This is a genomic window from Aquimarina sp. MAR_2010_214 (assembly GCF_002846555.1).
In the GTDB taxonomy this organism is placed as follows: domain Bacteria; phylum Bacteroidota; class Bacteroidia; order Flavobacteriales; family Flavobacteriaceae; genus Aquimarina.
Map to the genome: position 1 here is coordinate 2,306,859 of NZ_PJMS01000001.1, position 57,671 is coordinate 2,364,529.

At 31.9% G+C, this 57,671-nt stretch carries 55 protein-coding genes (2 of these 55 cut by a window edge); 29 read left to right on the forward strand and 26 right to left on the reverse strand.

What is annotated here, in order from left to right; genetic code table 11:
* From ATE84_RS09755 to ATE84_RS09770, 4 genes are all read left to right on the forward strand, one after another.
* Window positions 1–879 carry the end of a tetratricopeptide repeat protein gene (locus ATE84_RS09755; RefSeq protein WP_101447776.1) on the forward strand. 1,002 nt of this gene lie to the left of the window's left edge, so the window shows 879 of its 1,881 coding nt (coding positions 1,003–1,881); its start codon lies off the left edge, out of view; the stop codon is at window positions 877–879.
* Complete coding sequence (locus ATE84_RS09760; protein ID WP_101447777.1) at window positions 876–1,505, forward strand: response regulator transcription factor; 630 nt, start codon at window positions 876–878, stop codon at window positions 1,503–1,505. The genes ATE84_RS09755 and ATE84_RS09760 overlap by 4 nt, the downstream gene beginning before the upstream one ends.
* 58 nt (window positions 1,506–1,563) lie before the next feature.
* Window positions 1,564–2,313, forward strand: a complete 750-nt coding sequence (locus tag ATE84_RS09765; protein ID WP_101447778.1) for a hypothetical protein — start codon at window positions 1,564–1,566, stop codon at window positions 2,311–2,313.
* A gap of 244 nt (window positions 2,314–2,557) precedes the next feature.
* Window positions 2,558–3,565 carry a 3-oxoacyl-ACP synthase III family protein gene (locus ATE84_RS09770; RefSeq protein WP_101447779.1) on the forward strand — a complete coding sequence of 336 codons (1,008 nt, stop codon included), beginning with the start codon at window positions 2,558–2,560 and terminating at the stop codon, window positions 3,563–3,565.
* 271 nt (window positions 3,566–3,836) lie between these two features.
* Here ATE84_RS09770 and ATE84_RS09775 read toward each other — a convergent pair whose 3' ends face one another.
* Entirely contained in the window at window positions 3,837–6,206 is a 2,370-nt protein-coding gene (locus ATE84_RS09775) for a TonB-dependent receptor domain-containing protein (RefSeq protein ID WP_101447780.1), read from the reverse strand.
* A gap of 438 nt (window positions 6,207–6,644) precedes the next feature.
* On the opposite strand from ATE84_RS09775, the gene ATE84_RS09780 reads away from it, so the two are divergent.
* Window positions 6,645–7,007, forward strand: a complete 363-nt coding sequence (locus ATE84_RS09780) for a CoA-binding protein (RefSeq protein WP_101447781.1) — start codon at window positions 6,645–6,647, stop codon at window positions 7,005–7,007.
* Here ATE84_RS09780 and ATE84_RS09785 read toward each other — a convergent pair.
* Window positions 6,984–8,441, reverse strand: coding sequence for a sodium:solute symporter (locus ATE84_RS09785; protein WP_101447782.1), 1,458 nt, complete (start codon window positions 8,439–8,441; stop codon window positions 6,984–6,986). The genes ATE84_RS09780 and ATE84_RS09785 overlap by 24 nt on opposite strands.
* Window positions 8,442–8,755: 314 nt before the next feature.
* Here ATE84_RS09785 and ATE84_RS09790 point away from each other — a divergent pair, with 314 nt between their 5' ends.
* Both ATE84_RS09790 and ATE84_RS09795 read left to right on the forward strand, forming a co-directional pair.
* On the forward strand, window positions 8,756–9,445 hold the full coding sequence (locus ATE84_RS09790) for a hypothetical protein (protein ID WP_101447783.1): 690 nt from the start codon (window positions 8,756–8,758) through the stop codon (window positions 9,443–9,445).
* Window positions 9,446–9,572: 127 nt separating this feature from the next.
* Window positions 9,573–10,379: a ThiF family adenylyltransferase gene (locus ATE84_RS09795; protein WP_101447784.1), complete on the forward strand. Its 807-nt coding sequence runs from the start codon at window positions 9,573–9,575 to the stop codon at window positions 10,377–10,379.
* Window positions 10,380–10,407: 28 nt separating this feature from the next.
* On the opposite strand, the gene ATE84_RS09800 is transcribed toward ATE84_RS09795, so the two are convergent.
* The gene (locus tag ATE84_RS09800; RefSeq protein ID WP_101447785.1) at window positions 10,408–11,094 is read right to left on the reverse strand and encodes an ABC transporter ATP-binding protein; all 687 of its coding nucleotides are present in this window, start codon (window positions 11,092–11,094) and stop codon (window positions 10,408–10,410) included.
* Window positions 11,095–11,343: 249 nt separating this feature from the next.
* Here ATE84_RS09800 and ATE84_RS09805 point away from each other — a divergent pair, with 249 nt between their 5' ends.
* Window positions 11,344–11,940 carry a PAS domain-containing protein gene (locus ATE84_RS09805; protein WP_101447786.1) on the forward strand — a complete coding sequence of 199 codons (597 nt, stop codon included), beginning with the start codon at window positions 11,344–11,346 and terminating at the stop codon, window positions 11,938–11,940.
* 133 nt (window positions 11,941–12,073) lie between these two features.
* Here ATE84_RS09805 and ATE84_RS26460 read toward each other — a convergent pair whose 3' ends face one another.
* The 3 genes from ATE84_RS26460 to lnt all read right to left on the reverse strand — a co-directional run bounded on the left by ATE84_RS26460 (window position 12,074) and on the right by lnt (window position 16,241).
* On the reverse strand, window positions 12,074–12,649 hold the full coding sequence (locus tag ATE84_RS26460; RefSeq protein ID WP_199176869.1) for a hypothetical protein: 576 nt from the start codon (window positions 12,647–12,649) through the stop codon (window positions 12,074–12,076).
* 44 nt (window positions 12,650–12,693) lie between these two features.
* The gene (locus ATE84_RS09815) at window positions 12,694–14,565 is read right to left on the reverse strand and encodes an ABC-F family ATP-binding cassette domain-containing protein (RefSeq protein WP_101447787.1); all 1,872 of its coding nucleotides are present in this window, start codon (window positions 14,563–14,565) and stop codon (window positions 12,694–12,696) included.
* Between the two features lie 95 nt (window positions 14,566–14,660).
* Window positions 14,661–16,241, reverse strand: coding sequence for an apolipoprotein N-acyltransferase (gene lnt / locus ATE84_RS09820; RefSeq protein ID WP_101447788.1), 1,581 nt, complete (start codon window positions 16,239–16,241; stop codon window positions 14,661–14,663).
* Window positions 16,242–16,962: 721 nt separating this feature from the next.
* Here lnt and ATE84_RS26100 point away from each other — a divergent pair.
* From ATE84_RS26100 to ATE84_RS09835, 5 genes are all read left to right on the forward strand, one after another.
* Complete coding sequence (locus ATE84_RS26100; protein ID WP_158237216.1) at window positions 16,963–17,127, forward strand: hypothetical protein; 165 nt, start codon at window positions 16,963–16,965, stop codon at window positions 17,125–17,127.
* A gap of 18 nt (window positions 17,128–17,145) precedes the next feature.
* Window positions 17,146–17,310 carry a hypothetical protein gene (locus ATE84_RS26105; protein ID WP_158237217.1) on the forward strand — a complete coding sequence of 55 codons (165 nt, stop codon included), beginning with the start codon at window positions 17,146–17,148 and terminating at the stop codon, window positions 17,308–17,310.
* Between the two features lie 487 nt (window positions 17,311–17,797).
* Window positions 17,798–18,013, forward strand: a complete 216-nt coding sequence (locus ATE84_RS09825) for a hypothetical protein (RefSeq protein WP_024768832.1) — start codon at window positions 17,798–17,800, stop codon at window positions 18,011–18,013.
* 81 nt (window positions 18,014–18,094) lie between these two features.
* Window positions 18,095–18,271: a hypothetical protein gene (locus tag ATE84_RS26110; RefSeq protein ID WP_158237218.1), complete on the forward strand. Its 177-nt coding sequence runs from the start codon at window positions 18,095–18,097 to the stop codon at window positions 18,269–18,271.
* A gap of 546 nt (window positions 18,272–18,817) precedes the next feature.
* A complete protein-coding gene (locus ATE84_RS09835; RefSeq protein ID WP_101447790.1) occupies window positions 18,818–19,573 on the forward strand; it encodes a phosphatidylcholine/phosphatidylserine synthase in 756 nt (251 codons plus the stop codon).
* Here the strand turns inward: ATE84_RS09835 and lptB are convergent.
* From lptB to ATE84_RS09855, 4 genes are all read right to left on the reverse strand, one after another.
* Entirely contained in the window at window positions 19,570–20,313 is a 744-nt protein-coding gene (lptB, locus tag ATE84_RS09840; RefSeq protein WP_101447791.1) for an LPS export ABC transporter ATP-binding protein, read from the reverse strand. The two genes, ATE84_RS09835 and lptB, sit on opposite strands and share 4 nt — an antisense overlap.
* 80 nt (window positions 20,314–20,393) lie before the next feature.
* Window positions 20,394–20,744: a carboxymuconolactone decarboxylase family protein gene (locus ATE84_RS09845; RefSeq protein ID WP_101447792.1), complete on the reverse strand. Its 351-nt coding sequence runs from the start codon at window positions 20,742–20,744 to the stop codon at window positions 20,394–20,396.
* Window positions 20,741–21,544 carry a twin-arginine translocase subunit TatC gene (gene tatC / locus ATE84_RS09850; protein ID WP_101450956.1) on the reverse strand — a complete coding sequence of 268 codons (804 nt, stop codon included), beginning with the start codon at window positions 21,542–21,544 and terminating at the stop codon, window positions 20,741–20,743. Before tatC ends, ATE84_RS09845 begins: the two co-directional genes overlap by 4 nt.
* Before the next feature lie 35 nt (window positions 21,545–21,579).
* Window positions 21,580–22,548 (reverse strand): SIS domain-containing protein, encoded by a 969-nt coding sequence (locus ATE84_RS09855; RefSeq protein WP_101447793.1) that lies wholly within the window; start codon window positions 22,546–22,548, stop codon window positions 21,580–21,582.
* A gap of 233 nt (window positions 22,549–22,781) precedes the next feature.
* Here ATE84_RS09855 and ATE84_RS09860 point away from each other — a divergent pair, with 233 nt between their 5' ends.
* Window positions 22,782–24,986 carry an ATP-dependent DNA helicase RecQ gene (locus tag ATE84_RS09860; protein WP_101447794.1) on the forward strand — a complete coding sequence of 735 codons (2,205 nt, stop codon included), beginning with the start codon at window positions 22,782–22,784 and terminating at the stop codon, window positions 24,984–24,986.
* Between the two features lie 73 nt (window positions 24,987–25,059).
* Here the strand turns inward: ATE84_RS09860 and ATE84_RS26115 are convergent, their stop codons facing one another.
* A complete protein-coding gene (locus ATE84_RS26115) occupies window positions 25,060–25,236 on the reverse strand; it encodes a hypothetical protein (protein WP_158237219.1) in 177 nt (58 codons plus the stop codon).
* A gap of 190 nt (window positions 25,237–25,426) precedes the next feature.
* On the reverse strand, window positions 25,427–26,167 hold the full coding sequence (locus tag ATE84_RS09865) for a LytTR family DNA-binding domain-containing protein (protein WP_101447795.1): 741 nt from the start codon (window positions 26,165–26,167) through the stop codon (window positions 25,427–25,429).
* Window positions 26,168–26,242: 75 nt separating this feature from the next.
* Between ATE84_RS09865 and ATE84_RS09870 the strand changes: the two genes are divergently transcribed.
* The 4 genes from ATE84_RS09870 to ATE84_RS09885 all read left to right on the forward strand — a co-directional run bounded on the left by ATE84_RS09870 (window position 26,243) and on the right by ATE84_RS09885 (window position 30,810).
* Window positions 26,243–28,132 carry a histidine kinase gene (locus ATE84_RS09870; protein WP_101447796.1) on the forward strand — a complete coding sequence of 630 codons (1,890 nt, stop codon included), beginning with the start codon at window positions 26,243–26,245 and terminating at the stop codon, window positions 28,130–28,132.
* Window positions 28,133–28,232: 100 nt separating this feature from the next.
* Window positions 28,233–29,165 (forward strand): peptidylprolyl isomerase, encoded by a 933-nt coding sequence (locus ATE84_RS09875; protein WP_101447797.1) that lies wholly within the window; start codon window positions 28,233–28,235, stop codon window positions 29,163–29,165.
* Between the two features lie 321 nt (window positions 29,166–29,486).
* A complete protein-coding gene (locus ATE84_RS09880; RefSeq protein ID WP_101447798.1) occupies window positions 29,487–30,284 on the forward strand; it encodes a hypothetical protein in 798 nt (265 codons plus the stop codon).
* A 10-nt stretch (window positions 30,285–30,294) separates the two neighbouring features.
* Entirely contained in the window at window positions 30,295–30,810 is a 516-nt protein-coding gene (locus ATE84_RS09885; protein WP_101447799.1) for a YfiT family bacillithiol transferase, read from the forward strand.
* Between the two features lie 61 nt (window positions 30,811–30,871).
* Here the strand turns inward: ATE84_RS09885 and ATE84_RS09890 are convergent, their stop codons facing one another.
* The 4 genes from ATE84_RS09890 to ATE84_RS09905 all read right to left on the reverse strand — a co-directional run bounded on the left by ATE84_RS09890 (window position 30,872) and on the right by ATE84_RS09905 (window position 36,425).
* Window positions 30,872–31,429: a thioredoxin family protein gene (locus ATE84_RS09890; protein ID WP_101447800.1), complete on the reverse strand. Its 558-nt coding sequence runs from the start codon at window positions 31,427–31,429 to the stop codon at window positions 30,872–30,874.
* 161 nt (window positions 31,430–31,590) lie between these two features.
* A complete protein-coding gene (locus tag ATE84_RS09895; protein WP_101447801.1) occupies window positions 31,591–34,104 on the reverse strand; it encodes a M14 family zinc carboxypeptidase in 2,514 nt (837 codons plus the stop codon).
* Window positions 34,105–34,196: 92 nt separating this feature from the next.
* A complete protein-coding gene (locus ATE84_RS09900) occupies window positions 34,197–34,589 on the reverse strand; it encodes a PUR family DNA/RNA-binding protein (protein WP_101447802.1) in 393 nt (130 codons plus the stop codon).
* A gap of 78 nt (window positions 34,590–34,667) precedes the next feature.
* Window positions 34,668–36,425, reverse strand: a complete 1,758-nt coding sequence (locus ATE84_RS09905) for an ABC transporter ATP-binding protein (RefSeq protein WP_101447803.1) — start codon at window positions 36,423–36,425, stop codon at window positions 34,668–34,670.
* A 140-nt stretch (window positions 36,426–36,565) separates the two neighbouring features.
* Between ATE84_RS09905 and ATE84_RS09910 the strand changes: the two genes are divergently transcribed.
* The 4 genes from ATE84_RS09910 to yajC all read left to right on the forward strand — a co-directional run bounded on the left by ATE84_RS09910 (window position 36,566) and on the right by yajC (window position 39,701).
* Window positions 36,566–37,663 carry a Glu/Leu/Phe/Val dehydrogenase gene (locus ATE84_RS09910; RefSeq protein WP_101447804.1) on the forward strand — a complete coding sequence of 366 codons (1,098 nt, stop codon included), beginning with the start codon at window positions 36,566–36,568 and terminating at the stop codon, window positions 37,661–37,663.
* Window positions 37,664–37,964: 301 nt separating this feature from the next.
* Complete coding sequence (gene nusB, locus ATE84_RS09915) at window positions 37,965–38,876, forward strand: transcription antitermination factor NusB (RefSeq protein ID WP_101447805.1); 912 nt, start codon at window positions 37,965–37,967, stop codon at window positions 38,874–38,876.
* Between the two features lie 51 nt (window positions 38,877–38,927).
* Window positions 38,928–39,407, forward strand: coding sequence for a DUF1573 domain-containing protein (locus ATE84_RS09920; RefSeq protein WP_101447806.1), 480 nt, complete (start codon window positions 38,928–38,930; stop codon window positions 39,405–39,407).
* Window positions 39,408–39,410: 3 nt separating this feature from the next.
* Complete coding sequence (yajC, locus tag ATE84_RS09925) at window positions 39,411–39,701, forward strand: preprotein translocase subunit YajC (protein ID WP_024768811.1); 291 nt, start codon at window positions 39,411–39,413, stop codon at window positions 39,699–39,701.
* A gap of 104 nt (window positions 39,702–39,805) precedes the next feature.
* On the opposite strand, the gene pepT is transcribed toward yajC, so the two are convergent.
* Window positions 39,806–41,041, reverse strand: coding sequence for a peptidase T (gene pepT, locus ATE84_RS09930; protein WP_101447807.1), 1,236 nt, complete (start codon window positions 41,039–41,041; stop codon window positions 39,806–39,808).
* A 92-nt stretch (window positions 41,042–41,133) separates the two neighbouring features.
* Between pepT and ATE84_RS09935 the strand changes: the two genes are divergently transcribed.
* Both ATE84_RS09935 and ATE84_RS09940 read left to right on the forward strand, forming a co-directional pair.
* A complete protein-coding gene (locus ATE84_RS09935; protein ID WP_101447808.1) occupies window positions 41,134–42,162 on the forward strand; it encodes a quinone-dependent dihydroorotate dehydrogenase in 1,029 nt (342 codons plus the stop codon).
* Between the two features lie 46 nt (window positions 42,163–42,208).
* Entirely contained in the window at window positions 42,209–42,826 is a 618-nt protein-coding gene (locus ATE84_RS09940; protein WP_101447809.1) for a LysE family translocator, read from the forward strand.
* 110 nt (window positions 42,827–42,936) lie between these two features.
* On the opposite strand, the gene ATE84_RS09945 is transcribed toward ATE84_RS09940, so the two are convergent.
* From ATE84_RS09945 to ATE84_RS09985, 9 genes are all read right to left on the reverse strand, one after another.
* Window positions 42,937–43,488 carry a collagen-like protein gene (locus tag ATE84_RS09945; protein WP_101447810.1) on the reverse strand — a complete coding sequence of 184 codons (552 nt, stop codon included), beginning with the start codon at window positions 43,486–43,488 and terminating at the stop codon, window positions 42,937–42,939.
* 23 nt (window positions 43,489–43,511) lie between these two features.
* Window positions 43,512–44,762 (reverse strand): kelch repeat-containing protein, encoded by a 1,251-nt coding sequence (locus ATE84_RS09950; RefSeq protein WP_101447811.1) that lies wholly within the window; start codon window positions 44,760–44,762, stop codon window positions 43,512–43,514.
* Window positions 44,763–45,040: 278 nt separating this feature from the next.
* Window positions 45,041–45,640, reverse strand: coding sequence for an autotransporter outer membrane beta-barrel domain-containing protein (locus ATE84_RS09955; protein WP_101447812.1), 600 nt, complete (start codon window positions 45,638–45,640; stop codon window positions 45,041–45,043).
* A 12-nt stretch (window positions 45,641–45,652) separates the two neighbouring features.
* On the reverse strand, window positions 45,653–46,339 hold the full coding sequence (locus ATE84_RS09960; protein WP_101447813.1) for a hypothetical protein: 687 nt from the start codon (window positions 46,337–46,339) through the stop codon (window positions 45,653–45,655).
* A 54-nt stretch (window positions 46,340–46,393) separates the two neighbouring features.
* Window positions 46,394–47,647, reverse strand: coding sequence for a hypothetical protein (locus tag ATE84_RS09965; RefSeq protein WP_101447814.1), 1,254 nt, complete (start codon window positions 47,645–47,647; stop codon window positions 46,394–46,396).
* 11 nt (window positions 47,648–47,658) lie between these two features.
* On the reverse strand, window positions 47,659–48,906 hold the full coding sequence (locus ATE84_RS09970; protein WP_101447815.1) for an OmpA family protein: 1,248 nt from the start codon (window positions 48,904–48,906) through the stop codon (window positions 47,659–47,661).
* 30 nt (window positions 48,907–48,936) lie between these two features.
* On the reverse strand, window positions 48,937–49,284 hold the full coding sequence (locus ATE84_RS09975; protein ID WP_101447816.1) for a hypothetical protein: 348 nt from the start codon (window positions 49,282–49,284) through the stop codon (window positions 48,937–48,939).
* A 76-nt stretch (window positions 49,285–49,360) separates the two neighbouring features.
* The gene (locus ATE84_RS09980) at window positions 49,361–50,383 is read right to left on the reverse strand and encodes a hypothetical protein (protein WP_101447817.1); all 1,023 of its coding nucleotides are present in this window, start codon (window positions 50,381–50,383) and stop codon (window positions 49,361–49,363) included.
* A gap of 475 nt (window positions 50,384–50,858) precedes the next feature.
* The gene (locus ATE84_RS09985; RefSeq protein ID WP_101447818.1) at window positions 50,859–53,666 is read right to left on the reverse strand and encodes an ATP-binding protein; all 2,808 of its coding nucleotides are present in this window, start codon (window positions 53,664–53,666) and stop codon (window positions 50,859–50,861) included.
* 242 nt (window positions 53,667–53,908) lie between these two features.
* Here ATE84_RS09985 and ATE84_RS09990 point away from each other — a divergent pair, with 242 nt between their 5' ends.
* From ATE84_RS09990 to ATE84_RS10010, 5 genes are all read left to right on the forward strand, one after another.
* Window positions 53,909–54,775, forward strand: coding sequence for a hydroxymethylglutaryl-CoA lyase (locus ATE84_RS09990; RefSeq protein WP_101447819.1), 867 nt, complete (start codon window positions 53,909–53,911; stop codon window positions 54,773–54,775).
* A gap of 157 nt (window positions 54,776–54,932) precedes the next feature.
* Window positions 54,933–56,111: a porin gene (locus ATE84_RS09995; protein WP_101447820.1), complete on the forward strand. Its 1,179-nt coding sequence runs from the start codon at window positions 54,933–54,935 to the stop codon at window positions 56,109–56,111.
* Window positions 56,112–56,235: 124 nt separating this feature from the next.
* A complete protein-coding gene (locus ATE84_RS10000) occupies window positions 56,236–56,772 on the forward strand; it encodes an FMN-binding protein (protein WP_101447821.1) in 537 nt (178 codons plus the stop codon).
* The gene (locus ATE84_RS10005; RefSeq protein WP_101447822.1) at window positions 56,772–57,260 is read left to right on the forward strand and encodes a hypothetical protein; all 489 of its coding nucleotides are present in this window, start codon (window positions 56,772–56,774) and stop codon (window positions 57,258–57,260) included. Before ATE84_RS10000 ends, ATE84_RS10005 begins: the two co-directional genes overlap by 1 nt.
* A 103-nt stretch (window positions 57,261–57,363) precedes the next feature.
* A protein-coding gene (locus ATE84_RS10010) for a PAS domain-containing protein (RefSeq protein WP_101447823.1) crosses the window boundary here: on the forward strand, window positions 57,364–57,671 show its 5' portion. The gene runs 205 nt beyond the window's last position; 308 of the gene's 513 nt are visible here — the first part of the coding sequence; the start codon lies at window positions 57,364–57,366; its stop codon lies beyond the right edge, outside the window.

The following is a 57,671-nucleotide window of genomic DNA, read 5'->3' on the forward strand; positions in this document are numbered from 1 at the left end:
ATAGAGATGTTGAAAAAGAGTATGGTGATACAGGATTCTATAAATTCTGAAAAGAAAACCAATAGACTAGCGGTGGCAGAGGTAAAGCTTAATGTTATAGAGAAGGAAGCTGCAATTGTGAAGCTCGAAAATGATCAACTTCTAGCAGAAAGATTACAAAACCGATTATTATTAGGACATATAGGTTTGGGGGCTACAGCCGGATTTATTGTGTTTAGAATTCGATTTATTTCTCTTATGCGAAAACGTAGGCATGCAGAAGAAAAGGAACAATTACAGCGTAGTTTTGCTCAAGATATTATTAGATCAATTGAGAATGAACGAAAACGAATTTCGAGGGAATTACATGATGGTATTGGTCAAAGCTTATTGTTAATCAAGAATAAAGTAAAGCTAGGTAGTACATCAAAAGACACGACTATTATTGATAATACTATCGAAGAAGTACGAGATATGTCTTTAGCTTTACATCCTTATCAATTTGAGCAATATGGATTAGTAACTTCACTTAGGAATTTGTTAGATGAGTTTCAAGAGAATTCAAAAACAGTATACATACATGATATTGATTCTGAAAGTTATGATATAGATTCCACAAAAGAAATTTTCATTTACCGTATGATCCAAGAGTCATTAAATAATGTTGAAAAACATGCACAAGCAGAAGTCTGTGCTTTACGTGTTACTGACAATACTCAGAATATACTTTTTCAGATAAAAGATAACGGAGTAGGGTTTGATTTAACTACAGGAAGCAGTAAACTAGAGAGCTTGGGGATGAAAACACTTAAAGAACGAGCAGCCCTAATACAAGCAAAATTAGTAATAGAGAGTATTGTAAATAAAGGTACTACAATTCAGATAATTATAGATAAATGATAAATCCTAAAATTTTCATAGCTGATGATCATCCATTAATGTTAGAAGGCAATAAAAGTTTCTTGATGAATAAGGGGTATACAGTGATTGGAACTGCACAGGACGGTAATAAAGCCTTTAACCAGATTATACAATTACAACCTGATATTGCCATACTTGATATGGACATGCCTGTTCTTACAGGTTTGGAGGTTGCAAAAGCAATTAAAACAAAGAAATTACCAGTAAAAACTATTATTCTCACACTTTTCAAAAAAGTAGAACTTATCAAAGAAGTAGGTAAAACGATTGATGGATATTTATTAAAAGAAGATGCTTTAGATGAGATTCTCAATTGCCTTGAGATAGTAATTAATGAAGGAACCTACACAAGTGAAAGATTACAAGATAGCATATTCTATTCTGACCTTCCTTCTTCAAAAATTCAATTTACTCCTACAGAAAAGAAAATACTTACGCTTATTTCTCGTAATCTAACTTCGGTACGAATAGCGGATCAATTATTTATTTCTTCTCGTACTGTAGAGAAACACCGAAGCAATATCATAAAAAAAATAGGACTGGATTCAAATCGTAATTCGTTGATTTTATGGCTGCAGCAGAATCCAGATATACTCGATACGTAAAACTACGTATTTATGTAGAAGTATAGGATTCATAGCTTTGTCACCAAAGTCTAGAGTTATGGTTGAACCTTTCGGTAATTTTATAAAACATTCGCTACCTGTGTCACATTGGGTATTGGGTTTTTATGAACTGCATTTGCAGCGTGATGATCAACCTATATTTTTTTTACCAAGCAGTTTTTCTTATGTTTTTGTAATTTATGGAGATACTATAGAAATAAATTGTAAAAAGAAAAACGAAATAGTAAAAGGTGTAGTCATAATACCTCTGAAAGATGACTTACTAAGTATTAAAAGTAAAGGGAAAACCAAATTACTAATCGCAAAATGTACTTCATTATCTTTCAGTAGCCTTGCTTCAAATCAAAATATAGATCTTAATGAAACTATATTTTTACCCTGTAATTTAGATTTGTCTTGGGATATTCTAGAGCCACAATATTATGTTAGAAAGTATTTGGAAGAATTATATTATGGCGAGCAAACCATACTAATAAGTCATGTATTACGATATATTAATGATAAAAAAGGTTTGGTTACTGTTGATGAAATCGTAAAAAGATATAGTTATTCTATTTATTTTTTAAAATTTCAATTTAAAAAATATTTAAAGACAACACCACAAGAATTCCTCAATAAAACTAAACTCTTTTACTGCGCTAATGAACTTATAAAAAGGCCTAATGACCATCTTATATTTAACCGATTTGGATATTCTGGATTTTTGGGCTTTAAACAAAACTTTATGAGTATGATTGGAGTAGAGTTTGAAAAAATATTGAATTGTAATATTATTGAATTGGATTAGTTAACCTACATAAAGTTGATGATTTCTTCTTTTGAACGTTATTCCTTTTAAGAAAGCTCAAGATGATTAGTTTACCACATTTTTAAACTCTTCACATAATAAAAAAAGAATAAAGATTTTTATTTTATTATGCACGCATATAATATGCTTGTTGTTTCTTTTATGAAGATACTAAGAATACATATATTGTCTTCAAGTTTTTAATTAAACAAAAAATAAAGAACAATACACAATAATTAGCTATATGTATACTTCAAAAATATCTGGATTGGGATATTATGTTCCTGAAAATGTGGTGACAAATGATGACCTTTCTAAAATAATGGATACCAATGATGAGTGGATTCAAGAACGAACGGGTATAAAACAAAGGCGTCATATCAAAAAAGGTGATGGTAACAGTACTTCTGTAATGGGAGTTAAAGCCGCAAAAATTGCTATAGAAAGAGCAGATATTTCTAAAGATGATATAGAACTAATAATTTTTGCTACACTTAGCCCTGATATGTATTTTCCAGGAGGAGGAGTAAGAGTTCAGGATATGATGGATATGAAAACTATTCCAGCATTAGATGTTCGTAATCAATGTAGTGGATTTGTATATGCAATATCTGTTGCAGATCAATTTATAAAAACCGGGATGTATAAGAATGTTTTGGTTATTGGTAGCGAAAACCATAGTGGAGGTTTGGATATGACTACTCGTGGAAGAGGAGTTTCCGTTATTTTTGGTGACGGAGCAGGAGCTGCAGTATTGACAAGAAGTGAAGAAGAAGGTAGAGGAATTTTATCTACCCACTTACATAGTGAAGGTGCACATGCAAAAGAATTATCTTTAGAAGGGCCCAGTACAGAACATTGGGTGCCTGAGATTATTACAGAAGACCCACAAGAGAATATTCCTTATTATCCGTATATGAATGGTCAATTTGTGTTCAAAAATGCAGTAGTACGTTTTTCTGAAGTAATTAATGAAGGATTACAGGCCAATAATTTATCAGCCGCAGATATTAATATGTTAATACCACATCAGGCAAACCTGAGAATTTCTCAATTCGTACAGCGACAATTTAAATTATCTGATGATCAAGTATACAATAATATTCAAAAATATGGTAATACTACAGCTGCATCTATTCCTATAGCATTAACAGAAGCTTGGGAGCAAGGTAAAATCAAAGAAGGAGATTTAGTAGTCTTAGCAGCTTTTGGAAGCGGATTTACCTGGGGTAGTGCCATTATTAGGTGGTAATCCAGTAAGTTAAAAAATGAAAAACGCGAAGCTTAATTGCTTCGCGTTTTTTTATCTAATAACTCGGTTACTAATTTTTTAAAGGCTAATTCAAATAAATCATAACCATGACTATACTATATAAAACGTTGTAAATTGTAAAGTGTTACAGAATTTCTCATTTTTTTGCAATTATTTAACTTTAATAAGATTTTTAAGAAAATGATATTTAATTTAACGGTTATATTAATTTTTGTTTATAGTATTAACGTTTTTTCGAAAAAAACCATAATTATAGTATTCCTCCGCCAGATTTTTCATTATTATCTCTTCGCTTTCTTGCAGCTTTCCTGTTTTTTCCACTTCCAAATCGATAAGATAGGCCTAGAAAAACAGTTTGCGTTTCTCCTTGAAACTCTCCGTTTTGTGGGTAAGGATTATTTGCAGAAAATCTGAAACGCCTTGTGTCAAAAATATCATTAAAGTTTATACTGAATGTACCTTTACCTTCTAAGAAATTATAACGAGCTCCTGTATTTACAAAATAAAATGGTTTGGTTTTAAATAATATACCTTCCTGTTCTCCTCTATAAAATCCAAATACCTGAAAAGTCAAGTTTTTTGTCGCTTTGAAACTATTATTAAGTCTAAAATTGTAAACTACAGCATCTACCTCTCTATTGATATTATTTACCACTCCTTTTTGCGTTTGAGAATACAGGTCAAAACTGGCATTGAAACTCCACCATTTTGTAGCTTTATAATTACTTGAGATCTCAACCCCGTAAGAAGAATTATTATCAAAATTTTCGAATGTTAATATTTGACCTTCTTCAACATCAGGATTTTCTACAAGAGCTTGACTTATTTCATCATTGATAATTCGGTAAAATACTCCTCCGGTTATCGATCCTTTTCCTAATTTTCGTGTGTAGTTAGCTTCCATAGAATTAGTAAACTGTGGATTCAACTCTGGATTTCCAATAGAAATTATTCTTGGCGTACTCCATTCACGTATAGGATTTACCTGATTTAACCCAGGTCGATCAATTCGTCGACTATAACTTAATTGATAACTGTTTTTCTCTCCTGGAGTATAATTGATAAAACCAGAAGGGTATACAGTAAAAATATCATCTTCAAATATTTTTTCCCCATCAAAAACAGCTTCAACTTCATAGTTTTCAAGACGTGCACCTAGCTGATATGACCATTTTTCAAAATTTTGACCATATGTAGCATAAAAAGAATGTATGTTTCGATCATAATTATATTTTGAACTTGAGAAAAGCGTAGAGCGATAATCATTGTCTGTTCTTCTTAAACGAGTTTCATATCCAAGTTCTAATTTGGTCTTTTCTGATAACGGATTTACATAATCTAGGTTTATTGTAGTGTTTTTTCGCTCATTATTAATAAGATCAATGTAATTTGTGAACGATCCATCTCCTCCTACAAAATTAAAGCGATCATCACTATCACTTTCAAAAGCATTATAGTCAATTTCTAATTCTATATTGTGCCCTTCTTTTTTGAAATCGTGTTTATAATCAAAGTTATATGTAGAACCTTGGTTATCACTATCGCTTAATAAACTTTGAGATAAGTCATTCTGATCATTATTCAAAAAAGTAATATCTGTGGACCCGTTTGTAAGCCCGTCAAACAAGTTTTGATTTGTATATATTGAGATGGTATTATGGTCATCAATAAAATAATCTAAGCCTATTTTGAATAGATGAGATTTGTTATTGTCTAAAAATTTGAAATCTGTTTGGTAATTTTGATCTTGTCTAAATACACCTCCTGCATTTTGTCGTTTGGTAATGTTGCTACCATAATTACCATAAAAGTTAACTTTTCCTGTTCTATAATTTAAGTCTATAGAACTGTTGAAACGTGCGTTTTTTTCAAAATTAAGTCCTAGATTAATATTACCATTAAAACCTATATTGCTATTCTTATGCAATACGATATTAATAATACCACTCATTCCTTCAGGATTATATTTGGCAGAAGGGTTAGTAATCAGTTCTATTTTCTTAATAGAAGTAGAAGGGATTTGTTTTAATAATTGTGTTGCATCAATATTGGTAGGCTTTCCGTCTATAAGGATACGTACATTTTGATTTCCACGTAGTGCAATATTACCATCCTGATCTACATTAACCGATGGGATATTATTCATGATTTCTGCAGCAGTACCACCAGTTGTCGTAAGATCTTTTCCTACATTTATAACTTTACGGTCAATTTTTTGTTCTATTGTGGTTCGTTCTGCTACTATAGTTACATCATCTAGAGATTCGGCTTCTTCTTCTAATAATATAGAGCCAACATTGATATCCTTATTTTTTCTAGAAATCTCAATAGGTTGAGAATACGTTTTATACCCTATAAATTGTATTTTTAGAGTATAGTTTCCTTTTGGAATATCAGAAATAAGGAAGTCTCCATCATCGGTACTAATACCTCCACTTATAATTTTGTCTACTCCATCATGAATTGCGACAGTAGCATAGGGTATGGGTTGCTGTAAGTTCTTGTCAATTACCTTTCCTTTAATAGTACCTACTACAGCTTTATTGCTTGGTTGTGCTGTTAGTAATAGGCACCAAAATGATAGAAAAAATAAAATACCTTTTTGATTGTTTGTTTTCATCTGAACGTTTATTTGATTGATAGTTGTTATGCATTGTACTTTGTATTACCTAATACAAGTACGTTGTTGTTTATAAATTGACACTATGATTAACAGTGTTATAAGTGTAAGACGATAGTAAAATCATTCTGTTACACCTTATTTTAATTTTAACAAAATATTAAATAATTAAAAACCGCCTCTAATATTAGAGGCGGTTTTCTATAATAACCAAATAGTAACACTAACCATCAACCATGAATAAAATTTGATTATTATAAAGTAACTAACTAACTAAATTTATGAAAATTCATATCCTTTATATGTAAGACGAAGTGCTTTGATTTGTGTTACATTCATCTTTTGTTTTTAACATTTTTCTGGTTATTTTTAACGTTTAAACCCTTGTTTGAGACTCTAATAAACCTATTTTTCTTATTTCAAATTTTAATAGTATTTATGACCAAAAAGACATTAGTTCTGGGAGCATCATTAAAGACAAATAGATATTCAAACATTGCTATTCATAAACTAGTGACTCATGGTCATGAGGTTGCTGCTGTTGGATTAAGAAAAGGAGAGGTAGCAGGAATAACAATTGAGACAGCTGTAAATGATGATGAAAATATAGATACGATCACTTTATACTTAAATCCTCTTAGGCAACAGCCTTATTATGATGCTATTATATACTTAAACCCCAGAAGAATAATTTTTAACCCAGGAACAGAAAATCCTGAGTTTTACCAAAAACTCATAGAGGCAAAAATAGAGGTCGAGGTTGCCTGTACGTTGGTATTACTTTCTACGAATCAGTATTAAAACAGAAGACAATAATAATCCTAAAAAAGTTAAAAATCCATTAAGAATTAAGATAAAGAAGCCAAATTTGAAACCAAACCATATATCACTATTTTCGCTAATGATATAAGATAAAACGGGAGATAAGATCGCTATAATTGGCACTAAACTATCTTTTATTTTTAGTTTGGTGAATAATCCAAATGCATATAACCCTAATAAGGGACCATATGTATATCCTGCAAAGACAAATAGCTTAGTAATTACACTTTCGTCCTTTATAATGTACTTAAAAGCAATAATAACCAATACCAGTATGAAAGAAAATAGAATATGAATTCTTTTTCTGATTTTAACCTGGTCTATCGGATTGTATTTCTTTTCAATATCGAGTATGTCTATACTAAATGATGTGGTTAATGAGGTCAATGCACTATCTGCACTACTATATGCTGCGGCGATAAGACCGAGGACAAAAAAGATAGCGATACCAAAACCTAACCCGCTTTGCGTAGCAATTACAGGAAAAAGTTGATCTTTATGAGCATCAATTCCATTTTGGGATGCATATTGAGTAAGTAATAATCCAAGGCCTAAAAATATGAAGTTTACAATAGTTAATACAATGGTAAACCAAAACATGTTTTTTTGAGCATCTTTTAAACTTCGGCAAGTGAGATTTTTTTGCATCATGTCCTGATCTAAACCTGTCATAACAATTGCAATAAATGCACCAGATAAAAATTGTTTCCAAAAATAATTGGCACTTTTAAAATCATCAAAAAAGAATATTCTCGAAAGATCACTTTCTAATACATAACCCAGTAAATTTGACCCTTGAATCCCTAAATCGTCAGATACATAATATATTGCTACACCAACAGCAATAAGCATGAATAATGTTTGCAAAGTATCAGTCCATACAATCGTTTTAATTCCAGATTTAAAGGTGTATAACCAGATTAATAATATAGTTATAATAACAGTAACCCAGAAAGGAACTCCTAAAGCATCAAAAAGAATAGATTGTAACACATTAGCAACCAAAAACAATCTAAAACTTGCTCCTACTACTCGTGATAGTAAGAAAAAAGAAGCTCCGGTTTTATACGAGTAATTACCAAAGCGTTCATCCAGATAAGTGTAAATTGAAGTTAGATTAAGTTTGTAATAGAGAGGAAGTAGTACTGTTCCAATAACAGTATATCCCAAAATATACCCTAATACCACCTGCATGTAACTAAATTGTGAGGCTTCAATCCATCCGGGGACAGAGATAAAAGTTACACCACTAAGTGATGCTCCAATCATCCCAAAGGCTACAATATACCACGGTGATTGCCTATTAGCTTTAAAAAAAGCGTCATTTCCTGAGTTTTTTCCTGTGAGATAAGAAATGAGAAGAAGAATCCCAAAATAAGCTGCAATAAGAAGCAGAATATGTAATGGTTGCATGAACTTTAGTTAAAAATGAATCCCCAAAATACAAATTTTAGTAGTAGTAATTTAGATAGAGTTAAGATTTAGTTTTTTCAACTCGAATTAAATTTTTACCACGCATCTGTAAAACCAAATTATTATTATTATTATTAATTGATGCTATTGTTAAAATTTTATTTAAACAGTCTTAACGCTTAACTGTTTTTTACTTATATATTTAGATAGGACAGATGTTGCAAAAACAGTCACAAATATAAAACAACAGATTTTAAGACATAAAAAAGGAATACTTTTATTGAAAATTCTGATTCTTTAATAAACCTACTTTTATGACATCTTGTAATCCACCCGAAAAAGACCTTTTAATTAAAACATATGGAACTATAAGTTTATATCAGATTGGAAAATCGAATCTTTCTGAATTTTCTGAGTTTGTTTTTAAGATGTATTCGCATCATTATTTGAAAAAACACCAGTGGTTACCAGATACTCAGGAATTAGAGTATATGAAACATAGTGATATTAATCAATTTGAGGATTCTGTATATTTTGGGTTTAGAAACTCAAAACAAGAACTTCTAGGAACTATAAAAGCAACTAAAAGAACCAATGATATTGTTTTTCCTATAGAAAATGAATTTAATATTAGCATTGAACAGATAATAGAAAAAGAAAATTTAGAAGTAAATAAAATATGGCACTTAGGGCGTTTAGCGATAGATTCTAATGTATTACGGTCACAGAATTTATCTCTTACTTCTAGGCAAATGTTACGTGTTTTACTAATTCATTCGCTAGGGATTATTAGTTATAACCCTAATAGTTTGATGATTGCAGAATCTGATGTTTTGATTTATCAAATATTTCGAGATTTAGGTATTGAGATGCAAATTGTGGGAGAACTCAGAGATTGTTTAGGTAGCCCAACGTACCCTGTTATTTTAACATCAGAAAATATAGAAAAATGGTTGGAGGAAAATTTTTTGGAAAAAGAAGAGCAGCAAAAAATTTTAATATAAGACTAACTCTTATATGAAGTTAGAGGATAACCACATCTTTTATTTTTTTTAAAAGAATTAGGAGTGTAAGTGATAATATACAAGAATTAAAAAGAGAAATAATTTTAAGACTATAATAAAAATATCTATGGAAGGAAATTCAATTTTGGATAATAGAAAAAAAACAATCTCAGAAATGCATCATAATGAGCGATATTATAAAAATGCATTGTACGTAACTCCAGAACAGCAAGACAAGATTAAGAATGTGAAAATAGTTTTTGGAGGTGTCGGTTTGGGTAGTGTGTTGGCAGAAGCAGCATTAAGATTGGGTTTTGAAAATTTTGTATTTATAGATGGGGATACGGTAGAATTATCTAACTTAAACCGGCAAAATTACCAAGAAGAAGATATTACTAAATCCAAGGTAGAATCGATTACCAAAAGACTTTTATCGATTAATCCAAATGCAAAAATAGAATACCATCATCTTTTTTTGGATCCAGATAATATCACAGATTATATTGATGGTTGTGATATTGCTATTAATGCTATTGATTTTGATGTAGAAGATACTCCATTTGTTTTTGACGAAAAATGTAAAGAAAAAGGGATTCCTGTAATTCACCCCTTAAACTTTGGATGGGCAGGCGCTGCTTATGTTGTAACTCCAGATAGTGAGCAAATATATGATGTTGCTCGTAACAAGAAATGTTTTGAATTGGTTTTGATAAAGAATATGCTAGAATATTTTAAATATCGAGCAGAGATGAACTTAACATGGTTTTACGAATTTTATGAATCCTATAAAGAGAATTCGGCTAAAATCACACCACCGCAATTGGTAGTTGGATCCTCTTTGGCAGCGGCATTAGTAACTAATATATTATTTAGTCTGGTTAACGGTTTAGAAGTAAAAACTTTTCCTGAGCCTTATTTTTTGTCCACCAGATAACTAAAATAAGTGTTTTAGGAATTTGAAATTATTTGTTTCTTACATCACTTTCGATCATCCCGTCACGAAGACGGATAACACGATGTGCATGTGCTGCTACTTCTTCTTCATGAGTTACAAGAATAACAGTATTTCCGGCAGCATGAATTTCATCAAAAAGCTGCATGATTTCTAATGAAGTTTTAGAATCCAGATTTCCGGTTGGTTCATCGGCCAATATTATCGAAGGTTTATTTACTAAGGCGCGACCAACAGCTACACGTTGTCGCTGACCTCCTGAGAGTTGATTGGGTTTGTGATCCATTCGATCAGATAAACCAACGTCTGTAAGTACTTCTGACGCTCTAATAATTCTATCTTTTTTAGACGCACCTGCATAAACCATAGGTAATGCAACGTTATCTAATGCTGTAGTTCTGGGTAATAAATTAAAAGTCTGAAATACAAAACCAATTTCGCGATTTCGTATGTCGGCTAATTCATTATCGGTCATTTTACTAACATCATTTCCGTTTAGGTTGTAAGTTCCACCAGTTGGTGTGTCAAGGCATCCTAGAAGATTCATTAGAGTTGATTTTCCAGAACCAGAAGGTCCCATTATTGCCAAATATTCTCCACGAGTAATATCAAGATCAATACCCTTAAGCACATAGACAGTTTCCTGGCCTAATTGAAAATTTCTAATAATTCCTCTAATCTCTATAACATTTCCCATATAGTAATCTTTATAGATTGTTAAGATACAATTTTAGACTATATGACGCAGTCGGTAAAAAGATGTTACACTCTAATTGTAAAATGTTCTTTTTTATGTTTTTTGTATTGGAAATCAAGAGGTAAATGGTTAAAAGTTAGTTAAAAAATAGAAATCTCAAGTCTGATTAATAATACTATGATTTTTGTCATTTTTTGCACTTCATGTTACAGTTAATTTTACTCCGGAATTTAACTAATAATAGCAAATATGAAAGCACTAAAACGCCCCGATCCCATTGATGTAGAGATTGTCTTAGATCCTAAAGAAACCATTATGAGCAAGACTGATCCTAAAGGGATAATAGAATATGCGAATGATTATTTTATGGAAGTTTGCGGATATGAAGAGCAAGAGTTAATTGGTCAACCTCATAACGTGATTCGTCACCCCGATATGCCAAAAGTTGTTTTTAAGTGGTTGTGGGAACACTTGCTGGCAAAGAAAAATATACATGCTTTGGTTAAGAACCTAGCAAAAGACGGAAGGTATTATTGGGTAATTACAGATTTTGATGTAAAACTTGATGATGATGGACAGATCACTTCTTTTTTTGCACGAAGAAAGGCTCCGCCTAGAGAAGCAATTGAAAAAATAGATAAACTTTATAAAAAATTACTAGCAATCGAACAGACTAGTGGTGTTGAAACAACAGAAAAATACCTTGTTGGATTTTTGGAAGAAAAAGGAATGACTTATCATGAATTTATTGAGGAAGTTTGCTCGACTGAAGAGGCAAAACCTTATGATCCAAAAGACTTGCAGTATCATAAAAGAAGAACGGTATTTTCAAGAATGTTTAGATAATATTTGGTGATAATTATATGGTAGAATAATTACTTTGTTAAGAATTTTATATGAGTTGTAAAACTTGTGTGATTTAGTTCGTGTTTAAATGTAAAAACCTGAAGATTTGATTGATATAGTCTTTGGGTTTTTTTTATGCTCTAATGGTGAAATGTTCTTTAGCCTGTTCATTTCTAACAAATACAAAACCCAGATAAAAAGTATTAATAGTTACTGTTACTTCTGTGAGTTCTTTTATCGTTTTCCATAAAATGGTATTGGCTTCAGATTCATATATAGAATTGAGTATAATAACACTATCATTATGAGTCTTGGATAGCAATAATTCAATATTTGAATGATATTGTAATTGATTCAAGTCAAGGTAAATCATATCATAACTATTCTTAGATTGTATATTATAATCAATCAAAACCAAATTCTCTATTGAAATGATTTCTGATAGAACACATGATAAATCTTCTAAAACTAGTGCGGTTTTAATATCGAAATAGGGGAGTATACGATTTAGAAGTTTAGCAGTGTGAAATCTAACACTAGGTTTTTTATCTGACTTTTTATACACTGATTTTATAGACTTATATGCCTTTCGTTTTTCTGTATTATAAAAACATTTAGTGACTAAATTATATACAAAGGGTGAATGCACACCATGTTGATTGGTAGATTTGGAAAGAAACCTGAGGTATGCTTTTATGTTGAAGCGCATTTTTTTAGTCTAAATCAAAAAACCAACACTATTTATTTACTATGTTATTCTTCCATTTTTTCAGAAAGTTCAAACCATCGCATTTCATTTTCCTCTATTTCCTGAATGATTTTTTGGAGTTTTTGGGACTCAGTATTTATTTTTTCTTCGTCTAAGTTACCTTCTGCAAAAAGGGTTTCGATTTCTTTCTTTTGCAGCTCTAATTTTTTAAGCTCTCGTTCAATTTTACTGAATTCTTTTTGCTCATTATAAGAAAGAGCAGCTTTATTGTCCTTCTTCCAGGTGCTTTTGACTTTTGCCTCTGTAGTAGTATCAGATGTTTTTACTTCGACTTCTTTACTATCTTCATAAATACGATAGTCTGTATAATTACCCGGGAAATCCTGAATAACGCCATTGCCTCTAAAGACGAATAAATGGTCTACGATCTTATCCATAAAATAACGATCATGGGATACAACAATCAAACATCCTGGGAAATCTAATAAGAAATTTTCGAGTACATTAAGTGTTACAATATCTAAATCATTGGTAGGTTCATCAAGAATTAAAAAATTAGGGTTTTGAATTAAGACGGTACATAGATATAAACGTTTACGCTCACCTCCACTTAATTTTTCTACAAAGTCATATTGTTTTTTGCGGTCAAACAAAAAACGTTCGAGCAGTTGTTGTGCAGAAATTTGTCGTCCTTTTTTTAAAGGAATGTAATCTCCAAATTCTCGAATTACATCGATAACTTTTTGCCCTTCTTTGATCGTTATACCGCTTTGTGTATAATATCCAAATTTTATAGTGTCGCCAATCACAATCTTTCCATGGTCAGGAGTTATTGAGCCTGTAATCATGTTTAAAAAAGTAGATTTACCTGTTCCATTTTTACCGATAATACCAATACGTTCTCCTTTTTTGAAAACATATTCGAATTGGTCTAATAAAACAAGTTCGTCAAAACGTTTAGAAATTTTATGAAGCTCGAGAATCTTACTTCCCATACGTTCCATATTAATCTCAAGTTGAACTTCATGATCATGGCGGCGTTTATGAGCACGTTCTTTGATTTCATAGAAATCATCAATTCTAGATTTAGATTTAGTAGTACGCGCCTTTGGTTGACGACGCATCCAATCTAATTCTTTTTTGTAAAGCTGTTTGGCTTTATCTGTTGTAATCTGGTCATTTACAACTCTAGCTTCTTTATTTGCCAGATAATAAGCATAGTTACCTTTGTAACTATAGAGTTGGCCATTTTCTAATTCTATAATCTCATTACATACATTTTCTAGAAAATAACGATCGTGAGTTACCATAAATAGAGTAAAATTCTCTTTGGCAAAATATTCTTCTAACCATTCTATCATTTCTAAATCCAGATGGTTGGTAGGTTCATCAAGATATAATAGATTGGGTTTGCTTAATAATATATTTGCCAGAGCTAATCGTTTCTTTTGTCCACCAGATAATTCACTTACCTTTTTGCTCAGGTCGTCTAGCTTAAGTTTAAAAAGTATTTGTTTATACTGTGTTTCAAAATCCCAGGCATTAATAGCATCCATCTTTTCAAATGCTAGTTGATAGCTTTCTGCATCATCAGGGTTTAGTAAAGCTTTTTCATAATCATTGATAACCTGAAGGATGTCATTGTCTGATGCAAAAATGGTTTGCTCAATGGTAAGGGTAGGATCCAGATTGGGTTCCTGAGGCAAAAAAGCTACTTTTAGATTTTTGCGGTATACAACTTGTCCTTCATCTGGTTCTTCATCACCGGCAATAATATCAAGGAGAGAGGTTTTTCCAGTTCCATTTTTGGCAACAAAACCAATTTTCTGCCCTTCGTTGATTCCGAAAGAGATATTTTTAAAAAGGATACGTTCTCCAAATCCTTTAGCGATATTTTCTACTGATACGTAATTCACAATTTTTTATAAAGTTGCAAAGGTACAAAGATGCATACTAACATAGTTACAAAGTACAGAAGTATTATGTTAGATTTTAAGTATTGATTTTCAGGCTACATTTTTCTTTTCCGTCGAGTTACAGAAAAAAGAAATATAAAAATCGATAGAAATATAGAAACTCTGGCCAGATAATTTCCTGCTTTTACATAGAATGTGATCTTATCATTTGTAATAAGATTTCCTCTTAACGCTCCTTGTTTCTCATAATCTAATTTTGTTATGATGTCCCCTGTTTGATTAATAATTGCAGAAATACCGGTGTTTGCACTTCTAGCTATGCTTCTTCTGGTCTCTATAGCTCTTAGTTTGGCATAAGATAAGTGTTGTCTATGTCCTTGAGTATTACCCCACCAAGCATCGTTAGTGATAATCGCCAGAAAATTTGCTTTATTTCTAATATACCCTGTGGCAAATTCACCATATACGCTTTCATAACAGATTAGAACTCCTACTCCGATACTATCTTTAGAGAAGAATACTTCTCGATCTTCTTGAGTTGTTTTCTTGGCAACTGTACCGCCAAGATCAATCATAGTATCCCCCAAAAGGGGTTTTAAAACACTTTGGTATGGGAAATTTTCTACACCAACCACTAACTTGCTTTTGTGATATAATTCATCAGTTCCATCAGGGCGAACAAAAAACGCAGAATTATAGTCATCATAATAAATACCTTTTTTATAGGTATTTGTTTGTTTACGAATTTTACTAGGATCATTAAATACATCCATTAATGATATTCCCGCTAATACATTTGCATTAGGGTATTGATTGAGTATTCGCTGTGCAGTATTTTTAGCAATAGAACTAGAGAACTTAGTAAGTCTGTTATTATCTGCAAAGACAGTTTCTGGAGCAATAACAAAATTTGTTTTTGAAGTAGCAGCAGTATTGGTTAGCGAGTCTAATAATTTACCTATTCGGCTATCTGTAGTGTTATATTTTTCGGTGTATGGATTTATGTTTGGCTGTAGAATAACCACTTCAATATCATTACCTTCTTCTTTATAAGTTTTTAGAATAATAAATGATATTATAATAGGAATTAGAATTATTAATCCATTGCGAATTGCAGATCTGTATAGAATAGCTTTATCCTTGTGTTCTATATAAAGAAGTATGCTTTTAAAAACACTAATATTAATAATCCAAATCCAAAGTGTTCCGCCAAAAGTTCCTGTGTACTCATACCATTGTATCCAAGAAGTAAAACTGGCAAAACCATTACCTAGATTAAGCCAAGGCCATGAAAATTCCCATTGCAAATGCATGTACTCAAAAGACATCCAGAAGCAAATCAGAAATATGGTACTAATGGTAAATGTGGTTCTTTTGGCAACAATATGGTAGATCAAGAATACCAAAGTCATTACCAGGCTATTTACGATTTCTGCGAACCACATGCCAAATGGAGTAGAATTATATATCCACCAAGTGGTAATCATATTCCAGATGAAAAAAGTGAGAAAAGCAAGGCCAAAAACCTGGCTTTTACTGTATTTGTGTTTGCGAATGCTATATTCTGCAATCAAAAGAGGAATAAACCCAAAGAATAGAAATAAAGGAAAACCATAAGTCGGCCAGCTAATAGCAAGCAGGAGCCCCGAAATAATAGACAAAATGATGTTTCTCATAAAAAAAGCTTCCTTATCAGTAACGAAATTAAACTTATTTAGTTACAATTAATATAATTGAATGTTTCTTTTTTGTAACGTTTGGTAATGGATAACTTTTTAAGTATTCAAACTGGCAATTCGGTATAATTCCTCTCCATGCGATATTTATAAGTTCATTACTTAAAATTTGTATTTCATTTCAAGGGATATAGAGTTGTTTTTCTGATATCTTTTCCAGATTTTTTTATGTTTTGGTAGTTTGATATTTGTGAAAATTAATAGCGGTTAAAATTTATAAATTTATACCTCATTTTCAGGAATATAGAGCTGTTTTTCTTGTATCTCTACTAGCCTTTGTTCTATATTTGATTCCGTTGCTAATACTTTTTGTTTATACAATCGAGTGATTGTTAGGGAAAAGAAAAGTACACATTTCAATTAGAGAAGTAATATGTCTGGTGTGTAAAAAACACGATCAATTTTATCTTATAAATATTAGTAAATGGGCAATCATATCTAAAAAAGTATGACCTGCCAAATTTGATTTTCTTTATAGAAGATTTAGCAGATAAAGAGCATATCAACCAATGACTCCTAAAAAAGAAATGTAAGCAGTAGCGTAAACAAGCAAAGTTCTAAAATGGCTTTGAATATAAAAATATTCTCTCGCGAGGAATAGACACATATGGTGAGTGTCTTAAAATGTTCATCACAAATGTAAATATTGAATATTTAAATTATGAAAAAATCAATTTTAAATTTAGGAAAAGTTATAAATAAAGCTAAACAAAAAACTATTAATGGTGGACAAATGGAGGCCTCTTGTGAAGAATTAGGATGGAACGAATCAACTTGTGAACATGCAGCATGGAGTGCTGATGCTAATTATCACAAATGTTGTTAAATATAAAATCATTCTAAAATGAAAAAATCAATTTTAAATTTAGGAAAAGCTTTAAGTAAAGCAGAACAAAAATCAATTAATGGAGGTATTGCTTCATATTTATGTACACTTGGAGATCCATGTTATATTTTTATAGGACCAATATGTACAGATGTATGTATGCATGACCCTGGAGGGAGGTAGAATGTAAAATTAATTCTACAACTATATATGTTTAAAAGTAAACAATCATTGTTTTAAATTCATATTACTGTAGGTTATTGATAACTTGGCTGCAGTTGCTTTTTAGTAAAAAGCAACTCAGCTTTTTTTCAAGAACTTACTAAAGTTTTTTTAAATACATAATAAAAAATCAAAAGTGAATATAAATTACTGTTTTTCAATTAGATATGTTATATTCGTTGTGTTACCCTAACCCCTCAACTTAACTCATAATAAAAAAAGAATAAATCCATTATTAATAAAACTATATCAAAATGGATTTCAGCCTTTAGTTTATTCTGAGTTTGGAAGAAAACAACCCGTTATTACTACTTCATTCTATATATGAAAGTATAAAATACTTTTTATGGCTTTTGTATTATAGACAATATTCTTTTCGAAAAGCATAGACACAAGCGATGAGTGTCTTAAAATGGTTGTCGTAAAAATTAATCTTAAAACCTATATCATGAAAAATCACATTTTAAACTTGGGTAAAATTTTAACCAAAACTCAACAAAAACAAATTAACGGAGGCGATTTTAATCCTTGTCCTTGTAGCTCTGAATATGAATTATATTCTGACGGTTCATGTTCATATTCGGCAAGTGGGACATCTTGGGGGGCTCCTTTTCCAGGAGGTAGATGTCTGGGTACTTTACAAAACGATTTTTGTTGTGTTTAAGCAAATCATTTTCCTTTACTTATAGAAACCGATGAGTGTCTTAAAACGGTTGTCGCAAAAAATAATCTTAAAACCTATATCATGAAAAATCACATTTTAAACTTGGGTAAAATTTTAACCAAAACTCAACAAAAACAAATTAGTGGAGGTAGATGTCAAAATGCATTTCAATGTTGGGAGGCAGCAAATTTTTTTGGGCCAGAAGACGCATATGCGTGTATTAATGGAAATTGCGGACTTAATCCAGGTCCGCTTTAATTTCTGGGAGTGTGAAAAATCAATTTTAAACTTAAGAAAAGTTTAGATAAAGTGGAACAAAAAATAATTAATACTGAAAATCTTATATCTGGTGAATGCAATTTCCAAAAATAGAATAGCACAATTCTTATATGTAAAGTTCTATGCCAAAATAGGATATGCTTGATAATAGACACAGGCGATGAGTGTCTTAAAATGTTTGTCGTAAAAAATAATCTTAAAACTTATATTATGAAAAATTACATTTTCAACTTGGGTAAAATTTTAACCAAAACTCAGCAAAAACAAATTAATGGAGGAAGGCCAGTTAATTGTTACCATTATGCAATTTGTCCACCAATTAATGAACCAGATTCGTGTATAATTTATGGTAATGTATGTCATGTGCTATAGGTAGATGGTTCTAAGTGATAATTCCAAATTTTCAATTTACTATAGAATTCCCCGAAGCTCTGCTTCGGGGAATTACTCTTTAGGGCTAAAAAGCATATTTTTAAGTGTTCATTAGAGAAAATAGTTTACTATTTTTGCACAAAATCAGACTTCATGCTTATTAAAAGACAAATTCCAAACTTCATAACACTTCTTAATCTTTTTTGTGGATGCATCGCTGTTATTTTTGCTGTATTAGGGCAACTAGAGTTTACAGCATTATTTGTGATGTTAGGTATAGGATTTGACTTTTTCGATGGCTTTGCAGCTAGAATATTAAATGTTAAGAGTGAATTAGGTTTGCAACTTGATTCTTTGGCAGATATGGTTACCAGCGGTCTAGCTCCAGGTATTGTAATGTATCAATTGTTATCACAAGTATTTGGGAAACCATTTTATGTAGTTCCCGATTCATGGAATTCTGAACAGATTTTAGCAAGTTTTGATATGTCATATATGTCCCTGCTAGGTTTATTGATAACTTTGGCTTCTGCATATCGATTGGCTAAATTTAATATAGATACCCGCCAAACTACTTCATTTATTGGTTTACCAACACCGGCAAATACATTATTGATTATTAGTTTGCCATTAATACTTAAGTTTCAGCAAGAGCCTTGGATTTTAGAAATTGTCCTTAATAAATGGTTTTTGATTGGTTTAACTTTGCTAAGTTGTTATTTGCTCAATGCAGAAATTCCTCTATTTGCTTTAAAATTTAAGACCTGGGGATTTGCAGAAAATAAAGTTCGCTATATTTTTATAATACTTACCGTTATATTAATTGTACTCTTGAAATTTGTAGCAGTACCATGTGTGATACTACTTTATATTTTGATGTCGGTTTTTTTTAAGAATAAGTTAGTTTAATTGAAGTCCAACTTCTTTTTTCGAAGTTCAAAATTTTGTCCTAGATATACTTTACGTACCATTTCATCCTCGGCCAATTCTTCAGGAATACCTGCTTTTAGGATGCTTCCTTCAAACATTAAATAGGTTCTGTCTGTAATAGCAAGAGTTTCTTGTACATTATGATCTGTGATCAGAATCCCAATATTCTTATTTTTTAATTGAGCAACAATACGTTGTATATCTTCTACGGCTACCGGATCAACTCCTGCAAAAGGTTCATCCAAAAGAATAAAATTAGGATCTGTTGCTAATGCTCGTGCTATCTCTGTACGACGACGTTCACCACCACTTAATAAATCACCACGATTTTTACGAATATGCCCTAAACCAAATTCTTCGATAAGAGCCTCCATTTTATGCAATTGTTCCTTCTTAGAAAGTTTAGTAAGTTGAAGCACACTTAAGATATTATCTTCAATACTTAATTTTCTAAACACAGAAGCTTCCTGGGCCAAATAACCAATTCCATTTTGTGCACGTTTATACATTGGATATTTGGTGATATCGATATTGTCTAGTGTAATTTTTCCTCCGTTAGGTTTTACCAAGCCAACAATCATATAAAAAGAAGTTGTTTTACCAGCACCATTAGGCCCCAGGAGTCCAACAATTTCTCCTTGATTAACTTCAAGAGAAATTCCTTTTACTACTTTTCTACCTTTATATGATTTTACTAGGTTATCTGCTTTTAACTTCATATTAGAATGACTTCTTTATATAGTGGGTGTTGCTAAAATAAGGTCGTAAATTTACACTATTCTTTTTAACCACTATAAACTTATGAAGCTTTTGCTTCAAGTGCATCCCAAAACTCATAGGCACGACGTAAATGAGGAATAACAATAGTGCCTCCTACCAAAGTAGCAATACTAAGGGATTCAACTACTTCTTCTTTGGTTAACCCTTCTTTATGACAGGTTTCAAGATGGTAGCGTACACAGTCGTCACAGCGTAACACTAAAGAAGCCACTAGTCCTAATAATTCTTTGGTTTTTACATTTAGAGCACCTTCCATAAAGGCATTGGTATCCAAGTTAAAGATTCTCTTGATTATTTTATTATTATCCTCCAGAATACGAGAATTCATTTTCTCTCTGTAGCTGTTGAATTCGTCGATTATATCACTCATTTAGATTGTTTTTGTAATTTTTTCTTTTCTTTTTTTATAACAGTTTTAGATATAAAAATACTTACCTCATATAATATCAAAACCGGAATAGCAACAATAACCTGACTAGCAATATCAGGTGGTGTGATTATGGCAGATAATATTAATACAATTACCAAAGCAAATTTCCTGTATTTTTTTAAGAACTCTGGAGTAACTAATCCTACCTTGGTAAGGAAAAACATAATGACAGGGAGTTCGAATATTAATCCACAAGCAATTACTGAAGCTCTTACTAGTGCAATATAGCTGTCAATATCAAATTCGTTAAGAACCTCTTTACTCACTTGGTACCCTCCTAAGAAATTAATGGATAGTGGTGTGATCACATAGTATCCAAAAAGTACACCTAAGAAAAATAAACAGGAGCAGATAATGATAAATCCTTTAGAATTCTTTTTTTCTTTATCATATAGTGCCGGAGCAATGAATCTCCAGAACTCGTATAATACGTAAGGAAATGCTATGATAAAACCTGCTGTTATAGAGGTCCATATATGAACAGAAAATTGCCCTGCTACTTTTCTGCTCTGTACACTGAAAGGTAATTCTTTAAAGCATAAACTCTCATCTAAACCCAAAAGTTTAGACAAGTTACAGAGACCATTATAGGTAGGGAAATCTGGTTTTTTTGGACCAAAAATTATAACATCAAAGATAAATTCTTTTGATATAAAAGCTATGATTCCAGCAATGAGTACTGCAACAGTAGCTCTTATTAAATGCCAGCGTAATTCTTCTAGATGATCTAGAAAAGACATAGACTGGGGGTCTTTTTGGGTAGTGTTGTCAGTCATTATAAAATACCTTCTCTCATTAAATCATGAATATGTAAAAATCCTGCATATTTACCATCTTGTTCAGCTAATAATTGCGTTATCGAGTTTTCTTCTAACTTTTCGAGAGCGTCTACTGCCATGGCATCATTATCTATACGTTTGGGATTAGGAGACATAATATCTTTGGCAGTCAACCCTTCAAAAGAAGAGGTGTTTTTTGTTAGCATTCTACGCAAATCACCATCTGTTATAATGCCAAGAATGGTTCCGTTCTCTGTAACTGCTGTTGCTCCTAATCTTTTTTCTGTTATCTCAACAATCACATTATTTATATTAGAATCTGGAGATACCTCGGGTTTCTCATTTCGAGATGTAATATCGCTAACTCGAAGGTATAGTTTTTTTCCTAGTGCACCTCCCGGATGATATTTGGCAAAATCTCTGCTTGAAAACCCTTGTAAGTGTAATAAACAGACTGCCAGTGCGTCTCCTATAACAAGTTGTGCTGTCGTACTAGTGGTAGGAGCAAGATTGTTTGGACATGCTTCTTTTTCTACATAAGCATGCAGAACATAATCAGCTTCCTGACCTAAAAAAGATTCTTTATTAGCTGTAATGCCAATTAAAGGATTCTTGAAATTTTTGATTAAAGGCACCAAAACTTTTATTTCTGGTGTATTTCCACTCTTAGAAATACAAATAACAGTATCGTCTTCGAGAATATTTCCTAAATCACCATGAATAGCATCTGCAGCATGCATAAATACAGCAGGAGTACCTGTGGAGTTCATTGTAGCAACAATTTTGGTTGCAATAATAGCGCTTTTGCCTATGCCTGTTATGATAACTCTACCTTTTGAGTTATGTATCGTTTCTACTGCATCAGAAAATTCTTTGTCAATAAGTCCTTCCAAATGAGCAATAGCACGAGCTTCCTCGGCAACAGTTTTTTTGGCATATGAAATTATAGTGTCTTGGGTGTTCAAAATTTAAAAAATTTGCGTGTTATAAATAAAGATTTTATTATCTTTAATTTACGCAAAGGTATACAATACCTTATTAATTTTAAATAGTGATAAAAAAAAGCATATTAATTTATGCTTTGTTTATCTTTGGCTTGCTAAAATTAAAAACGAAACATCCACTAAATCTGTATTGGGGAGTAGATTTGGTGTTAGTGAATCTTTATTTAATTGGTATATAAAAGTTAAATGATTTAATGAGTTTGAATGAAAATGACTTGCAAAGTGCTTTAAAAAAACATTTTGGGTTTAGTCAATTTAGAGGACTACAGGAAAAGGTAATACAGAGTGTTTTAGAAAAAGAAAATACATTTGTAATAATGCCTACAGGCGGTGGTAAATCCCTATGTTATCAGCTGCCTGCTTTAATGTGTAAAGGAACTGCTATTGTGGTGTCACCCTTAATCGCTTTGATGAAAAATCAAGTGGATGCTATCCGAAGTATTTCATCAGTAGAGGGGATTGCCCATGTGCTTAATTCGTCTCTTAATAAATCCGAAGTAAAAAGGGTAAAAGAAGATATAATTAGCGGGATTACCAAGTTATTATATGTTGCTCCAGAGTCACTTACCAAAGAAGAGTATGTAGATTTTTTAAAATCTCAAGAGATTTCTTTTTTGGCAGTAGATGAGGCGCATTGTATTAGTGAATGGGGGCATGATTTTAGACCTGAATACAGAAATCTACGTAATATTATTAAAAGAATTGGAGAAGATATTCCTATTATAGGGCTCACCGCAACTGCAACTCCAAAAGTACAGGAAGATATTCTAAAAAATTTAGGAATGAGTGATGCTAAAACGTTTAAAGCATCATTTAATCGTCCTAATCTGTTTTATGAAATACGTCCGAAAACTAAAAATGTAGATGCAGATATTACTCGTTTTGTAAAACAAAATAGTGGTAAAAGTGGAATTATATATTGTCTTAGTAGGAAAAGAGTAGAAGAACTGGCACAAACATTAGAGGTTAATGGAGTAAAAGCCGTTCCTTATCATGCTGGATTAGATGCTAAGACCAGAGCCAAACATCAAGATATGTTTTTGATGGAAGATGTAGATGTAGTGGTTGCCACGATTGCTTTCGGAATGGGAATTGATAAACCAGATGTACGTTTTGTGATCCACCATGATATGCCCAAAAGTATAGAAAGTTATTACCAGGAAACAGGACGTGCCGGTCGAGATGGAGGAGAAGGGCATTGCCTGGCATATTATGCATATAAGGATATAGAAAAACTAGAAAAATTTATGAGTGGTAAACCTGTTGCCGAACAGGAGATAGGCCATGCTTTGTTACAAGAAATAGTAGCATTTGCAGAAACTTCGATATCCAGACGTAAATTTATATTACATTATTTTGGAGAGGAATTTGACGATGTAACAGGTGATGGTGCTGATATGGATGATAATGTGCGTAATCCAAAGAAAAAACATGAAGCAAAAGATGAAGTAAAGCTGCTACTTGAAGTTGTAAGTAAAACTGGTGAAATATATAAATCTAAAGATCTGGTTAATACTCTTATAGGTAAAAGTAATGCCTTGATCATTTCGCATAGAACACACCAACAAGATTTCTTTGGAAGTGGCAAAGCAAGAGATGATAAATATTGGATGGCTCTTGCGCGCCAGGTATTGGTACAAGGATATTTACGTAAAGATATCGAAACCTATGGAGTAATTAGGATTACTTCAGAAGGAAAGAATTTTATCGATAACCCGATAAGCTTTATGATGACCGAGGATCATATATATGATGAAACTAATGATGATTCGATAATAACTGCAGCAAAGTCTGGAGCTAAAGGAGGTAGTGATGATAAATTAGCTGGGATGCTAAGAAATTTAAGAAAAACAGTGTCCAAAAAACTTGGAGTCCCTCCTTTTGTAGTGTTTCAAGATCCTTCTATTGATGATATGGCTCTTAAATATCCTATTTCTATAGAAGAATTAGCAAATGTTCATGGAGTAGGAGAAGGAAAAGCCAAAAAATATGGAAAAGAGTTCGTAGCGCTCATTGCAAAGTATGTAGAAGAAAATGATATTATGCGTCCCGATGATTTTGTTGTAAAGAGTACTGGTGCGAATAGTGGCCTTAAATTATATATCATACAGAATGTAGATCGTAAATTACGATTGGATGATATTGCTGCTGCAAAAGGGATGGATATGACAGCTTTTATTAAAGAAATGGAAGCAATAGTATATAGTGGTACTAAGCTAAATATAACATATTGGGTAGATGAAATCTTAGACGAGGATCAACAAGAAGAAATTCATGAATATTTTATAGAAGCAGAGAATGATAAGATAGATGTAGCGATAGAAGAGTTTGACGGCGATTACGATGATGAAGAATTACGTCTATATCGCATTAAGTTTATTAGTGAAGTTGCGAATTAATTTTTAGAACTTTGATAATAGTAAAAAAGCTTTCCGAATCAGGAAAGCTTTTTGTTTTTTTAATAGCAAAATTTTAGTAACAATTGCAGATGGGACTTCCCGGATTGAGGCAACCACCAGTTTCTGGACATTGCGTAAAACAAATTTGGGCATCATAACATGATGCTAATCCCCAACCACCATTAATTGTTTGTTGTTGTTCACTATCCAATTTTTTTACATTGTCTAATTTTAAAATGTTTTTTAACATGGTTTTAGTTTTAAGAATTTGTGTTCTCTTGAATTATTTATAGACATTCAAGTTTTATGTCTGTATTTAATTTTATTTTCAATTTTGAAAAGAAAATTATTACCACATAAATATACTTTTAATACATAGATTTAGCTATAGTAAACTGATAAGTATATATGTGTAATTGATAAGCGTGTATCAAATGCATTTAAGAGAGGTAATTAATAATCTCTGATAGTTTTGATTTGTTTCTTATAGATACAATAACCTTTTCTTTGTTACTCAGAATAAGTGCTTGTTTTTTGTAGATAGAGCGGATGTGCTCAATATTAACCAAAGTTGATCTGTTGGCTCTAAAGAAACCTTTTTCGAGAAGTAAGTTCTCATAGTATTTTAAAGACTTGGATGCTAAATATGTAGATTTATCGGCCATTGTAAAATGACTGTAGTTTCCATCTGCTTCACTTTTAATAATATCGTTTATATTTATGGCAATATGTTCATTGCCTGTTTGAATTAACAATTTAGATTCAGTTAAAAATTCTTTTAGAAGGATGTATTTTTGTTTTGTGAACAGTCGTTTCTTTAAATGAATGTACCGTTTTATGATATTGATTAATTGTTTTACTTCAATGGGCTTTGTAAGAAAATTAAAAGCATAATATGCTATAGCTTTTTCAATATAATTACTATGAGCAGTTACAAAGATGACCTCAAAATCGTAATTATTTATAGCATCAAGAATCTGAAAAGCATTACCATCTGGCAATTCTATATCCATAAAAACTAATTCTGGATTAAGATTATTCAAGATATCGATTGCATTTTTAGCATTATTTGATGAACCTATGATGTTAATGTTGCAAAAATGTTTTTCGAGTGTAGCTTTTAGATAAGTAAAGGCTTCTTCTTCATCTTCTATGATAACAGCAGAAATTATTTGGTTCATTTAATTTGCATGAATATGACAAAACTAAATTAAGTAATTTTAGTGATATTGTTTTACCTGATTTAATTATTTAAAATGAATAGATTCATTGTATTATTAATATTTGTAATGCCAATTACACAATTAATTGGACAGAAAAAGATTTACACACAAAAAGAGGTGGATACCTTTCGTGTTTTTCCCACAAATAGGGGAAATATACAAACATATAAAAACATGTTGGAAACAGATGAAAACTTAATAGGTTGGACATATTACTATACAAAAATGAGTATGTTATATCTTCGCGAAAGTAAGTATGATTCTTGTCATTTTTATGCTAATAAAGCTATTGATTCATATAAATCGGCCAATATTAAAACAGATAAAGAAGAAGAAAGATTAATAACTGCATATTATAACGGGGGTAGGTCATTAAGAATATACTATCAGAACTACAACAAAGCTTTGGATTATTTAATGAACTCTTTAGAATTACTCGATAAATACCCGCTTTCTATAGATTATATTATCAGAGGATATATTTTAAAAGATATCGCTAGTAATCATTATGCAATGGGAGATGAGGCTCTTACGCTTAAATACCTGTTTGAGACTGAAAAAGATACAAATTACCTGAAAAACCCATTAAATTATGGGCCTTTATATAATACTATTGGGGAATTATATTTTTATAAAAAGAATATAGATTCTGCAACATATTTCTTTAAAAAAGCACTATTAGATACGATACCAAATAGCAAAGTTGCTGCTCATAATAATTTGGGAAAATTGTATAAGAATATAAACAAGTCAGATTCTGCATTATATCATTTTAATGGATCTAAAAAAATTACAAATGCACATAGTAATAGGATTGAAATTATTACTTATCTCCTTTCTTTAACCAATTATAATTATGTATTGATCAATGAAGGGAAATATGAAGAGAGTATATACAAGCTTGAAAACCTGATTGATAGCACAAATACTTTTAAGAAGATTGATAAGAGAGTTAAAAATCTTAAAACGACGACTTTCAACTATTTAATAGAGGCTTACCAAAAAAATAATGAACTCAACAAAGCTCTTGAAATAGCTAAGAAGAAAAATGCTTTTTTAGAAAAATACCATCAACAAGTATTAGATGAAAGATTAAGAGAGTTAAATGTTGTTTATGAGGTAAAAGAAAAGGATAAATCAATCCAAGAACTTGAAGAAACTAGAAAAGAACAATACACTATTATAAAACAAAGGAATCTTATCTTGTTGGTTTTAGGAGTGTTACTGCTCTCTGTGGTTGGAATTGGTTTTTTAATTTTCAGACAAAAAAAATTAAAGAATAAATATGAGACAGCAAATCTTAAGCAACGATTGTTGCGATTGCAACTCAATCCGCATTTTGTATTTAATGCCTTAAATACAGTGAGTAGTCTTGCTAGCAAAAATTCAAAAAATACAACATTGTATATAGCTAGATTAGGGAACTTAATACGTTTGGTTTTAAAAAATTCTAGAGAAGAGTTTGTTTCTTTGAAAGATGAGCTGCGATGTATTAAAGATTATCTTGAATTACAATCTAACTTTTCTCAAAAATTCACATATGATATGAATGTCGACTCTAAAGTTGATCAAGAAGAAATATATATCCCGCCTATGTTTATTCAGCCATTTATTGAAAATTCAATAGAACATGGATTAAAGGGAGTAGAAAATGGAAATATAAAAGTAAATGTAAGAATCAATAATAAAGATAAATTAATTGAGTGTGAGATCACTGATAACGGTATTGGTATTTCTAAAGTTTCCAAATTTGAGAATAATCAAGGAGGTGAAAATGAATCCTATTCTGGTGATATTTTAAAGGAACGATTACTGATTTATTCTAAGTCACTTAATAAAAAAGCTAAATATACTGTTAATGATACAGAAGATAAAAATGGGACCATAGTGAATATATTTTTACCATATATTTTTGAATCTTAAATATATATAATAAATGTTTTCTATTCTTATTTTTAAATTAAAACCAATAACAATTACTTATCTTTGCAACTTAAAATTAAAAAGCTAAAAACACGCTGTTATGCAAGAAGGATTATACGCAAAATTCAATACTTCAAAAGGAAGTATATTGGTAAATCTAGAATATAAAAAAACACCAGGAACTGTAGGTAATTTTGTTGGCCTTGCAGAAGGGACAATAGAAAATCAAGCTATTCCTCAAGGAAAGCCATATTATAATGGTTTAAAATTCCATAGAGTGATTGCAGATTTTATGATTCAGGGGGGAGATCCTCAGGGAACTGGAGCTGGTGGACCAGGGTATCAGTTTGATGATGAGATTCATTCAGATCTAAAACATGATGGTCCTGGAGTATTGTCTATGGCCAATGCTGGTCCGGGAACAAACGGAAGTCAGTTTTTTATTACTCATGTAGAAACATCTTGGTTGGATGGAAAACATACTGTTTTTGGTAAAGTCGTAGAAGGTCTAGAAGTTGTAAATACAATAGAACAAGGTGATGAAATTGAATCTGTAGAGATCCAGAGAGTAGGAGCAGAAGCTGAAGATTTTAATGCTGTTGAAACCTTTAGAAGTTTTAACGGAGCGAAAGCAGAAAGAGAAGCTGCAGCTAGAAAAAACGCAGAAGATCTATTAGAAGAACTGGCTGCTGGGTTTGAGAAAACCGATAGTGGTTTGAGGTATAAAATTATTCAAAATGGAGATGGAGTAAAGGCAGAAAAAGGAAAGACTGTTTCTGTACATTACAAAGGAAGTTTGACTGATGGCACAGTATTTGATTCTTCATATAAACGTAATCAGCCTATTGACTTTCCGTTAGGAATGGGGCAGGTAATTTCTGGATGGGATGAAGGAATTGCACTGTTACAAGTAGGAGATAAAGCAAGATTTGTAATTCCACCATACCTTGGTTATGGAGAACGAGGTGCTGGAGGAGTAATTCCACCTAATGCAACACTTATTTTTGATGTAGAGTTGGTAGAGGTGAAATAACTTAAGTAATTACATACAAAATTTTAAAAGTCCCTAAGAAAGGGACTTTTTTATTGCTTGTTTTTGTCTAGTATATAAAATAAACGCTCCATATTTATTATTTGATAATAATATGAGAATAGTGTAGGTGTAAATTATTATATCCTTAGTGGTATTTTGTATTAAAAGCTTTATTTTTAATGAATTGTATTTTTTTTAACATAGTTTTTTATTATTTTTAACGTTACGATTTTTTTAAAATCATTTTGTTAAAAATATATATTAGGAGGTTTAAATCCTCTTTTATTTATATTTTAACCCAAATTGCATACCCCCCTAGATATGAAACAAGGACTTATTACTTTTTTTATTTTGTGTAATATTTATATTGCTCTTGGTCAAGATAAGGCAGATATTCTGGTTAACATCAATGATCAATTAGAGATGATAGATGGTTACATAGAATTCGAAACTTTTTTCTTAGATCCAGAAGAGTTTCTGGATAAAATGGCTGATCATGGTGCAGAACTTAATGGATATTATGAGCATGAACGCCTCAAAAAGATTGTTAGAAAAGTTGGTACTAGAACAGCAGATGTTATAACTACATTTTACTTTTGGAACGATCAGCTTATCCATGTTAACTATAAACAACGGCCATATTTGGAAGGAAAAAACGAAAATGGCCAACGAATTCTAGATTATTCCAGTGCTTTTACCAAGTATGAGTCGAAGCATTATTTTAGGAATGATGAAGAATTAGAAAAAAAGCGAATTGGTCAACCTATGGATGACATGGAACCCGAAGAAGAGTTTATAAAATATGCTTATAAAATGAAAGCTTTATTGGATAATAAATTCTATAATAGAGATACATATGAAGCGCTGCAAGGAAAATGGCTTTTTATCCAGAATACAGATGATTATTTGATTTTTGAAGGAACAATACGATTTAATTTTTACAATGGGAAATTTGCAAATCGACTGAAAACCAGAATAGAAGATGGAAGCGTATTGGTTTGTTTTTTTCCTATGGATGATCGTATTTATAGATATAAAATCGATAACATAAACGAGAATATGCTTACATTAACAGATCTTTTTTCTAAAGAAGAGTTTGTTTATGCTAAAGTAGAATGATTTTTAAATTATGGATTTAAAGTATCCTATAGGGAAATTTGAATGTCCCCAAATTATAACTTCTGATCATATCGAAAGATGGATATCTGACATTGAAGAATTACCAGTAAAATTATCAAACCTGGTTTCGGCTTTTAGTGAAAAACAATTAGAAACACAATACCGTGTTGATGGTTGGACTGCAAGACAGGTAATACATCATATTCACGATAGTCATCATAATGGATATATTCGGTTTAAGTGGGCATTAACGGAAAATAGACCAACTATAAAAGCATATAATGAGCAACTATGGGCCGAATTATTTGATACTAAATCAGCCCCAATTTATTTATCTTTAGATCTGATAAAGGCTTTGCACGCAAAATGGGTGTATTTCTTAAAAGGTTTATCTGCTCATGATCTTGAAAAAGAGTTTATACATCCAGAAGGAGATATAGCAATTTCATTAGGTGAAGATATTGGTATCTATGCATGGCATGGTAATCATCATCTTGCACATTTACAAATTATTGCCCAACTTTAATTTAAAAGAGGGGATACCATTCTTTAAAATTTCGATATTGTGATGATTTTCTAGATTAGAGCTATTCTTTCCACTTTATATTACAACCAATACTTGGTTTTTGTTCTTCAGAAACTTTGGCATTACGAAGTACTGCATCAAGTGCTTGACGAAGATCACGACCATTTACAGGAATACCGTTTCCAGGTCGGGAATCATCAAGTTGCCCTCGATAAATGAGTTTTGATTCAGAATCAAACAGGTAAAAATCAGGAGTGCAGGCGGCATCATATACTTTGGCAATATCCTGAGTTTCATCAAATAAATACGGAAACGTATAATTATTTTTTTGAGCAGTTTTCCACATTTCTTTAGGAGCATCCTGAGGGTATTTTTCAATATCATTGCTGCTAATAGCTACAAAACCAAATCCCTGAGCACGATAGTCATTCGCAATACGAACTATTTCTTCGTTAACATGGATCACAAACGGGCAATGATTGCAGATAAACATAACCACGGTTCCTTTTTTACCTTTTACATTGTTTAGAGAGTATCTATTATTGGTGATAGCGTCTACAAGTGTAAAGTCGGGGGCAATAGTACCAAGCGGTAACATATTAGAAGGAGTACGAGCCATAATTTTCTGTTTTTTTGAAAGGTTCCAAATTACAATATTATACTATATAAGTCTACAAAAACAGGCCTTAGTTACAATAGGAATTCATAATTTGAAACACCTAACGCATATTTTGTTTTTTGTTTGCGAAAATTTAAGACTTTTAGTTGATTTGATGTTTTTTACATTTCATCACTAAAGAAAATAGCATTCATTAGTAATTTATTGGTTCCATACCAAAAAGCTCTAAAGTTGGTGTTGTCGGTAAACAGGATTATATTTCCTTTTCCGAAATCATTGTGTTTAAAAGGAACTGTACCAGATAGTGAATCCAAATTCTTTTTACTAATATATCCACTTAACAGTGGTTTTTTTGTATAACGAATTGGGTTATTGTAACTCTGCTTGTCTGGTTTGATAAATAATTTTGTATTTCTGAATAGTGCAATCTTATCGTTCTTATATCCAAAATTAATAGGATGAGAACGATCTATTTCTGCTTCAAAAATAGCTCCGCCAATTACTTGTGCGCCATTAAAATCTTGTTTTTGCTCAAAGGATATGTTTTTTGCATCATTTTTTGGAGTAGCAAATTCGATTTTCATGAATTCATTATTCTTAAAAAACTGGGCAGCATTTCTGTATCCAATTAGTGTTCCGCCATTGCGAACCCAAGTTTTTAACTTTTCGGCTTTTTCTTTATCAAAAGACTGTCTCCGGCTATTTGGTAATACAATATGTGTATATTTTGATAATGTAAGTCTATCAAAATTACCTGTTTCTAATTTTGTGATAGGAATATCATAACGTTGATCCATTAAATGCCAGATTTCTCCAGCATCATAAGGTGTGATTTCACCACCTGTAAACAAACCTATTCTTGGAAGTGCCAAAGTGCGAAATTGATTACTTCCAAGGTCAATTCCCTTGGTAAGACCTGTAGAAACACTAGTGATATCAATGTGATTCTCGGTAGCTATTTTTTGTAATAATTTATGTAGTTCTTCTTTATTTAATTTTTGATTTTGAACAGGAATTAAAATTGTACCATAGTCATAATCTTTGTTTTCTAGTGAAAAAGGTTTCATCCCAACTTTGGCTCGCAATCCATTAGCAAGAACTTGATATAAGGCTTTTGGAGTGTAATACTCATGCCATTGTATCAAGTATGCATAATTACTTTTGTTAACAGATTTGATCTTTCGATAAGTGAGGTCTGATATTTCACTACCTATATTAGAAATAGCTGCGTTTTCAGAATAGTCTAGATTAAAGGACAAAGGAAATGTCCATGCAGAAACATCATAAAAAAGGCTATCTTGAAATGTTGTTCTTTTTTCAAAAATAGCTTTTAATAATCTTTTTTGTCGCTGATTCTTAGGAACAATATAGCTATACTCTTTTTTGAAAAAGTTACCTTGAATGGTTACATCTTGTTTAAGTTCATATAATTTGACTTGATGTCTTTTAAGAATTTCGGCAAGATGGTAAGATGAAGCTGCATCTTTTTCGTTTCCAAAAACATAAGCATTTTTAGTTAATTCTTTTCTTGCGTTGTTGTAAAAACTTCGTTTATACTCTAATAATTCTTTACGCATAGATTTTGCAGCTTCTAATGTAGAAAGTGCTGCAGTAAATTGATTTCTTATTGTAAAAGGAAAAGTAAGGATTCCATTATCAGTTTCCTGGGCATGACCACGAGAACTACCTTGCTCAAATAAAATACCAATACTTCCATTAATGTCAGGGAAAGTAGACCCTTTACCATAATAAAAATCGTCAAAATTCTCTTCGGTATAATATAGCGAACCAATATTATCTAGCGCTTTTGCATGATAATTACCAATCTTTTTAGTGAGTTCTTGATTTAATTTTGGAGTTAAAGGGTGTGTTCGTGATTGAATTCCAGGCTGAAAAAAGAAAGTGCTATTAGACCCCATTTCATGATGATCTGTAAGAATATTTGGATACCACTTATGAAAAGTTTTGATACGAGCTCTGGATTCTGGTAATTGTACTGGTAACCAATCACGATTCATATCAAACCAATAATGATTTGTTCTACCTCCTGGCCATACTTCACTATATTCCCGATCTTGAGGATCTGTGCTAATATTTTTGCTTTTATTAGTATTAGCCCAATAAGCAAAACGTTGTAAACCGTCAGGATTAAGTGAAGGGTCTAATAAAATAACTACATTATCTAAAAGGTTGTCTATTTCTTGCCCTTGTGCAGCTGCAAGATAGTATGCTGCTACTAATGATGCATTGGCACCACTAGGCTCATTACCATGAATAGAAAATCCTTGATATACAATTGCTGGTAGATTTTCTGTATTTAGTACATCAGAACCATTTTGGGTAAGTTCTATGTGTTTTTTTTGTATTTCCTGAAGATTTTGGTGGTTTTTTTCTGAGGTTATTGTAAGTAATAGTATAGGGCGATCTTCAAAAGTTTTTCCTCTATTTTCAATTGTTATTCTTGATGATGCTTTGGCAAGGGCCTCCATGTAACTAACAAGCTTATCATGAGTTACATGCCATTTTCCTGGTACATAACCAAGTACACTTTGCGGAGTAGGAATCTCAGGGTTGTATGTAACATTTTTTGGAAGATAGTAAGCTAACGATAGATCATCTTGAGAGAAAGAGACAAAGTTCAATAATGCAAAAAAAACAGTAAAGATAGATTTCATACGTTTTATTTTTGATAGGTGAATATAAAAAAAACCGCTTCAGTGAATGAAACGGTTTACATAACTTTAACTTAAAGCCTTATAGTATTTCTCTAGATATCGTCAAAACTTACGTCTGTAAAGCTTTCTGTAGATGCAGTAACTTCTTCAGTAACGTTGTTTTCAACTCCATCTTTTTCATATGATTTCTGAAAATCTTTCTGGTGTCGTTCACTTATTACTTCTTCTCCTTTTTCATCGACAATGAAGTGAGTCATTTCATTTAAAATCTCTGAAAAACCAACAAAATCTTCTTTGTAAAGATAGATCTTATGTTTTTTATAGTGAAAAGATCCATCATCATTGGTGAACTTTTTACTTTCCGTTATTGTTAGATAATAATCTCCTGCTTTTGTAGCTCTTACGTCAAAGAAGTATGTTCTTCTTCCTGCTCGTAAAACTTTTGAGAAAATTTCTTCTTTATCCATCATTTCATTATCACTCATAATCCGTATTTATTAATTAATTAATATGTTATGATGGTTTCAAAAATCCAAAAAAAATGTTAACCTCACAAAAAAAACTCAAATTTCTTTTTCACTAAGTTGTTTTAAATAGAGATCCTTGTAATATCCTTCGGTGCTTATTAGTTGATTATGAGTACCTTGCTGGATTATTTCTCCATCTTCTAAGACGATAATTTTATTTGCATTTTTGGCGGTAGAAACCCTATGACTTACGATAAAAGTTGTCTTATTCTTAGAAATCTTATGAAGATTGTTAAGGATTTCTTCTTCTGTTTCTGTATCTACAGCAGATAAGCAATCATCAAAAAGGAGTACAGATGGGTTTTTAAGTATTGCTCTTGCAATAGAAACACGTTGTTTTTGACCTCCGGATAAAGTGATACCACGTTCTCCTAAAACCGTATCATACCCTTTGCTAAAGCCTATTATATTTTTATGAACTACTGCATTTTTAGCAGCTTCGTATACTTCATCATCAGTAGCTTTCTCATTACCAAATTTTATGTTGTTTTGTATGCTATCACTAAATAGAAATGCATCTTGTGGGACATAGCCAATACTCGCCCTTAAATCGGTTAAGTTGAGATTTTTTATTGGAACTCCATCTATTCGTATCTCACCCGATGAAACATCGTATAGTCTACCTATTAGATCCAGTATTGTTGATTTTCCAGCCCCTGTTTTTCCTATAATACCAATGGTTTCTCCGTTTTTGATTTCAAAACTTATGTTTTTTAAGGCAGTGATATTAGTATCATCATAGGTAAAAGAAACGTTATCAAAACTAATATTTCCTGTAATTGGTGTTTTTTGAGTTACTGTATTAGTGATTTCTGGTTCTTGACTAAGGAATTCGTTTATTCTTACTTGAGAAGCTTCTGCTTGCTGAACAATAGAGCTAACCCATCCAACTGTAGCTACTGGCCAGGTAAGCATATTGACAAAGATGATGAATTCTACAATAACACCCAGATCTTGTATGGTACCATCAATGAATTGCTTTCCACCAATATAAATAACTAAAATGTTACTAAAACCTATTAGTAAAACCATTAGAGGGAAAAATAGCGCCTGTACTTTGGCTAAGTCAAGATTCTTATCCTTGCTCTTATCCGATAATTTGGTGAAATTTTTCTGAGTGGGAGATTCCAAACCATATGCTTTAATTACAGAGATACCACTAAAAGATTCTTGAGTAAAAATGGTTAATTTAGATAAAAACTCTTGTACTACAGTGCTACGTTTGTGAATTGCAACACTCAATTTATAAATAGATACGGATAATATGGGTAAAGGAGTAACAGTATATAAAGTAAGTTCGGGAGCTATACTGATCATATATCCTATCACTACCACAAATAAGGTAATAGTGTTTACACTATACATGATTGCAGGACCAACATACATTCTAACCCTAGATACATCTTCACTAATACGATTCATAAGATCGCCTGTCCTGTTTTTCTTGTAAAAATTAAGAGAGAGTTTTTCATAATGTTGAAATACTTCATTTTTAAGATCAAACTCAATAAATCGAGAAACTACAATAAATGTTTGACGCATTAAAAAGGTAAATAATGCAGAAATGAATAATGCTCCTGCGATAAGAAGAATATTGATAATAAGTCCGCTTTTTACCTGGGCAATATCAGTTATTTCGTTATTAATGTATTGTTCTACAACATCTACAGAGTCGCCAACTAATGTAGGAACTATTGTCGCAAAAACTCTTGCGATTATAGTAATCACCAGCCCAATAATAAGGCGGAATTTGTATTTTAAAAAGTATTTATTTAGATGGCGTAATGCGCGCATAAAAGATTAATATTTAAAAACGGATTTATTAATAAATCCGTAAAGTTTAACAGTGTTAAATTTCAAATTGATAAAAATATACTATTTTAGCACCCTTATTTTGAGTATAATATAATTGTAATATTTAAAAATTTTATAACATGATAACCGAAGTGTTTACTGCAAATCAACTTAAAAAAGAAGCTCCAGTATTTGGTCAACTATCTTTTGATAATCACGAACAAGTTGTTTTTTGTCAGGACAAAGATACAGGATTGAAGGCAATAATTGGTGTCCATAACACAATTTTAGGACCTGCATTAGGAGGGACTAGAATGTATGACTATGCAACAGAGTGGGATGCACTTAATGACGTATTGAGGTTATCACGGGGAATGACCTATAAAGCCGCTGTTACAGGATTGAATCTTGGAGGAGGAAAAGCAGTAATTATAGGAGATCCGAAAAAAATGAAAACACCAGAGTTAATGAAACGCTTTGGTAAATTTGTACATACTCTGGGAGGTAAATATTATACAGCAGAAGATGTAGGTATGGAAACTTCTGATATGGATACCGTAAGAGAAGTCACTCCTTATGTAACGGGAATATCTGAATCAAAAGGAGGAGCAGGGAATCCTTCTCCTGTTACAGCTTATGGTGTGTATATGGGGATGAAAGCGTCTAGTAAATTTGCTTACGGAAATGATACATTAGAAGGAAAACGAATTTTAGTTCAGGGAATCGGGCATGTAGGAGAAGAACTGGTACGTTTAACTTCGGAAGAAGGAGCAAAAGTAATCATTAGCGATATCAACCAAGAAAGACTTGAAGCGGTAAGTGCTAAGTATGGTGTTGATATTTATAGAGGAAACGATCTGTATGCAGAAACAGCAGATATTTATGCTCCATGTGCTCTTGGTGCAACTGTTAATGATGAAACAATTGATAAGCTAAATGTAAAAGTGATTGCTGGAGCGGCAAATAATCAATTAGCTAATGAAAATATTCATGGCCCATTATTACAAAAGAAAGGAATCGTATATGCTCCCGATTTCTTAATTAATGCTGGTGGTATCATAAATGTATATGCAGAGATCGAAGGATATGGTAGAGATCAGATTATAGCTAAAACTGAAAATATTTACGATACTACTTTAGATATTTTAAATAAGGCAAAAGCTACCAATGTAACTACAAATACAGCAGCAATTAGTATAGCAGAAGATAGAATTGCAGCTCGAAAAAAAGAAATGTAATCGTACTTTAAAAAAATGAAAACGGTTTTGTAACGTAAGAAAAGAGAGTTTTTTGATCACAATAATTACTTGTTACCTTCCTATATAATATAAACAGGTTCTGAATTGTTGAAGAACTAAGGAAAAACCGATAATTTTTTAAAATACAATTACCTTATAAAAAAAGAAGCTTTAAGGTAGGTGCGATTAAAAATAATAGTATTTTTGCAGGGCAAAAGTTAAGAAATGCTTTTGCCCTTTTTTAATATAAAGTTCTTTGTAATTTTCTATGTTAACCAGAAGACATATTAGAGTAAAAGTAATGCAGTCTCTCTATTCGATGGAGCAGACGCAAAGTGATAACCTTGGAAAAGAAGAGAAATTTCTTCTTTTCAGTATTGATCAGATGTATGAATTATTTATTATAAATCTTCAGCTTCTGGTAGAAATTAGAAAACATGCAGCTGATTTTTTGGCAAAAAGTCAAAAAAAATACCTCGCCACTTCCGAAGAAAAAAACCCTAACACTAAATTTATCAATAACGAAGTTCTGTTATTGTTAGAAAAAAATATTCAACTCAAAACAGAAATTGAGAAGAAGAAATTGAATTGTTGGGAATTGGATGATGAATATGTGACCATATTATGGAAAGAGATTAAAGAAAGTGAGCTATATGCAGATTATATGAGTACTAAGCTTAGCTCTTTTAGAGAAGATAAAGACTTTATACTCGATATTTTCAAAGAAATTATAGCACCCAATGATAAACTTTATGAATATATTGAAGATAAAAAACTAACTTGGATTGATGATTTACCATTGGTAAATACTTCGATTATCAAAATGCTTAGAAAAGTTAAATCATCTCATGATGAGCAAATGACACTACCAAAGCTATATAAAGATATAGAAGATAAGAAATTTGCAACAGATATTTTTAGAAAAACAACACTTAATAGTGTAGAGTATATAAAAGAAATTGATGGTAAAACACCAAACTGGGATCAAGATCGTATTGCAGAATTGGATAAAGCGATCATAAAAATGGCTATTTGCGAGTTTGTAAAGTTCCCTTCAATACCCATAAAAGTAACAATTAACGAATATTTAGAAATAGCAAAAGAATATAGTACACCTAAAAGTAGTATTTTTATCAATGGAATTTTAGATAAAATTTCTAAAGAGTACCAAGAAAACGGGAAATTAAACAAAGTAGGTCGTGGATTAATGTAATATTTGGAAAAAATAGTATTTTTAACCCTCAAATAATTAAAAACCCAAGTAATGAAAAAAGGAATCTTAATTTTAGCCGGAGTTTTTGCTATGACAGTTGTGTCATGTAAAGACAATGCCGCAGAAAAAGTTAAAGAAGAAAATGTAGAAATAGCAGCAGATCGTGACGCAAAGAATGCAGATTATCCTGTGATGACTTTTACTAAAACTGAACATGATTTTGGAACTATCAATGAAGGAGATGTTGTAGAGCATAAGTTTGCATTTACCAATACAGGTAAAGCACCTTTGGTAATCGTAAGTGCAAAAGGTAGTTGTGGATGTACTGTACCACAATGGCCAAAGGATCCAATTGCTCCAGGAGATACAGGAGAGATGTTAGTTAAATTTAACTCTAACGGAAAACCAAATCAGCAAACTAAGCAAGTTACTATAACTGCTAATACAGAAGCTGGAAAAGAAATTCTTAAGATTAAGGCTACGGTAACTCCAAAGGCTAAACCAGTAAGTGGAACACCAGTAAGCAAATAATTTATGGATCAAATACAATCATTTCTTCCTTTTATACTAATATTTGTCGTGATGTATTTTTTTATGATACGACCACAGATGCAAAAAGCAAAAAAGGAGAAAAAATTTGCTGAAGACTTAAAAAAAGGAGATCGAGTAGTTACAAAAAGCGGTCTTCATGGAAAAGTTTTTGATTTCAGTGAAAAAAATAACGCTATTATTATTGAAACAGGATCGGGTAAATTAACTTATGATAAATCTGCAATTTCGTTGGAGATGAGTCAGAAATTAAATCAACCGGCAGATAAGAAGTAATAACTAGCCTACTTGTTAAAAGCGCGATAGAATTAGTTTAATTTTACCGCGCTTTTTCGTTTTATATATAAATTATTAGTTTTTTAATTCGATACACTATTAATTTACCTCTTTGCTGTTAACTCAGCAATTTTTACGATTACTTCTACAGCTTTAATCATACTCTCTACAGGAACATATTCGTATCGTCCATGAAAATTATGTCCACCTGCAAAAATATTTGGACAAGGCAGTCCCATATAACTTAATTGCGATCCATCGGTTCCACCTCGTATGGGTTTTATAAGCGGAGTAATATCAAGAGATTTCATAGCCTCTTCAGCAATGTCTACAATATGCATTACGGGCTCTACTTTTTCTCGCATATTAAAATACTGATCTTTGATTTCGATATTCACAACCTCTTTGGCATGTTGAGAGTTAATCTCATTTGCCAGATTTTTCATTACTTTTTTCCTAGCTTCAAAATGTTCTTTGTCATGATCTCTGATGATATACTGTAATTGAGTTTCTTCTACATTACCTTTTATATCATGTAAGTGAAAAAAACCTTCTCGACCACTGGTATGTTCAGGAGTCTCCATCCTGGGTAACGAATTGATAAAATCCTGTGCGATGTACATGCTATTAATCATTTTTCCTTTTGCATACCCAGGATGTACAATTTTTCCTTTTATTGTTACCACAGCACCAGCAGCATTAAAATTCTCATATTCAAGCTCACCAATTTGGCTACCATCCATAGTATAGGCCCAATCTGCACCAAATTTTGAAACATCAAATTTATGAGCTCCACGACCAATTTCTTCATCAGGAGTAAATCCTATGCGAATTTCCCCATGCTTAATCTCAGGATGTTGAATAAGATATTCCATAGCAGTTATTATTTCTGTAATCCCCGCCTTATCATCAGCTCCTAACAGTGTTGTTCCATCTGTAGTAATAAGTGTTTGTCCTTTATATTGTTTTAAATCTTCAAAATAATCAGGAGAGAGCACAATGTCTTCTGATGCGTTTAATGTAATATCTTTACCATCATAATTTTCTACAATCTGTGGGTTCACATTTGCACCTGTAAAATCAGGACTAGTGTCGATGTGTGATATAAAGCCAATAGTTGGTGCTTTCTGATCAATATTAGAAGGCAACGTAGCCATTATATAGGCATGCTTATCTATACTTACGTCTTCTAAACCAATGGTTTTTAGATCTTCGACTAGTTTATTAGCAAGATCCCACTGTTTCTCAGTACTGGGAGTCGTATTACTTTCGGGGTCACTTTCGGTATCAATAGTTACGTAACTTATAAATCTATCTATAATATGCTGTTTTGAAATCATGGCTGCTATTATTTTAATTTCTGAAGAATTCAAAAATACACTTTTATTAGAACCTTGGATAACTTATTTTTGCATAAGCAAAATTATATTTAATGTATAAATTCTTACTACGACCTTTATTGTTCTTATTTGATCCAGAAAATGTGCATCATTTTACCTTTAGAATGATTCGATTTTTTTCAAAAATTCCATTAATACCATCAATTTTCAGAAGCTTATATAAGGTTAATGATCCAAAATTGGAACGAGAGGTTTTTGGATTAAAATTTGATAACCCTGTAGGATTAGCTGCTGGGTTTGACAAGAATGCAGTTTTGTATAATGAATTAGCTAATTTTGGATTTGGGTTTATTGAAATAGGAACGGTGACTCCCAAAGGTCAGAAAGGTAATCCTAAAAAAAGGTTGTTTAGACTTAAAGAAGATCAGGGGATTATCAATAGAATGGGATTTAATAATGAGGGACTGGAGGCTGTTATACATCAGCTTAAAAAAAATAAAGGTAAACTTATTATAGGTGGAAATATAGGAAAGAATACAGATACGTTACCAGAGCATTATACCAAAGATTATCTAGAGTGTTTTCACACATTACATCCTTATGTAGATTATTTTGTACTGAATGTAAGTTGCCCAAATGTAGGAAGTCATGCAAAGCTAAATGATAAAGAGTATTTAAATGAATTAATACTTGCTGTACAACAAGAAAATAAAACATTCAAAAAACAAAAACCAATTGTGTTGAAGATCGCACCAGATTTAAATACAAATCAATTGGATGAAATCATAGAATTGGTAGCCGAGACTAATTTGGATGGTGTTATCGCTAGTAATACTTCTGTAAGCAGAGAAGGACTAAAGGCTTCAAAAAATAGATTAGAAACTATTGGTAATGGAGGGTTGAGTGGTCAACCTATAAAAAATAAAAGTACAGAGGTAATTAGATATTTATCAGAAAAAAGTAATAAAGCGTTCCCTATTATTGGGGTAGGAGGAATACATACTGCTGCCGATGCTATAGAAAAATTAGAAGCTGGAGCAAGTCTAGTACAAATATATACAGGCTTTATATATGAAGGACCTAGATTAATCAAGGATATTAATAAAGCGCTATTAAAATAAAGTATAAACCTTCAAGGTTTTTGTAAACCTTGAAGGTTTAAAAATTATGAACTACGAAATTCTCTACACCTTTGTTTTGGCTACATCGGCATTGGCAATCTCACCAGGACCCGATAATATATTTGTACTAATGCAAAGTGTGGTAAATGGCAAAAAGTATGGATTGGCTGTTGTGGCAGGTCTAATGTCTGGGTGTATAATACACACTACATTGGTTGCTTTTGGTGTATCTGCAATTATTAAACAAAGTGAAATTCTCTTTTTTGCTATTAAACTGTTTGGTGCATTATATCTGTTTTTTTTGGCTTATAAAGTGTTTAGAAGTGAAGCTTCAGTAAACTTATCAGAAAGTGGCATGCCCAAAAAAAGTCTTGGACAGCTATTTAAACAAGGGTTTATAATGAATGTTTTAAATCCTAAAGTATCGATATTCTTTTTAGCATTTTTTCCTGGATTTTTGTTTAGTAATACAATGAGTAACGTACTACAGTTTTATATACTCGGATTTCTTTTTATCGTGGTGTCGTTTGTTGTTTTTGGTCTAGTAGCAGTTCTGGCAGGATCTATTGCCGAGTATTTAAAAAAGAGTTCAAAAATAGGAGTCGTTTTAAAATGGCTTCAGATTATTGTCTTTATCGGGATAGGAGTCTTTATTCTTCTTTAAGGGGAATATGTACTGATCAAAAAAACCAAGACATTATGCCTTGGTTTTTATTTAGGTAATGGGTGTTAATGGGGTAAGTTATAATACGCTACTACTTGATAATAACATTTTTATTTATTGAAATACTTCATTACAGCATAGTAATCATTGATATCTACTCCTTCTGTTTTTAGTTTGGATAGAATATCCTGCTGCTCACCGCTTCTATTTGTTGATGCTATGATTACAATTCTTAGTTCATCAAGTTGCCCAGCGGTAACAGAAAATGTAGTGCTGGCATTTCTATTATAGAAATCCATAGAATATTTTTCTAACTCTATAAAGGTCCTGACATCAATCCCTAGTGGAGTTAAATTAGTATTTGGGATTGGGTATAGGCGAGAGCTTCCATTTAATTTTAAGTATCCCAAAATCGCATCATTGTCAATTACTTCTTGTGTAAATTCTGGTATAGATTGATCGTAAAATGTACCTGATACTGCAGAAAGATCATAAGTAAGAGATCGAACGTTTGCATTACCATCCTGTCCATTAGTGCCGTTGCTACCTGCAACACCTTGTTCTCCTTGTGGTCCTATAGCTCCATCTTCGCCGTCTGAGCAACCTAATGCTAATAGAGTAATAAATGCTAAAAATAAGTGCTTTAATTTTTTTGTTTTCATGATGTAAAGTTTTAATTATATATTTAGTTGAGATTCCAAACAGAATTATTTGCTAGACCCAGTGAAGAACCACCAGCTACAGCATATAGTTTTCCATTTAATGATGCGAAAGCATATTTTAATTTCCCGGTTATTGCGCTTCTGTTTGTGGCCAACTCCCAATCAATACCGTTACTTGATTGATAATAATTAGTAAGATTAGAGCCGGATACTATGTTAAGTCTATTGTTTAAGACAGTAAGTGTTGGATTGTATGAGAAGTTTATCGTTGTATTATTTGATAGCTCATTCCATGTAACTCCATCTGTGCTTGTTCGTATAGTTACACTTCGGTTACTCGGATCTCCCTTTTCTAAAACACCATATAGTGTATTGTTTAAATTTGAAACAGCCATCCCATATTTAAAATCAAAACCATGATTTTCAGTTTCTAGAGTCCAATTAAGACCATCGGTAGAACTGTAGATATGACGCTCATTAGAAGGGTCTGCAATGTTACTATTATATGCAGCAATACGCCATAATTTGTTGTTAAACACGGTCATGGTCATGTTGTTATATTGATTAAATGGAGTTATCTCAATTTCCTCTGTCCAATTAATACCATCGTCAGAACTATAGATTGACCTAGATATATTTCCTCCTCGTATACCTCCGTAAATCCATAATTTGTTTTTAAATACGATAGCATAGTGTCTATCAATAGCACCAAATAGTGGAGTATCTTGTGCTAAAACCCAATCAATACCATCAGAACTTGACCAAATATCCCCTAAAGGATCTCCTGCTTCGTTTTGCCCTCCTATAACCCATAATTTACCATTGAAAGCTACTGTAGTTGAATATGCTCGCTTAGGAAAAGCTGTATTGTCGGTGAGTAACCTGGGAGTGATATGTTCTGTGGTAAAGGCTCTGATTGTAGATGTTGCAATATCCTTTACGCCATTATTTGCAGTTACTTTCCATTTATGGATAGCTCCAATTTCAAGAGGGGTTTCTATTGTATATGATGTGGTGGTAACACTGGCTATTTTACTCATAGTGTCGTCGTCAAACCCTATGTAAATATCATAGCTAAAAGATTCATTACTCTCAAAAGCATCCCATGATAATTCTCCATCAATACGAAAAAGAGTTTCATCAGTGGTTGGTGTAGAAAGTGTGATTTCACCAAACTCAAATTGTACAACAGGCTGATCATCATCACTCTTACAGCTTAGTAGTAGTGTGCAAAGCGCTAAAGTGATAGTGAAGTGTTTAAAAAAAGTTTTCATGTGTTCTTACTTTATTGTTTTTAAAAATTTTAATCTATGTTAGTATAGGTTAGTGTTGTGTATATAGATTACTATCAATTTTGTTTTTAGATGCACCTTTTGTTTTTGATTGGTATGTGGTTCAGTTAAGTTTTTAGTTGTCGATCAGAGCCCTTCTATAAATTCAGGATGTCTGTCGAAGATTTTTGAAAACACAAATTTGGAATCACTTCGACAAGCTCAGTGTGACATATTGACTTCATCTTATCCTTTAAGGTAAACGACATTGATAATTCGGGTTAAAAAAAGGCAGAAATACCAATACCCAGAAAAATAGAGGACAGACTTTCTTTGTAACCAGATGGTGCATTATTAGGATTAATATCTTCCCAGGAGTAACTTACACTTGGTTCGATGGCAATATGGTTTCCAAGAAAAAAAGCATAACCAGCCCCAACTCTAAAACCAAAAATATTTGATTTTATATCTGTTGAGCCAAGCAACCCTTCATCGGTAGTTGTTTTAGAACTCCCTATTCCAACAAGACCTTCGAAATAGATGTTGTTTTGTAGATAATAACGGGCAAAAGGCCCAATACCAAAACCATTAGTGGTCGTTTCTATATCTCCAAAATCTGAATCTTGCTTTTCTTTGTTTGTATTGATACCTAATTCGAGACCCACGGCAAGATTATCGATTACAAAATACCCAACTTTTGGTGTTATTCTGGTGGTAAACGCGGTTGCTTTGTCATCATTTCTTTTTCGGGTAGTGAAATACACATTAACACTTCCGTTAGCAATAAAACTCCCCTTTGTTTTGGCTTCAAAATCAGATTCTTGTGCCTGGGATGAAACTATAAAAATGAATGATATGATTAATGTGACTACTTTTTTCATAATGAATTAATTTTAGTTGATTTGATGTAAAATGCTTTTTGTGATTAGTTTTCCGTTAGCTTTGCGTGTTTCTTCTTTTACCATGCCTACACCTTCTGCTATCCATTGTTTAGTATGTTGTGTCGTAGTCATTCCCATGGTTAACTCATTGGTATAGGTAATTACATAGCAATCAAAAGTCCCTGCAGGAGTTGTAACTTGCTCTTTTGCAATTACTTTTCTGTTTAACATATTGGTAGTCATGTTTATGTTCATGATTCCTGCATCTACAGACATATGTACAGATGCATTAGGCAATTCTTGATCAATGACTAAGTTATCGGGGAAAGAGATATCATCTCCTGTAATACTATATTCCATGTCATTATACTGATCAAGTATACCGGGGGCAATAAAAAACTCGGGATCTAAACGGGTCGTTTTTCCCGAACAACGAGCTTTAAATGATGAGGTGATAATTGATTTGTTGTTTTTACCATTTTTTAGATGCATGGAAATAGTAATAACACTTTGATTAGCTGTGTTTTTTACATCGGTTACCTTAAATTCGGTTATGGTAGAAAGGCGTTCTTTTTTATCATATTGATGAATGATTAGTTTTTTACCTTCCTCGCTAGCATAAAACTTACTACAATTGTTGTTTTGAGCAGAAACCGATGTGAGTACCAGTATTGCAATTAAAAAAGCGATATTTTTCATAACTTATTTTATTAATCGTTACTTTATTTTTTTTTGATAAGTGAAACGATGATTTTATGGGTTAAACCGAATTGAAATAGATTCTCCATTTCGTTCCAACAGATCATATGTTCTATCAATTGCATCTTGTATGTAATCTGCATAGTTGAGGTTATTAGATAAATTGATCAAATCAGCAGAATTATCTTCAAAACGAGAAGTGTCTTCAAAATAATTGGTATAATCAGAAAGACTTTCTGGTAGCTGTGGGAGTGTTATTTTATTCACACCATTATTCGGAAAAGTAATGTGCCAAGAAAGATCTTTATCCACGGGGTTTATAATTTGAGTATCAATATGGGTACATAAATAGCTACCAGATGGTTGTACTTGCAGACTGTTTGATGTGGAGGTGTATGAAAAATTCCAGTCAGGTTTTGTAACAGATACTATTTCAGGTAAAACATCAGTTTTAATAGCTTTTCTATGATATATTCCACCGGGATATGATCCTCCATATGTTGTTAAGTAATACTCAAAACCATCAGTAATTTCCATATGTTGAGGAAAGTTACTTTCGAGGTTAACATATCTGTTGGTATCATAAATAGCAGAAAGATCAGCGTGATTATCATCTGAAGCATCATTTACCGTTATAGCACTGGTAGGTACGATGTTAAAATCTGCAAAACTTAACGTTCTATTTTCAGTTTCTTTATAGTTATCAATCCATGTATATCCATAAACAACAGGATCTACATCATTTGGCTTATAACTTATTTTTAGGAAAATTTTATTGGCAGAACCTTCTTTGTTATATTCATAGGTTTTAGTGGGAGCACTGGTTAGGGGATCGACTCCATCTGTACTAGTCCTATTTTTTAGTCCATAAACAGAAAGCCTGATGCGTGTAGCCCCGGTTAAGTTTAGCGTGAATTTTATGCTACCGTTTCTAGTAGAGCTGTAATTGGGAGTAATTGCACTACTGCCTACAGGTACATCTTTGATTGTGATTAAATTTTTATAACTATCGGTCTCTAAAAGGGTAGTAAGCATGAAGTTACCTGAAGTATATCCTTTCGCAGTTAGTGTATAAATTCCTGGTACTTTATTAGTTTCTACTGTGGCTAAGATCTCACCTTCTGCATTGTTGGCTATGATCATATTAGGTAAGCTGTTTACACTAAGGTTAGAATAATCAAATGTTGCTAATATGATTTCTTGATTAGGATCTATTCCGGGGCCATCGTCATCGCTAGAGCAAGACAAGAATATGGTAATCGATAGCGATAATAAAAATAGATTTAAAATAGATTTTGATGTTTTCATTTTTTTGAGATTTAGAGTTTGATAAATTCTACTCTTCTGTTTTTTGCTTTTCCGGCCTTTGAAGTATTATCTGCTATTGGGTTTGCTTCTCCTTTTCCTTCGATTTGGATTCTACTAAACCGAATATCATATTGTTCTACAAGAATCATTTTAACGGCTTTTGCTCGTTGTTCAGAAAGTTTTCTATTGCTTTCTGCATTCCCATCAGCATCTGTATGACCTGTGATTTTTATTTTCATGTCGGGTATGCTTTGCAAAGCGGTAGCCACTTCTTTTATAATAGTTTCAGACCCTCCGGTGATAGTTGAGGATCCTGCTTTAAAAAGGATGGCGTTGGTAGATAAACGTCCTTCGGTAATAAGTTTACTTCGATTATCCTGACCACTCTTAGCTATTTTGATATCAGATATGTATACCTCGTCTTTATCACTTGCATCCCGCAATCCTTTGGTGTATAATTTGAATGCATTTGCTTTTTGCGGAACTAATCTTGGGATATCCACGATTTTATTTTCATTAAGCCATACTCGCATTCGGGTTTTATTGACAGCGATAGCTATATGAGACATTCCTTTTATTGCAGTACGATAATCTTTACCTATTTTATTTCGGATCTGGCGTTGTCCGTTTGTTACTTTTTCTACAACGCCCTGGGATTCGATGAATTGGCAAGGAGATAGTTCTACCATACACCAGTTTTTTGATCGTTGAAAACCAGTATTGTCTTCGAGTAAAAGTTTAATCCAGGCCTGAGAACTTGTTTTTTTATCTAATCCCTGAGTAAGAAGATCAAATTCTATGGTGTAATTTTCGGAAAGTGACTCTTTAATTGTCGGAACATACTTAGAGTTACCTCCTAAACGGAACCATTTTTTGCCATCAATCTTTACGATTTCACCAGAGCCATTGGTATCCCATTTGGCAGGAAAATCTCCTTGTTGATCATTTGTGAAATCATCTTCAAATACTACAATATTTCCTGATGTAAAATCAGAGGCACGATTGATTTCATAATCTTTAGAGCTTCCGATAATAACTCCTCTTTTTTTCTTCTTTTTTTTTCTTTTCTTCTTCTTTCCTTCAAAAATACCGTCAAGACCTTTATTAGTTTTTTTCTCTGTTTCTCGTTCTACACGTTTTTCTACAGTACGTTTTGCTGCTTCTTCTGCCTTTTTACCTAGCCTTTCTAATAATTGAGCGTTACTTGTTGTGATACTAAATAATGCAACAAGAATGCAAAGTGTTTTTGTAGTTTTCATCGATTTAAATTTTATTTCCCCTAATTATTTTTATTGATGATTTTTTGCTTCTAATATTTTTTTCTCGATTGCTGCCCCCAAAGAATCTTTTTGTTTTTGTGTGAGTTTTTTGGCTTGTAAATAATACATGTTCTTGTACTCTAATTTTTGCTCAGCAGGGAGATCCATTTTTTCAAGTAGTTCTAAAAAGCTTATTGTTTTTCCATTTGATTTTCCATCCAAATTTTCTCCAAATACACCAGATAATAAGTTGGCTTGCATATCTAAAAGATTATCTTTTTTTACCGTTTTTTCACTTGTTTTGCTAGTATCTATACTTTGTGCATTTGCCCATTGTATGATAAAAAATGCTATAATTATGAGTTGTAATGGTTTCATGATTTTCCAAATTTTAATTCTGTCATTTACTTCGTTAATAATGATGAAATGCATCTTGTTTATATAAGAGCAGTTCTTAATCTTCCTTAATACTGCTTATTTCACCAGTTCTACGTGTGCCACCTGCGCCATCACTACGATTACTTCCAAAAATCCATATTTCATCATTAAATAATAATGCGGTGTGGCCGTTGATACCATCTGTTCCTGGTCTGGGGCCTTCATATCTGGTCCAAGTGATCATATCTGATGAATACCATATTTCGTTATTAAACTCGGTAAGGTTATCTTTACCAGCAATAACCCATACTTTATTGTTGTATACTGTTACAGAATGTGCATTTCTTTCTGAAAATAGAGTAGCGGGGCTAACTTCTAGCCATGAACCGCCAGTGGTACTGGTCCATATTTCATTTACTTTGTTACCTGCAATATCTTCTCCTCCTAATAGATACATTGCATCATTAAAAACAATACCTTTTTGTCCTGCTCTTCCAGGGAACGCATTATTAGTTTCTTGTATCCAGTCTAAGCCATTTGTTGTAGACCATACTTCGGTTTGGTTAGTTGTACGATTACCTTTTGTTACATACATTTTGCTGTTATATACGATGGTTTCATGAGCTGGTAAAGCTCCAAAAGGAGGTGATAATTCACTCCAGGATTCCCCATCGGTTGAATGCCATATATTGGTATATGGGACATCTGCAATGTTTTTGCCACCGATAAGCCAAAGTTGATCATTAAACGTAGTTAATGTAACTCCCGAACGAAAAGATGTAAAGCTTGTTGGTGTAGTGCCAGAAAGGGGAACAGTAGCCCAATTAATACCATTACTACTGGACCAAAGAAAATGAGATCCAGAACTACCATATGTGTTATAACCTCCAGCAGCATAAATTTTTCCATCAAAAATAGCCATTGCAACTTCTGCAAATTCACCCATTTGATCTTCTTGGGTTTGTACTGTAAAGGTTAAAGAAAGCTCTCCTCCTCTTCCTCCTCGTAAAGGAGCATTATTATCATCTTCTAAATCACATGAAAAATGAGTGACTGTAAGGATGATTAATAATAGTACATTGAAACTTTTTGTTTTCATTTCTTTTATTTTTAAAGTTTTACATCTTCATATCCCCATACAAAGAATATTGTTACCTCTATTATGAGTATTTTTCATAATTTTTTTTTAAAAAATCAAGCTTTCAACAAAAACAGAAATTTGATAGATGATACTCTTACTTTCTAAATTTTACTTCCTTAATTATTTTGTTTTTATGTATGATTTTTAACGTGTAGGTTCCGTCTTCTAAATGATTTATATTTAGATGTATGCTGTTCGTAGAAAAACTATTGAGTTGCCCTTTATAACTTTTTCTTTTTTTATTCATTCCAGCATGATCAATCAATAAATCAAACTTTGTTTTTAGACTTGATGGTAAAACTAGGATATGTAAAAGGAGATCGTTATAAGGTATGTAACAAAGACTATGAATTATGTAACATTAAGGGAATAGGGGGGATTACCCCCTTGTTTTTAGAAGTGTTTGTTAAGAGGTGATAAGAAGATAAAAGAATTATTTACTTTCTTTAGTAGCATACTCAGAAGGAGTACATTGATACATTTCTTTAAAGCATTTAGTGAAATAAGAATGATCGTTGAAACCTACAGCATACCCAACCTGAGATACATTTGTGTCAGAATTTTCCAGTAGTTGTGCGGACAATTTAAGACGTTGAGACCTAATGAATTCTGAGGATGTTAAGCCAGTTAGGGCCTTTAGTTTTCTGTGTAATTGCATTCGACTCATACCTATGGCTTTACTAAATTCTTCTACACTAAAAGAAGATTCTATCAATTGTTCATCCATTACCTTTTGTACTTTGTTTAAGAAGTTTTCATCTATAGGGGTTATGGTGATGTCTTTTGGAGTTAAAAATACTTCCTGGCTATATCGCAATTGCAATTTTTTTCTAATCATCAAAAGATTATTAACCTTGGCAGCCAGTATTTTTTGATTAAAAGGTTTGGTCATGTATTCATCAGCTCCTATTTGCAATCCTGATAATTCATTTTCTTCACCGGCTTTTGCAGTTAATAAAATGATAGGAATATGGCTGGTACGTTCATCATTCTTTAATTCGTTAGTGAGCTCAATTCCATCTTTTTTGGGCATCATAATATCAGAAATGATGATATCGGGAATGTGTTGTATTGCCAGTTCACATCCTTCTTCACCATTATAACTACTAATAATATGATACTGGTCTTTAAAATTATCCTGAAGCAATTTATTTAGATCCTTATTGTCTTCAACTATTAATAAAATAGGGAGTTCATCATTTTTATTGCCCAATTCTAAATCATTTGTAGCGGCGTCAGAAATTCCATGAATAGTGTGATAATGAGTAATAGGTGCTGAATTTTCTTCTATAACCGTAGCCTTTTTTATAACCTTTTTATCTAGGGAGATTGCAAAGCTGAAGCTTGTCCATTCCTCTGGTTTGCTATCCACAGTGATTACTCCTTCGTGTAGTTTTACAAGTTCATTAACCAAAGCTAACCCGATACCTGTTCCAGATTGAGAACTATGGGTTTGATAAAAACGTTTAAAAACCAGTTGTTGTTGTTCTTTGGTCAAGCCTTCTCCTGTGTTTTTTATATCAACAAAGAGTTTGTTTTTTTTGATATGAGCATTGCAGATAATAGAACCATTTTCTGGAGTATATTTTACGGCATTCGAGACTAAATTAGTTACAATTTTATATAAGGCATCTCGATCTAACCAGCCTTCTTCTTCATGATTGTTTAAATACGTTAGAAAATTAATGTTTTTTAAACTTGCTGTATACTCAAAATCTTTAACGATAGCATTAATTTGTTGTATTGGTTTTACCTTTTGCAAAGATAAAGTCATGCTACCGGCTTCAATTTTGGAGATATCTAATAATTGATTGACCAGATCAGAAATTCGGTTACTGTTGTTTAAAACTAATTCAAAATCAACACGATCTTTTTTACTAAGATCTTCATTCGTTAGTCTGTTTTGTATGGGCCCAGATATTAAGGTAAGTGGAGTTCTAAGCTCATGCGATATGTTAGCAAAGAAGTTTGATTTTGCTTTGTCTAGTTGTATAAGTTCGGTTTTTATTTTTCGCTCATTATCCAGTTCATACTGGCCTTTAATTCTATATTCAACATTTCTCTTATTATTATATGATACAATTCCTGAAAAAATTAAAATCTCAATTAATACAGTATTTAAAAAGTACAAACCATTACCTGTAATTATGGAAGCAATATTCCCAATAATAAGCAAAAAGCTACTTATGAGTACAACCCTTGATATCAAATCTTTTCTCACAGAGAATAGATATACAAAGACAATTAATGCAGTACTACCAAAAAATATTCTAAATGCGAAGAAAATACCAATGCGATAATTAAGATATGGATCAATTATAGCTATGATTAAGTTAATAATAGCGAAAAGAATAATGCTGAATAAAAAATAGTTAGAAAATTTATATAATCTTTTATGGGTTATCTTGAACTCTAGGATCCTGTAAACAAAATAAAAATAAAAAAAGGAAGCTCCAATAATGCTAAGTTGTTTTATATAATGGAAAAGCATAGGATGAATACTATTCAGTACAGAAAAAGTAAATGGAGTATTTGGAGCAAAAATTGCGGTCACAAAAAATAAATAAATACTATAGTTCAAAAAGTTTTTATCTCTAGAGATAAAAAAACTTACAAGAAAAAGTAAGCAAGCAATGAATATAGCACCTGAATAAAATTCGAGATACTTCACTAAGGAAACTTCTCTAATTAGATCACCAACAATACTTTTATGGTCAACAAGTAAAACTCCAAAAGATTCTCTGATACTTGATTTTCCGGCATTGGAGATTGGTTTTTTATTAAAATAAAAAGGTTTAGAAAAGTCAATCGAATCTATCGATAAACTAAGTGATGAAGCCTGCTCAATATCATAAGTAATCTTTCCTTTTTTAATGAATGTCCCAGTTTCATATTTTTTATAACCTTTTTTTTTGAGAGGTACATAAAAATCTGAAGCATCACTAATAAAAGTTAGAAAGTATAATATTTTAGCATCTGTTTTAAGATCTATTTTAAATTTATACCAATAAAAAGCATTTGGTTCAGAACTTTTAAGATCAAAAAGATGTGTAGATTTAAATGGGTGGAGTATAATTTGACTAAAATTAAGTTCTTTAGAATAATCTTTGTAAAGAGCTACTCCTTCTAAAGGCGTATAAATACTGTCTTTAGTAGTAATTTCAATAGGTTTTGTATAAGTTGATTGAGCTGTAGAATTTATTTGGAGGATTAAAAAAAGTAGAGGAAAGAAATTTCTCATGTTTTTAATTTGGCTTTTTAAATATAGCAATTATAAATAAATCAATTACTTATAGATATAAGATTTGTAACCAATTGATGTTACATATGTCATAAAAGATTTTCTAGTACACAATTCGAGTTAAATTATCATAATCCCTATATCGGGTGTTGATATCATCTAATATCTAAACCCTTTAAATTTTAAAAAATAATCATACTTTTATACACACAATTGAATATTTCTTAGTTTGCTACTCTAAAATGACCGAAAACGTAAAAATTATTGAATGTCCTCGTGATGCTATGCAGGGGATAAAAGAATTTATTCCTACCGAAAAAAAGGTTCAATACATTCAATCTTTACTAAGATGTGGTTTTGATACTATAGATTTTGGAAGTTTTGTTTCACCCAAAGCAATACCTCAAATGGTAGATACTGCTCAGGTTTTATCGCAATTAGATCTTTCTGATACGAGTAGCAAATTGTTAGCTATTATAGCTAATGTTCGTGGAGCTAATGATGCAGTACAGCATAAAGCAATTGATTACCTGGGATATCCTTTCTCGATTTCAGAAAATTTCCAGATGAGAAATACGCATAAGACTATTGCAGAATCTGTAGCCACGCTGCAAGAAATATTAAACATTGCAGATAAAGCGAACAAAAAAGTAGTAGCTTATCTTTCTATGGGATTTGGTAATCCTTATGGAGATCCATGGAATGTAGAAATAGTAGGAGAGTGGACAGAAAAACTAAGCAAAATGGGTGTGAAAATTCTTTCATTATCCGATACTGTTGGTACTTCTACACCAGAAATTATTGATTATTTGTTTTCGAATTTAATTACAACCTATTCAGAGATTGAATTTGGAGCACATTTGCATACTACACCAACGACCTGGTTTGAAAAAGTAGATGCTGCATATAAAGCTGGATGCAGACGATTTGATGGGGCTATTCAGGGATTTGGCGGATGCCCAATGGCAAAAGATGAGCTAACAGGTAATATGCCTACAGAACGTATGATCTCATATTTTACAACGGTGAATGCCGAAACAAATATCAGAACGCTAAGTTTTGAATCTTCTCATAATGAGGCTACCAAAATATTTTCACTATATCATTAGTCTGTATCAGTCTTAAGATCAGTGTAGTAATTCTATTTCTTTACTGAAGTTTAAAATTAATTTAGATTTAATATAAATAAACTTTGTCAAGTTCATTTTGATGAATATATTTGCGGTCGAAATAAATAAATTATTTGTAATAAGTCTAAATAAAAAGATGAAAAATAAATTAACATTACTATTATTAACCATTACTTTTATAGGTTTTGCTCAGACTAGGCAAGATTCTATACAATTGGATCCTCAAAAACAAATCAACGCCGCACAGCGTATCCTTTCAGGTAATTCTGGTAAGGCAGTAACTGTTGGTGCATATGGAGAAATGCTATATAACCAGCCCGAAGGAGATAATGGAGAACTAGATGTGCAACGATTAGTATTACTTTTTGGTTATCGATTTAATGATCAAATACAATTTGTTACAGAAGTAGAATTTGAACACGTAGAAGAAGTTTTTATTGAACAAGCTTTTGTTAACTACAACGTTGCCGATAATGTAAACCTTAGAGGGGGATTAATGTTAGTACCTATGGGGCTTATTAATGAGTTTCATGAGCCTACTACTTTTAATGGTACAGAGCGTCCTGCTGTTGATAATGTTATTGTTCCTACAACCTGGAGAGAACTGGGTATTGGAGTTAATGGTAGATTTGATAATATCTCATTAGGATACCAAGCTTATATTTTTAATGGGTTTAAATCTACAGAGTCTGATGGAGAAGGTGGAGTGAATGGATTTTTAAAAGGATCTAATGGATTACGTAGTGGTCGTCAAAAAGGAATCAAATCTACAGTAGATAGTCCTACTTTTTCGGCAAAATTAGATTATTATGGATTGCCTGGATTGCGTTTAGGTTTATCTGGATATTTTGGTCAAACACAAGCAGAAGATGATGTAGAAGATTTGGATGGAGCTAATGTTGGTATTTCTATGGTTGGTTTTGATGCTCGATACGCATATCAAAGATTTACTGCCAGAGGGCAATTTATTTATGCATCACTTTCTGATACAGATGATTATAACGCATTAACAGGTCGAGATCTTGGTAGTGCCTTGATGGGATGGTATGTAGAAGGAGCATTTAATCTATTGCCTACGATGAATAAACAAAAATTATTTGCCTTTGCACGTTATGAGCAATATGATACTCATGCAAGTACTGCGGGCAGTTTACAACGAAATGATGCATATAACCGTACTGATATTACCACAGGATTAAGTTATCATATTACCCCTGGGGTGGTACTAAAAGGTGATTATCAATTTAGAGATAATGCCTTATCCGGAAGTAGTGTTAAGGACCAATTAAACTTCGGTATTGGAGTTTGGTTCTAATATTTGATGATTGAAAAGTGTTTTTTACCTCATAGGTTTTGCCAAAGCCTATGAGGTTTTGACGCTTTATAAATTTGGCCTATTTTTTGAGTTATGAATACGAGTTTTTAAATACTTTTGCAAGATGAAAATTAGAATGTCTGTTGTTGTTTTGTTAGTAGTTACCTTTACACTAACTTCATTTACAAACCACTCTAAGAAAATAGAGAAAAAGGTAAATAAAGAAATTACTAATTATTTTGGTACAGAAGAATTTTCTACTGAAGCTATAAAAATCTCTGAAGCAAATAATAGTACAGTCAAATCAGAGTTTGGGAAAGATAATCTTTTAAAAATAATAAGTATAGATGGTTTATTAGGTTATGCGTATATTGGTAATGCTCCAAGTAAAACAGCTACTTTTGATTATTTGGTGATTTTTGATAAAAAATTTTCTATAGTGAAGTCAAAAGTTCTAATCTATAGAGAAGAATATGGAGGAGAGATAGGAAGCAAACGTTGGCTAAAACAATTTATAGGAAAATCTATGGATGATCAAATTAATTTTCCTGGAGATATTGATGCAATTTCTGGAGCTACAATTTCGGTAAGATCAATGACCAAAGCTTTAGATACTTTGTTGAGAAGTATAAAGACATTACATTTAAACGAAGTAATTTAATGCAGTTTCATGGTTTAATACATACTTTTCCTAAAGAGATAAAATTGTTTATCGGAGTTTTTATCATTGTATTAAGTATTGGATATTTTACCGGCTTGCTATTTGTTAATGAAACCTCGACCACCGACCCTAATGGAATTGAAGAGAATTATTTGGGTAATGAAGATGATGAGAATGCGGAAGTAATGAAATTTAAAAAAGGGGAAAGAGAAATGCTAACCATTATCCACACCCATATTTTATCTATGTCATTTATCTTCTTCTTATTAGGAGGAATACTTGCAGTAACTTCAATACATAAAAAGCTGAAACTCTTCTTAATGATAGAACCGTTTTTGTCAATTATTTTGACATTTGGAGGTATCTATTTTTTGTGGATAGGAGTTAGTTGGATGAAATACATAGTTATATGCTCTGGGATATTAATGACAGCTACTTTTAGTATAGGAGCTATCTTGGCGTTTTGGCAACTATTTCAAAAAAAATAAAAAGCACTTCTTCAAAATAGAAATGAAAGTTTTTACTTCAGAATTAACTTTTGTTCAAAGAAAAATATAAGCTTAATACTGTATTTTTGAAAAAAAGATCATAATGAAAGACTTTTTTGATTACGATGTCATGATGGCACGATATTATAAAAATATGTCTGGTAATATATTGCCTTTAGTTTCTTGGGAGTTTTATGGTGAACATCATATAGTGTTAGAAAGCTTTAAAGAAGATTTTAATACGCTAAAGAAAATTACCAAAAATTGGAATTTTAAAAGAGATTATTACCAAGAATTTATTCAAGAACAATCTGTTATTGTTATCACAAATCCTAATCTTAAAATTGTGTACGCTTCACAAAATATTCAAAAACTAAGTGGATATTCACCAAATGAGGTCATAGGTAACTC

Coding starts and splice junctions, on each gene's coding strand:
- ATE84_RS09965 (WP_101447814.1), bottom strand. CDS start 47,647: ATGAAAACATCAAAATCTATTTTAAATCTATTTTTATTATCGCTATCG.
- ATE84_RS09990 (WP_101447819.1), top strand. CDS start 53,909: ATGACCGAAAACGTAAAAATTATTGAATGTCCTCGTGATGCTATGCAG.
- ATE84_RS09835 (WP_101447790.1), top strand. CDS start 18,818: ATGCTTATTAAAAGACAAATTCCAAACTTCATAACACTTCTTAATCTT.
- ATE84_RS09795 (WP_101447784.1), top strand. CDS start 9,573: ATGGAAGGAAATTCAATTTTGGATAATAGAAAAAAAACAATCTCAGAA.
- ATE84_RS09875 (WP_101447797.1), top strand. CDS start 28,233: ATGCAAGAAGGATTATACGCAAAATTCAATACTTCAAAAGGAAGTATA.
- ATE84_RS09920 (WP_101447806.1), top strand. CDS start 38,928: ATGAAAAAAGGAATCTTAATTTTAGCCGGAGTTTTTGCTATGACAGTT.
- ATE84_RS09970 (WP_101447815.1), bottom strand. CDS start 48,906: ATGAAAACTACAAAAACACTTTGCATTCTTGTTGCATTATTTAGTATC.
- ATE84_RS09865 (WP_101447795.1), bottom strand. CDS start 26,167: ATGAACCAAATAATTTCTGCTGTTATCATAGAAGATGAAGAAGAAGCC.
- ATE84_RS09770 (WP_101447779.1), top strand. CDS start 2,558: ATGTATACTTCAAAAATATCTGGATTGGGATATTATGTTCCTGAAAAT.
- ATE84_RS09905 (WP_101447803.1), bottom strand. CDS start 36,425: ATGCGCGCATTACGCCATCTAAATAAATACTTTTTAAAATACAAATTC.
- ATE84_RS09935 (WP_101447808.1), top strand. CDS start 41,134: ATGTATAAATTCTTACTACGACCTTTATTGTTCTTATTTGATCCAGAA.
- ATE84_RS10000 (WP_101447821.1), top strand. CDS start 56,236: ATGAAAATTAGAATGTCTGTTGTTGTTTTGTTAGTAGTTACCTTTACA.
- ATE84_RS26115 (WP_158237219.1), bottom strand. CDS start 25,236: ATGTTAAAAAACATTTTAAAATTAGACAATGTAAAAAAATTGGATAGT.
- ATE84_RS26460 (WP_199176869.1), bottom strand. CDS start 12,649: ATGCGCTTCAACATAAAAGCATACCTCAGGTTTCTTTCCAAATCTACC.
- ATE84_RS09955 (WP_101447812.1), bottom strand. CDS start 45,640: ATGAAAAAAGTAGTCACATTAATCATATCATTCATTTTTATAGTTTCA.
- ATE84_RS09800 (WP_101447785.1), bottom strand. CDS start 11,094: ATGGGAAATGTTATAGAGATTAGAGGAATTATTAGAAATTTTCAATTA.
- ATE84_RS09765 (WP_101447778.1), top strand. CDS start 1,564: ATGGTTGAACCTTTCGGTAATTTTATAAAACATTCGCTACCTGTGTCA.
- ATE84_RS09790 (WP_101447783.1), top strand. CDS start 8,756: ATGACATCTTGTAATCCACCCGAAAAAGACCTTTTAATTAAAACATAT.
- ATE84_RS09880 (WP_101447798.1), top strand. CDS start 29,487: ATGAAACAAGGACTTATTACTTTTTTTATTTTGTGTAATATTTATATT.
- ATE84_RS09940 (WP_101447809.1), top strand. CDS start 42,209: ATGAACTACGAAATTCTCTACACCTTTGTTTTGGCTACATCGGCATTG.
- ATE84_RS09885 (WP_101447799.1), top strand. CDS start 30,295: ATGGATTTAAAGTATCCTATAGGGAAATTTGAATGTCCCCAAATTATA.
- ATE84_RS09780 (WP_101447781.1), top strand. CDS start 6,645: ATGACCAAAAAGACATTAGTTCTGGGAGCATCATTAAAGACAAATAGA.
- ATE84_RS09775 (WP_101447780.1), bottom strand. CDS start 6,206: ATGAAAACAAACAATCAAAAAGGTATTTTATTTTTTCTATCATTTTGG.
- ATE84_RS09985 (WP_101447818.1), bottom strand. CDS start 53,666: ATGAGAAATTTCTTTCCTCTACTTTTTTTAATCCTCCAAATAAATTCT.
- nusB (WP_101447805.1), top strand. CDS start 37,965: ATGCAGTCTCTCTATTCGATGGAGCAGACGCAAAGTGATAACCTTGGA.
- ATE84_RS09845 (WP_101447792.1), bottom strand. CDS start 20,744: ATGAGTGATATAATCGACGAATTCAACAGCTACAGAGAGAAAATGAAT.
- ATE84_RS09760 (WP_101447777.1), top strand. CDS start 876: ATGATAAATCCTAAAATTTTCATAGCTGATGATCATCCATTAATGTTA.
- ATE84_RS09895 (WP_101447801.1), bottom strand. CDS start 34,104: ATGAAATCTATCTTTACTGTTTTTTTTGCATTATTGAACTTTGTCTCT.
- ATE84_RS09960 (WP_101447813.1), bottom strand. CDS start 46,339: ATGAAAAATATCGCTTTTTTAATTGCAATACTGGTACTCACATCGGTT.
- ATE84_RS09860 (WP_101447794.1), top strand. CDS start 22,782: ATGAGTTTGAATGAAAATGACTTGCAAAGTGCTTTAAAAAAACATTTT.
- lnt (WP_101447788.1), bottom strand. CDS start 16,241: ATGAGAAACATCATTTTGTCTATTATTTCGGGGCTCCTGCTTGCTATT.
- ATE84_RS09975 (WP_101447816.1), bottom strand. CDS start 49,284: ATGAAACCATTACAACTCATAATTATAGCATTTTTTATCATACAATGG.
- ATE84_RS26105 (WP_158237217.1), top strand. CDS start 17,146: ATGAAAAAATCAATTTTAAATTTAGGAAAAGCTTTAAGTAAAGCAGAA.
- ATE84_RS09910 (WP_101447804.1), top strand. CDS start 36,566: ATGATAACCGAAGTGTTTACTGCAAATCAACTTAAAAAAGAAGCTCCA.
- tatC (WP_101450956.1), bottom strand. CDS start 21,544: ATGTCTTTTCTAGATCATCTAGAAGAATTACGCTGGCATTTAATAAGA.
- ATE84_RS09900 (WP_101447802.1), bottom strand. CDS start 34,589: ATGAGTGATAATGAAATGATGGATAAAGAAGAAATTTTCTCAAAAGTT.
- yajC (WP_024768811.1), top strand. CDS start 39,411: ATGGATCAAATACAATCATTTCTTCCTTTTATACTAATATTTGTCGTG.
- ATE84_RS09995 (WP_101447820.1), top strand. CDS start 54,933: ATGAAAAATAAATTAACATTACTATTATTAACCATTACTTTTATAGGT.
- ATE84_RS09825 (WP_024768832.1), top strand. CDS start 17,798: ATGAAAAATCACATTTTAAACTTGGGTAAAATTTTAACCAAAACTCAA.
- ATE84_RS09805 (WP_101447786.1), top strand. CDS start 11,344: ATGAAAGCACTAAAACGCCCCGATCCCATTGATGTAGAGATTGTCTTA.
- lptB (WP_101447791.1), bottom strand. CDS start 20,313: ATGAAGTTAAAAGCAGATAACCTAGTAAAATCATATAAAGGTAGAAAA.
- ATE84_RS09785 (WP_101447782.1), bottom strand. CDS start 8,441: ATGCAACCATTACATATTCTGCTTCTTATTGCAGCTTATTTTGGGATT.
- ATE84_RS09870 (WP_101447796.1), top strand. CDS start 26,243: ATGAATAGATTCATTGTATTATTAATATTTGTAATGCCAATTACACAA.
- ATE84_RS09945 (WP_101447810.1), bottom strand. CDS start 43,488: ATGAAAACAAAAAAATTAAAGCACTTATTTTTAGCATTTATTACTCTA.
- ATE84_RS10005 (WP_101447822.1), top strand. CDS start 56,772: ATGCAGTTTCATGGTTTAATACATACTTTTCCTAAAGAGATAAAATTG.
- ATE84_RS26110 (WP_158237218.1), top strand. CDS start 18,095: ATGAAAAATCACATTTTAAACTTGGGTAAAATTTTAACCAAAACTCAA.
- pepT (WP_101447807.1), bottom strand. CDS start 41,041: ATGATTTCAAAACAGCATATTATAGATAGATTTATAAGTTACGTAACT.
- ATE84_RS26100 (WP_158237216.1), top strand. CDS start 16,963: ATGAAAAAATCAATTTTAAATTTAGGAAAAGTTATAAATAAAGCTAAA.
- ATE84_RS09890 (WP_101447800.1), bottom strand. CDS start 31,429: ATGGCTCGTACTCCTTCTAATATGTTACCGCTTGGTACTATTGCCCCC.
- ATE84_RS09980 (WP_101447817.1), bottom strand. CDS start 50,383: ATGAAAACAAAAAGTTTCAATGTACTATTATTAATCATCCTTACAGTC.
- ATE84_RS09950 (WP_101447811.1), bottom strand. CDS start 44,762: ATGAAAACTTTTTTTAAACACTTCACTATCACTTTAGCGCTTTGCACA.